Annotated in this window: 49 protein-coding genes (1 of these 49 only partly in view); 22 read left to right on the forward strand and 27 right to left on the reverse strand. The window is 54.5% G+C overall.

What is annotated here, in order from left to right:
• The 4 genes in view from IM299_RS06880 to IM299_RS06895 are tightly spaced (at most 19 nt apart) and all read left to right on the forward strand, a layout consistent with a single transcriptional unit that may run on beyond the window.
• A protein-coding gene (locus IM299_RS06880) for a sugar ABC transporter ATP-binding protein (RefSeq protein ID WP_193357224.1) crosses the window boundary here: on the forward strand, window positions 1–781 show its 3' portion. The gene continues 722 nt to the left of window position 1, outside the view; only the last 781 of its 1,503 coding nucleotides appear in the window; its start codon lies off the left edge, out of view; it ends in the stop codon at window positions 779–781.
• Entirely contained in the window at window positions 778–1,773 is a 996-nt protein-coding gene (locus IM299_RS06885; RefSeq protein WP_048956886.1) for an ABC transporter permease, read from the forward strand. The genes IM299_RS06880 and IM299_RS06885 overlap by 4 nt, the downstream gene beginning before the upstream one ends.
• 19 nt (window positions 1,774–1,792) lie before the next feature.
• Complete coding sequence (locus IM299_RS06890) at window positions 1,793–2,857, forward strand: sugar ABC transporter substrate-binding protein (RefSeq protein WP_048956884.1); 1,065 nt, start codon at window positions 1,793–1,795, stop codon at window positions 2,855–2,857.
• Window positions 2,854–4,095 carry an LVIVD repeat-containing protein gene (locus IM299_RS06895; RefSeq protein WP_048956883.1) on the forward strand — a complete coding sequence of 414 codons (1,242 nt, stop codon included), beginning with the start codon at window positions 2,854–2,856 and terminating at the stop codon, window positions 4,093–4,095. Before IM299_RS06890 ends, IM299_RS06895 begins: the two co-directional genes overlap by 4 nt.
• Before the next feature lie 40 nt (window positions 4,096–4,135).
• On the opposite strand, the gene mtnK is transcribed toward IM299_RS06895, so the two are convergent.
• Window positions 4,136–5,335 carry an S-methyl-5-thioribose kinase gene (gene mtnK / locus IM299_RS06900; RefSeq protein ID WP_047363697.1) on the reverse strand — a complete coding sequence of 400 codons (1,200 nt, stop codon included), beginning with the start codon at window positions 5,333–5,335 and terminating at the stop codon, window positions 4,136–4,138.
• A 104-nt stretch (window positions 5,336–5,439) separates the two neighbouring features.
• On the opposite strand from mtnK, the gene mtnA reads away from it, so the two are divergent.
• Together mtnA and IM299_RS06910 are read left to right on the forward strand one after the other, a co-directional pair.
• Window positions 5,440–6,456 (forward strand): S-methyl-5-thioribose-1-phosphate isomerase, encoded by a 1,017-nt coding sequence (gene mtnA, locus IM299_RS06905; RefSeq protein ID WP_193357225.1) that lies wholly within the window; start codon window positions 5,440–5,442, stop codon window positions 6,454–6,456.
• Window positions 6,457–6,499: 43 nt separating this feature from the next.
• On the forward strand, window positions 6,500–6,979 hold the full coding sequence (locus tag IM299_RS06910) for an SRPBCC family protein (protein WP_193357226.1): 480 nt from the start codon (window positions 6,500–6,502) through the stop codon (window positions 6,977–6,979).
• A 35-nt stretch (window positions 6,980–7,014) separates the two neighbouring features.
• Here IM299_RS06910 and IM299_RS06915 read toward each other — a convergent pair whose 3' ends face one another.
• Window positions 7,015–7,287 (reverse strand): helix-turn-helix transcriptional regulator, encoded by a 273-nt coding sequence (locus IM299_RS06915; protein WP_153656231.1) that lies wholly within the window; start codon window positions 7,285–7,287, stop codon window positions 7,015–7,017.
• A 106-nt stretch (window positions 7,288–7,393) separates the two neighbouring features.
• On the opposite strand from IM299_RS06915, the gene IM299_RS06920 reads away from it, so the two are divergent.
• Window positions 7,394–7,618, forward strand: coding sequence for a helix-turn-helix domain-containing protein (locus tag IM299_RS06920; protein ID WP_193357227.1), 225 nt, complete (start codon window positions 7,394–7,396; stop codon window positions 7,616–7,618).
• Between the two features lie 17 nt (window positions 7,619–7,635).
• Window positions 7,636–8,955, forward strand: coding sequence for a DUF6602 domain-containing protein (locus IM299_RS06925; protein WP_193357228.1), 1,320 nt, complete (start codon window positions 7,636–7,638; stop codon window positions 8,953–8,955).
• Between the two features lie 63 nt (window positions 8,956–9,018).
• Here the strand turns inward: IM299_RS06925 and IM299_RS06930 are convergent, their stop codons facing one another.
• From IM299_RS06930 to IM299_RS06940, 3 genes are read right to left on the reverse strand one after another with little or no spacing between them, the layout of a single operon-like run.
• Window positions 9,019–9,561 carry an acireductone dioxygenase gene (locus IM299_RS06930; RefSeq protein WP_193357229.1) on the reverse strand — a complete coding sequence of 181 codons (543 nt, stop codon included), beginning with the start codon at window positions 9,559–9,561 and terminating at the stop codon, window positions 9,019–9,021.
• Complete coding sequence (gene mtnC, locus IM299_RS06935) at window positions 9,558–10,247, reverse strand: acireductone synthase (protein ID WP_045630879.1); 690 nt, start codon at window positions 10,245–10,247, stop codon at window positions 9,558–9,560. Before mtnC ends, IM299_RS06930 begins: the two co-directional genes overlap by 4 nt.
• On the reverse strand, window positions 10,244–10,858 hold the full coding sequence (locus tag IM299_RS06940; RefSeq protein WP_048956878.1) for a methylthioribulose 1-phosphate dehydratase: 615 nt from the start codon (window positions 10,856–10,858) through the stop codon (window positions 10,244–10,246). The genes mtnC and IM299_RS06940 overlap by 4 nt, the downstream gene beginning before the upstream one ends.
• Window positions 10,859–10,980: 122 nt before the next feature.
• On the opposite strand from IM299_RS06940, the gene IM299_RS06945 reads away from it, so the two are divergent.
• Complete coding sequence (locus IM299_RS06945) at window positions 10,981–12,141, forward strand: pyridoxal phosphate-dependent aminotransferase (protein ID WP_048956876.1); 1,161 nt, start codon at window positions 10,981–10,983, stop codon at window positions 12,139–12,141.
• Here the strand turns inward: IM299_RS06945 and IM299_RS06950 are convergent, their stop codons facing one another.
• From IM299_RS06950 to IM299_RS06960, 3 genes are all read right to left on the reverse strand, one after another.
• Complete coding sequence (locus IM299_RS06950) at window positions 12,142–12,768, reverse strand: ParB/RepB/Spo0J family partition protein (protein ID WP_041910931.1); 627 nt, start codon at window positions 12,766–12,768, stop codon at window positions 12,142–12,144. It lies immediately after the preceding gene.
• A complete protein-coding gene (locus tag IM299_RS06955; RefSeq protein WP_048956873.1) occupies window positions 12,753–13,976 on the reverse strand; it encodes a phosphoadenosine phosphosulfate reductase in 1,224 nt (407 codons plus the stop codon). Before IM299_RS06955 ends, IM299_RS06950 begins: the two co-directional genes overlap by 16 nt.
• A 173-nt stretch (window positions 13,977–14,149) precedes the next feature.
• On the reverse strand, window positions 14,150–15,049 hold the full coding sequence (locus tag IM299_RS06960; RefSeq protein WP_193357230.1) for a LysR family transcriptional regulator: 900 nt from the start codon (window positions 15,047–15,049) through the stop codon (window positions 14,150–14,152).
• A 636-nt stretch (window positions 15,050–15,685) separates the two neighbouring features.
• Here IM299_RS06960 and ahpC point away from each other — a divergent pair.
• The 6 genes from ahpC (at window position 15,686) to IM299_RS06990 (ending at window position 22,301) form a co-directional block, all read left to right on the forward strand.
• A complete protein-coding gene (gene ahpC, locus IM299_RS06965) occupies window positions 15,686–16,249 on the forward strand; it encodes an alkyl hydroperoxide reductase subunit C (RefSeq protein WP_008501015.1) in 564 nt (187 codons plus the stop codon).
• A gap of 127 nt (window positions 16,250–16,376) precedes the next feature.
• Window positions 16,377–17,942, forward strand: coding sequence for an alkyl hydroperoxide reductase subunit F (gene ahpF / locus IM299_RS06970; protein ID WP_193357231.1), 1,566 nt, complete (start codon window positions 16,377–16,379; stop codon window positions 17,940–17,942).
• 258 nt (window positions 17,943–18,200) lie between these two features.
• A complete protein-coding gene (locus tag IM299_RS06975) occupies window positions 18,201–18,707 on the forward strand; it encodes a molecular chaperone (protein ID WP_048956871.1) in 507 nt (168 codons plus the stop codon).
• On the forward strand, window positions 18,704–20,980 hold the full coding sequence (locus IM299_RS06980) for a molybdopterin-dependent oxidoreductase (protein WP_193357232.1): 2,277 nt from the start codon (window positions 18,704–18,706) through the stop codon (window positions 20,978–20,980). Before IM299_RS06975 ends, IM299_RS06980 begins: the two co-directional genes overlap by 4 nt.
• Window positions 20,977–21,534 carry a 4Fe-4S dicluster domain-containing protein gene (locus tag IM299_RS06985; RefSeq protein ID WP_028012321.1) on the forward strand — a complete coding sequence of 186 codons (558 nt, stop codon included), beginning with the start codon at window positions 20,977–20,979 and terminating at the stop codon, window positions 21,532–21,534. Before IM299_RS06980 ends, IM299_RS06985 begins: the two co-directional genes overlap by 4 nt.
• Window positions 21,534–22,301 (forward strand): DmsC/YnfH family molybdoenzyme membrane anchor subunit, encoded by a 768-nt coding sequence (locus tag IM299_RS06990; RefSeq protein WP_041910926.1) that lies wholly within the window; start codon window positions 21,534–21,536, stop codon window positions 22,299–22,301. Before IM299_RS06985 ends, IM299_RS06990 begins: the two co-directional genes overlap by 1 nt.
• A gap of 39 nt (window positions 22,302–22,340) precedes the next feature.
• Here IM299_RS06990 and uspG read toward each other — a convergent pair whose 3' ends face one another.
• On the reverse strand, window positions 22,341–22,769 hold the full coding sequence (uspG, locus tag IM299_RS06995; protein WP_048956867.1) for a universal stress protein UspG: 429 nt from the start codon (window positions 22,767–22,769) through the stop codon (window positions 22,341–22,343).
• Between the two features lie 181 nt (window positions 22,770–22,950).
• On the opposite strand from uspG, the gene IM299_RS07000 reads away from it, so the two are divergent.
• Window positions 22,951–24,189: a zinc-dependent alcohol dehydrogenase gene (locus IM299_RS07000; RefSeq protein ID WP_047363736.1), complete on the forward strand. Its 1,239-nt coding sequence runs from the start codon at window positions 22,951–22,953 to the stop codon at window positions 24,187–24,189.
• Between the two features lie 123 nt (window positions 24,190–24,312).
• On the opposite strand, the gene rnk is transcribed toward IM299_RS07000, so the two are convergent.
• Window positions 24,313–24,723 (reverse strand): nucleoside diphosphate kinase regulator, encoded by a 411-nt coding sequence (gene rnk, locus IM299_RS07005; RefSeq protein WP_028012325.1) that lies wholly within the window; start codon window positions 24,721–24,723, stop codon window positions 24,313–24,315.
• Between the two features lie 270 nt (window positions 24,724–24,993).
• Between rnk and IM299_RS07010 the strand changes: the two genes are divergently transcribed.
• Entirely contained in the window at window positions 24,994–25,614 is a 621-nt protein-coding gene (locus IM299_RS07010; protein WP_041910924.1) for a flavin reductase family protein, read from the forward strand.
• On the opposite strand, the gene rna is transcribed toward IM299_RS07010, so the two are convergent.
• Complete coding sequence (gene rna / locus IM299_RS07015) at window positions 25,608–26,417, reverse strand: ribonuclease I (protein WP_060573635.1); 810 nt, start codon at window positions 26,415–26,417, stop codon at window positions 25,608–25,610. The two genes, IM299_RS07010 and rna, sit on opposite strands and share 7 nt — an antisense overlap.
• Window positions 26,418–26,511: 94 nt before the next feature.
• Window positions 26,512–27,879: an anaerobic C4-dicarboxylate transporter DcuC gene (dcuC, locus tag IM299_RS07020; RefSeq protein ID WP_045630869.1), complete on the reverse strand. Its 1,368-nt coding sequence runs from the start codon at window positions 27,877–27,879 to the stop codon at window positions 26,512–26,514.
• A 393-nt stretch (window positions 27,880–28,272) separates the two neighbouring features.
• Between dcuC and pagP the strand changes: the two genes are divergently transcribed.
• Window positions 28,273–28,890, forward strand: a complete 618-nt coding sequence (gene pagP, locus IM299_RS07025) for a lipid IV(A) palmitoyltransferase PagP (RefSeq protein WP_048956861.1) — start codon at window positions 28,273–28,275, stop codon at window positions 28,888–28,890.
• 190 nt (window positions 28,891–29,080) lie between these two features.
• Window positions 29,081–29,290 carry a transcription antiterminator/RNA stability regulator CspE gene (gene cspE, locus IM299_RS07030; protein ID WP_002439184.1) on the forward strand — a complete coding sequence of 70 codons (210 nt, stop codon included), beginning with the start codon at window positions 29,081–29,083 and terminating at the stop codon, window positions 29,288–29,290.
• Window positions 29,291–29,508: 218 nt separating this feature from the next.
• Here cspE and crcB read toward each other — a convergent pair whose 3' ends face one another.
• Window positions 29,509–29,892: a fluoride efflux transporter CrcB gene (crcB, locus tag IM299_RS07035; protein WP_041910922.1), complete on the reverse strand. Its 384-nt coding sequence runs from the start codon at window positions 29,890–29,892 to the stop codon at window positions 29,509–29,511.
• A 67-nt stretch (window positions 29,893–29,959) separates the two neighbouring features.
• Between crcB and IM299_RS07040 the strand changes: the two genes are divergently transcribed.
• Window positions 29,960–30,748 (forward strand): deaminated glutathione amidase, encoded by a 789-nt coding sequence (locus IM299_RS07040; RefSeq protein ID WP_041910921.1) that lies wholly within the window; start codon window positions 29,960–29,962, stop codon window positions 30,746–30,748.
• 125 nt (window positions 30,749–30,873) lie between these two features.
• Window positions 30,874–31,074 carry a twin-arginine translocase subunit TatE gene (tatE, locus tag IM299_RS07045; RefSeq protein ID WP_028012332.1) on the forward strand — a complete coding sequence of 67 codons (201 nt, stop codon included), beginning with the start codon at window positions 30,874–30,876 and terminating at the stop codon, window positions 31,072–31,074.
• An 81-nt stretch (window positions 31,075–31,155) separates the two neighbouring features.
• Here the strand turns inward: tatE and lipA are convergent, their stop codons facing one another.
• The 14 genes from lipA to leuS all read right to left on the reverse strand — a co-directional run bounded on the left by lipA (window position 31,156) and on the right by leuS (window position 46,113).
• Window positions 31,156–32,121: a lipoyl synthase gene (gene lipA / locus IM299_RS07050; RefSeq protein ID WP_028012333.1), complete on the reverse strand. Its 966-nt coding sequence runs from the start codon at window positions 32,119–32,121 to the stop codon at window positions 31,156–31,158.
• Between the two features lie 207 nt (window positions 32,122–32,328).
• Entirely contained in the window at window positions 32,329–33,282 is a 954-nt protein-coding gene (locus tag IM299_RS07055; protein ID WP_041910920.1) for a YbeF family transcriptional regulator, read from the reverse strand.
• Window positions 33,283–33,573: 291 nt separating this feature from the next.
• Window positions 33,574–34,215, reverse strand: coding sequence for a lipoyl(octanoyl) transferase LipB (gene lipB / locus IM299_RS07060; RefSeq protein WP_028012335.1), 642 nt, complete (start codon window positions 34,213–34,215; stop codon window positions 33,574–33,576).
• Between the two features lie 94 nt (window positions 34,216–34,309).
• Window positions 34,310–34,573 (reverse strand): DUF493 family protein YbeD, encoded by a 264-nt coding sequence (ybeD, locus tag IM299_RS07065; protein ID WP_003858718.1) that lies wholly within the window; start codon window positions 34,571–34,573, stop codon window positions 34,310–34,312.
• A gap of 105 nt (window positions 34,574–34,678) precedes the next feature.
• Window positions 34,679–35,890: a D-alanyl-D-alanine carboxypeptidase DacA gene (gene dacA, locus IM299_RS07070; protein ID WP_028012336.1), complete on the reverse strand. Its 1,212-nt coding sequence runs from the start codon at window positions 35,888–35,890 to the stop codon at window positions 34,679–34,681.
• A 139-nt stretch (window positions 35,891–36,029) separates the two neighbouring features.
• The gene (rlpA, locus tag IM299_RS07075; protein WP_028012337.1) at window positions 36,030–37,139 is read right to left on the reverse strand and encodes an endolytic peptidoglycan transglycosylase RlpA; all 1,110 of its coding nucleotides are present in this window, start codon (window positions 37,137–37,139) and stop codon (window positions 36,030–36,032) included.
• Window positions 37,140–37,155: 16 nt separating this feature from the next.
• Window positions 37,156–38,268 carry a peptidoglycan glycosyltransferase MrdB gene (gene mrdB, locus IM299_RS07080; protein ID WP_013097590.1) on the reverse strand — a complete coding sequence of 371 codons (1,113 nt, stop codon included), beginning with the start codon at window positions 38,266–38,268 and terminating at the stop codon, window positions 37,156–37,158.
• Between the two features lie 2 nt (window positions 38,269–38,270).
• Window positions 38,271–40,172 carry a peptidoglycan DD-transpeptidase MrdA gene (gene mrdA / locus IM299_RS07085; protein ID WP_028012338.1) on the reverse strand — a complete coding sequence of 634 codons (1,902 nt, stop codon included), beginning with the start codon at window positions 40,170–40,172 and terminating at the stop codon, window positions 38,271–38,273.
• A gap of 28 nt (window positions 40,173–40,200) precedes the next feature.
• Window positions 40,201–40,668: a 23S rRNA (pseudouridine(1915)-N(3))-methyltransferase RlmH gene (gene rlmH, locus IM299_RS07090; protein ID WP_003858701.1), complete on the reverse strand. Its 468-nt coding sequence runs from the start codon at window positions 40,666–40,668 to the stop codon at window positions 40,201–40,203.
• Window positions 40,669–40,671: 3 nt separating this feature from the next.
• Window positions 40,672–40,989 carry a ribosome silencing factor gene (rsfS, locus tag IM299_RS07095; RefSeq protein WP_003858696.1) on the reverse strand — a complete coding sequence of 106 codons (318 nt, stop codon included), beginning with the start codon at window positions 40,987–40,989 and terminating at the stop codon, window positions 40,672–40,674.
• A 268-nt stretch (window positions 40,990–41,257) separates the two neighbouring features.
• On the reverse strand, window positions 41,258–41,923 hold the full coding sequence (nadD, locus tag IM299_RS07100) for a nicotinate-nucleotide adenylyltransferase (RefSeq protein ID WP_193357233.1): 666 nt from the start codon (window positions 41,921–41,923) through the stop codon (window positions 41,258–41,260).
• Window positions 41,916–42,947: a DNA polymerase III subunit delta gene (gene holA, locus IM299_RS07105; protein WP_028012340.1), complete on the reverse strand. Its 1,032-nt coding sequence runs from the start codon at window positions 42,945–42,947 to the stop codon at window positions 41,916–41,918. The genes nadD and holA overlap by 8 nt, the downstream gene beginning before the upstream one ends.
• Complete coding sequence (gene lptE / locus IM299_RS07110) at window positions 42,947–43,516, reverse strand: LPS assembly lipoprotein LptE (RefSeq protein WP_059355271.1); 570 nt, start codon at window positions 43,514–43,516, stop codon at window positions 42,947–42,949. Before lptE ends, holA begins: the two co-directional genes overlap by 1 nt.
• Window positions 43,517–43,530: 14 nt before the next feature.
• Window positions 43,531–46,113, reverse strand: coding sequence for a leucine--tRNA ligase (leuS, locus tag IM299_RS07115; protein ID WP_193357234.1), 2,583 nt, complete (start codon window positions 46,111–46,113; stop codon window positions 43,531–43,533).
• Window positions 46,114–46,329: 216 nt separating this feature from the next.
• On the opposite strand from leuS, the gene IM299_RS07120 reads away from it, so the two are divergent.
• Window positions 46,330–46,812, forward strand: a complete 483-nt coding sequence (locus tag IM299_RS07120) for a zinc ribbon-containing protein (protein WP_028012343.1) — start codon at window positions 46,330–46,332, stop codon at window positions 46,810–46,812.
• Window positions 46,813–46,978: the final 166 nt, after the last annotated feature.

Here is a 46,978-nt window from a genome sequence, read left to right on the forward strand (position 1 = left end):
CCACGTGCTGAGCGATATCTACCCGCCCGCGCGGCCGCCGCACGGCGAAGAGACGCTGCTGCGGGTGGAAGGGCTGCACGACGACGCGCTGCTGAAAGATATCTCCCTGCACCTGCGCAAAGGCGAAATCCTCGGGATTGCCGGACTGGCGGGCGCGGGGAAAACCGAACTCTGCAAGGCGCTGTTTGGCGCCACCAAAAGCCGCGTGGCAAACGGCGAGTTGAATCATCAATCCTGGCAGCCGCGTGACCCGGCCGACTCCGTGCTGCGCGGGCTGGCCCTGGTGCCGGAGGAGCGGCGTAAAGAGGGGATTTTTATCGACGAGCCGGTGAGCATGAATCTTGCCGTGTGTGCCGATAACAGCTTTTCGCGCTGGAGCCTGTTTGGCCATCGTCAGGCTTGGCGCTGGGCGGAAGAGGTGATTGCTCGCGTCGGCGTGCGCGCCCGAGGGCCGGGGCAGGTGCTGCGCCGCTTATCCGGCGGCAACCAGCAGAAGATCGCCATCGGTAAATGGCTGCGCAATGACGCCAGCGTGCTGATCTTCGACGAACCAACCAAAGGCGTGGACGTGAAGGCCAAAACCGATCTGTTCCAGCTGATCGACGGCCTGGCGCGCGAGGGCAAAGGGGTCATTTACGCCTCCGGCGAGTTTGCCGAACTGGTCGGGCTGTGCGACCGCATCTGCGTCCTGTGGGACGGGCGCATCGTGGCGGAAATCGCCGGGGCCGAGGCCCGTGAAGAGACACTACTTTATTATTCAACCGGAGGAACGGCGTCGTGAGCAAGGCCCTTTCAGTGACCGCGGCGGCGTCTGGCCGTCAGCAACTTTTTGATTTTCTCTATAAATGGGGCATGCTGCTCACCGTCGTCGCGCTGGTGGCCGTCTTTGGCCTGGCGTCGGACAGCTTCCTCGACCCGAACAACATCATCAATATTCTGCGCTCGATTGCCATCGTGACGGTGATTGCCGTTGGCGTGTCGATTTCGCTGACCGTCGGCGGGTTCGATCTCTCCGTGGGCTCCACGGCGTCGCTGGCGAACGCGCTGGTCATTTCGCTTTTCGTCTGGCACGGCTTCGGCACCACCGAGTCGATTGTAATCACTCTCGCGCTCTGCACGCTGGTCGGCCTGTTTAACGCTTTCCTGATCGTCATCCTGCGTATTCCGGACATGCTCGCGACGCTCGCCAGCCTGTTTGTCATCCAGGGCGTGGCGATGACCTACAGCTACGGCGGGTCGATTACCGAGAACATGGTGCTGCCGAGCGGCGACATGGCGGAAGGGACCATTCCGGCGGCATTTAGCCTGCTGGGGCAGGTGCCGACCATTGTGATCGTCATGCTGGTGGTGACCCTTCTGGCGCAGCTGGGGCTGTCGCTGACCACTCACGGACGCCGGATGTATGCCATTGGCGGCAACCCGGAAGCGGCGCGCCTCTCGGGCATTCGCACCACGCGCTACAAGGTGGCGGCCTACGTGATTGCCTCGCTGCTGGCGGGGCTGGGCGGCATTCTGCTGGCCTCCCGCATCGGATCGTCGCAGGTCAATGCGGGCGGCGGTTATCTGATGGATGCGGTGGCCGCGGCGTGGATTGGCTTCTCGCTGGCCGGGTCCGGCAAGCCGAACGCGCTGGGCACGCTGGTGGGGGCGGTGATCCTCGGCGTGCTGTCGAACGGGCTGGTGATGCTCTCCGTGCCGTATTACGCCATGGACATAATAAAAGGGCTGGTGCTCGCAGTGGCACTGGCGATTACCTACATACAAAAACGCTGACAACACAACGGGATAAAAAATGAAAAAGATTGCGCTCTCTTTGGTCGCACTGGGGTTACTCACTTCTCTGCCGGGATTCGCGGCCACGCCCGCGCCGGTTCCGGCCGCCATTGCGAACCACGACGGACCGATCCGCATCGCGGTGATCCGTAACCTCGGCTCGGACGACAACACCACGCAGTTTGTTGCCGGGGCCATTCAGGAAGGGAAAAAGCTCGGCTTTAAGATCAGCACCTTTTTGAGCAACGGGGATGACGCTAAATTCCAGGACTTCGTTAACCAGGCCATCAGCCAGAAATACGACGGGATTATCCTGTCTCAGGGCCGCGATCCGTACTCCACCGCGCTGGTGAAGAAGGCGGTGGATGCCGGGATCAAGGTCGCCGTTTTTGATACCGCCGTTAACGGAGAGATCCCGGGCGTGACCGTCACCCAGCAGGACGACGCCTCCCTGACGAATCTCTCCTTCGGCCAGCTGGCGAAAGATTTCAACGGCAAGGCCAACATCGTCAAGCTGTGGGTGGCGGGCTTCCCGCCGATGGAGCGCCGTCAGGCAGCCTATAAAGAATTGCAAAAGCAGTACCCGGAGATTAAAGAGCTGGAGTCCATCGGCGCGGTCTCATCTGACGTGCAGGGCGACACCGCCAACAAGGTGGGCGCGATCCTGGCGAAATACCCGAAAGGCAAAATCGACGCCATCTGGGGGACCTGGGACGCCTTCAGCCAGGGGGCGTATAAAGCGCTGAAGGAGAATGGACGCACCGAGATCAAGCTCTATAGCATTGACATCTCCAACCAGGATTTACAGCTGATGCGTGAGCCGGGTAGCCCGTGGGCAGTGAGCGTGGCGGTGGATCCGAAGCTGATTGGTGCGACTAACGTGCGCCTGATCGCCAACAAGATTGCCGGGGAAGCCACGCCTGCCACCTACGACTTCAAAGCCGCCGCGATCCCGCAGGCGCTGCTGACCGCGCAGCCGGGGGCGGTGAACGTAGCGTCGCTGGGCAAAATCATTCCGGGCTGGGGCCAGACGGAAGATTTTATCGCGCCGTGGTTTGCGACGCTGGAAGCGAAAAATAAATGAGTATCCTCCCTACGCCAGAATACAGCCGCAATATGCGGCTGATCGGCCATAGCGATCAGGGCGGTCGCCCGGACGGCGTGCAGCTGATGGTGCACCGCGGTTTTGCCTATATCGGCCATATGGTGTCGCAGGGCTTTTCGATAGTAGACGTGCGCGACCCGAAAAACCCGAAACCCGCGGGCTATTTTCCTGCGCCGCCGGGCACCTGGAACGTGCACCTCCAGGCGCATGACGACCTGCTGCTGGTGATCAACGCCCGGGATCTGTTTGCCGATGCCCGCTTCGCCGACGAGAAGGTCTACTACACCCGTCAGGTAGGAGAGACCGTTAGCGACGTGCAGGACAAAGGCTGGAGCGCCGGGCTTCGCATTTTTGATATCTCCACGCCGGACGCGCCGCGCGAAATCAGCTTTCTCTCGCTGAGCGGCATCGGCATTCACCGCATCTGGTACGTCGGTGGCCGCTGGGCGTACGTGTCGGCGCTGATCGACGGTTTTACCGACTACATCTTTCTGACGATCGACCTGGCCGACCCGCGTAAGCCTGAGGTGGCAGGGCGCTGGTGGCTGCCGGGCATGAACCAGGCCGAAGGCGAACAGCCGAACTGGCCGGAAGGGAAACGCTACGCGCTCCACCACGCGATTATTGCCGGCGATACGGCGTACGGCAGCTGGCGCGACGGCGGCTTAACGCTGCTTGACGTGAAGGATCGTACCCAGCCTAAGCTTATTAGCCACCGTAACTGGAGTCCGCCGTTTGGCGGCGGGACGCACACCGCGCTGCCGCTGCCGGACCGGGATCTGCTGGTGGTGCTGGACGAAGCGGTGCTCGATAACCAGCAGGACGGCGAGAAGCTGATCTGGCTGTTTGATATCCGCGAGCCGTCGAACCCGGTGAGCATCTCGACCTTCCCGCAGCCGAATGAAACCGACTACGTGGCAAAAGGGGCGCATTTCGGCCCGCACAACCTGCACGAGAACCGTCCCGGAAGCTTCGTCAGCTCGACGCTGATTTTCGCGACGTATCAGAACGCGGGCGTACGCGCGTATGACATCTCCAATCCGTATCGCCCAGTGGAAACCGGTGCGCTGGTGCCCGCGGCACCGGAGAGGATGATGGACACGCGGCCGAATCGCCCGCAGGTGATCCAGTCCTGTGACGTGTTTGTGGATGCGCAGGGAATTATCTACAGCACGGACTATAACGCCGGGCTGTCGGTGATTGAGTATCTGGGGTAAGTGCGGTTTGATGCCCTCTCCGACAGGGAGAGGGAGAAAATCAACTGTACTGCCGCACCCGCGCCACCAGCGCTTCCGCGCTGTCGATGCGGTCGGCAATCAGAATCAGCGCTTTGCCGAGCGCGATCGCGTGGCGCAGGCATTCGTGGCGCATGGCCTCGTCCTGGATGGTGTCGATATCCGCGACGTGGGAAAGCCCGACGCTGCGGCGAATGAGTTCGGTGCCGCAGAACCCGATGGCATCATGCCAGACCTTTTTCAGGAACGCGGAGGCATAGCCTGGCGCGCTGAGCGCGGCGTCGCGTGCTTTCTCGTTTGCCAGCGCCTGGAAGCGTTCCGCAAAGGTGTTCCACAGCTCCTGAATATCGGTCAGGCGCTGCTCGCGCGCGGCGGCGGCATCGCGAATGCCCAGATGCCCCGGCAGGCCGCAGAAGTTGAGCAGCAGGTTGCCGATGGCGGTGCCGACGTCAAAGCCAATCGGCCCGAAATAGCCGAACTCGGCGTCGATGGCCTTCAGGCTGCCGTCGGCCACAAAAATCGAGCCGCTGTGAATATCCCCGTGCAGCAGCGCTTCGGCATGCGAGAAGAAGCGGTGCTTCAGGGAGGCCACGGCAATTTTTAGCGGGGCGTCGTCGCGCAGGGCGGCGACGTCATTTTCCAGCTCGGCAGGGTAGTTATTGCGCTCATGAACCTGGTACGGATCGTTGAAGAACAGATCTTCGGTGATCTCGCACATCTCCGGGTTGATGAATTTCGCCACCTGCGCTTTTTTCTCGTGCGGGTGCAGGTAGAAATCGCTGGTGTGGAACAGCGCCTGCGCGAGGTATTCACCCAGCTGGCGCGCCGCCTGCGAGTAGTAAATGTTTTTGATCAGCTCGCCGCGCCAGATGCGATGGCTGGAGAGATCTTCCATCACCATCACCGCCAGTTCCGGGTCAAAGTGGTGGATTTTCACGGTGTGCTGCGGGCTGTGCTGGTAATGCTCGACCAGGGTTTGCGCCTCGAGGCGGGCGCGATCCAGCGTCAGCGGCCAGGACTCGCCGACGCAGCGCACGTAGGGCAGTGCCTGTTTGACGATGATGCGGCTGACGCCCGCGCTGTCGTAAATTTTAAAAACCAGATTGAGGTTGCCGTCGCCCACTTCCTGCGCCTCTACCAGCGATGACGGATCGTCAAGCCCACCAAACTGCCTGGCATACTCCACGGCGTCCTGAGCGGTAAAGGTACGGTATTGCGACATGGCCTGTTCCTCACGAGTTAACTAATTAAGACATGTAGACGTCTATACATCTGGATTTCATCCTGACACAATGTGCCACAACAACGCAACAGGGAATTAACGACATGCAGACATTACAGACGACCAGCCTGCGGGTGGCGGATAATCAGCTCTTTATTCTCGACCAGCAGGCGCTTCCGCAGGAGAAACGCTGGCTGGATGCCTCAACGGTGGAGGCGCTGGTTGGGCATATCCACGCTCTGCGCGTGCGTGGCGCGCCGTTGATTGGTCTCTCTGCAAGCCTGCTGCTGGCGCTGCTGGCGGAAAACGGCAAAAGCCGCGATGAGCTGGCGGTGGCGCTGGAAACGCTTCGCGCATCCCGCCCGACGGCGGTAAACCTGATGAACAACCTCGACCGCATGAAGCTTGCGCTGTGGGAAGAGGATTTCGTTCCGGCGCTGGTGGCTGAGGCGCTGCGCCTGATTGACGAAGACAAACGGCTTTGCGACGCGATTGCAAAAGCGGGCAGCGCGCTGGTGAAGCCCGGCAGCCGTCTGCTGACCCACTGCAACACCGGCGGGCTGGCAACCGCGGGCGTCGGTACGGCGCTGGGCGTGATTGCACGGGCACATCAGGAAGGCAAGGTCAGCAGCGTCTGGGTGGATGAAACCCGTCCGCTGCTGCAGGGCGGTAGATTGACCGCGTGGGAGCTTGGCGAGCTGGGCGTGCCGTATCAGCTGATTACCGATTCCATGGCCGCCAGCCTGATGGCGAAAGGGCAGGTAGACGCCGTGTGGGTAGGGGCAGACCGTATTGCCGCCAACGGCGACGTGGCGAACAAAATCGGAACCTATTCTCTGGCGGTGCTGGCGAAATTCCACGGTATTCCGTTCTATGTAGCTGCCCCGCAAACGACCCTCGACCCGGACTGCCCGAACGGTGACGCGATCCCGATTGAACAGCGCGCTGCCAGCGAGGTGACGGGCGTAGCCGGAAGCTTTGGCGCGGTGCAGTGGGCACCGGAAAACGCGCAGGTCTATAACCCGGCGTTTGACGTGACCCCAGCCTCGCTGATTAGCGGCTGGGTGCTGGATACGGGTGTGGTCACCCCTGAAGAGGTAGCGAAAGGGAAATTTGCCTGAGTGAGACTATCCTTGTAAGGGGTTCCCTTTAGAGGACGTTATCGTGAGGCTCGATCCTGAAACAGACTTAAAACTGGAGCGCGTGGTGGACGCACCGCGCGACCTGCTCTGGCTCTGCTGGACCACGCCGGAGCACATCAAAAACTTCTTCATTCCTGCTCCCCATAAGGTGACCGAATGTGACCTCGATCTGCGCGTGGGCGGGCGATTCAATACCGTGTTTGAGGTGGACGGACAGCGGATGGATAACCGGGGCGTATTTCTTGAAATCGATCCCGGGAAAAAGCTGGTCTTTACTGACGGTTATAGCGAAGGCTGGAAGCCGGCCGAGAAACCGTTTATGACGGCGATCCTGCTGCTGGAAGACGTCGGGGAGGGCAAAACCCGCTACACGGCGATTGCGCGCCATCCGACGAAGGAAATCCGCGAGCAGCACGAGCAGATGGGCTTCCACGAAGGGTGGGGGATTGTGCTGGATCAGCTGGTGAGGTATGTGAAGTCTCTTAGACCCCCTCTCCCTTGAGGGAGAGGGCTGGGGTGAGGGGGAGAATTCATTGATCAAGTCGAAGATAGGCTTCTCTTTTTGGTATTCCTCATCTGACGAAATATTGGCGCTCCCTTTTCATCAAAGTATCTTTCCGGCCATATCACATCGGGCGGAATATCTAGCGCCTGCGCGATAAGCCATTCACCTCTGGGCCATGGTCGGGTAAGCGCGTTTGCCAGTGTTGATGAGGAAAGCCCAGCTTTTCGAGACAAGGCTGCGAGGCTTGTTCCATGTTTCTTTAGTGCGGCGATAATATCGGCCGGGTGCCAGTTCTGATGACGCATTGTGTCCTCCTTACTTGTGTTCGTTACGCGCTCAATTATCCTGTTTTGGGATAAAAACGCAATGGGAGGATATTCGATTTCAGGATATTTGTATGGAATCGGAACAATGGCCTCAGTCTATTCAGAAGAATATCAACGTGTTATCAATGCGTTGAAGAAAGCTCGTAAGGAGAAGGGGATTACTCAGGCGCAGCTTGCGGAGGCACTGGGCAAACCGCAGTCGTTTATCGCTAAAGTGGAAAGCGGCGAGCGCAGATTGGATGTGGTGGAGTTTGTGCATCTGGCGAAGTTGGTGGGGTTAGAACCAGCTAATGTGATAGATTCTATTTAATAATTTAAGGTATTTTTATGTTAGATAAAGCTTCGGAATTATTAGAGCAGTTTATAGCAATTGAGAGTCGTGAAGTTAGTAAAATGGACATGCCTCATATGCCAACATTAGGTTCTGCTTATGAAGAGATTACCAAACAAGGAATCGATCAGGAATTTATCATACCTAAAGGTCTAAATCTTAAAGTCGTTTCAGGTTTCATTTCTATAGGAGATAAGTTATTAAAACAACAAATAGATGGAATGCTAGTTCACGGCGAAGGGAAGCAATATGGAAGAACATCTGAGTATATTTATTCTATAGATCAAGTTCTTTGTATTTTTGAAGTCAAAAAAACTCTAAATAAAAGTGATTACATCGATGCGTTTGATCATCTTCGGATAATTAGGAATGAGTATTCAGAGTATTTTGAATCAAAGTTTCAAGATCCAGATTTTGAACCCGATATCAGTATTGCAAGTAAACATTTTTCTCAAATAACAGGTAGGAATGCTCCTGCATGTTATAGTGATATTCATTCTTTATCAAAATCAGATGGCATTTTGTTTTACTCGTTAGTACAAGAAACTCTTGCTCCTTGTAGTATTATCCATGGGTATGGTGGATATACAACTGAAGCAGGAATGAGAAACGCATTTCTTGATATATTAACTGATAAGGGCGAAGTTTCTGGAAATGGGCTTGGTGTACCAAGCCTACCAACTTTGGTGATTTCTAATCATATAAGCATAGTTAAAGCTAATGGTATGCCTTTTCTAGGTATCAACCATGATAGACAATGGGCAGCACTTGTCTCTATGAGAGAAAATGCGGCTAGAATTATGTTAGAGATCATTTGGTCGAAAATATCTATGTTTTTTGACGTGAAAATGCCGTGGGGTGATGATTCCAAAATTGAGAATATGGCTCCTTTATTGTATGCAATTCCATTAGAAAAAGGAAATGAAGTTGGTTGGCTTTATAAGTCTGTGGAGTTGAAAGAAAGTGAATTAAAAGTCAGAGAAGTTGTCAAAGAATGGCAGCCTGAACGCATTGATAAAGATATACAGACTGTATTTTATAGAATGATGTTCAATGGAGGGATCCTGGATATCAATGCTCTCGCAGATATTGCGGCGGATAATGATGAAGAAGAAAGTGTTTTATTATTAAAGCTTGAGAATACATTTTTATTTAAAAGGGATGAGGAATATATTAGACCAATAACACCTATTTTAATAATGGTTGAAGATGATGATGAAAATTTTTATCTGTCGTCAAGTCGAGAGCATCTTGATGTTTGGTGTGATAAATGTGATATTTCAAAAAACTATATGCAACTGATGATAATGGAATAACATTATACCTAATCCAGTCACCCTCAAAATGTGTAAGTAGTGACTGGATTACTAATTCAATTCTCAACTCAATTTCGGATACGCATCCGCAATCGCATCACCCGTAAACTGGGCCACCCAGCCTTCCGGGTTATCGAAAATACGAATGGCGGTAAAGTTCGGCTCTGAGCCCATATCAAACCAGTGCGGTGTGCCGGCGGGTACGGAAATCAGGTCATTTTTCTCGCAGAGCACCTGATACACCTCATCGCCAATGTGCAGGCAGAACAGCCCCGCACCTTCTACGAAAAAGCGTACTTCATCCTCGCCGTGGGTGTGTTCGTTCAGGAATTTCGCCCGCAACGCCTCTTTCTGCGGGTTGTCGGCGCGCAGGCTGATCACGTCCCAGCTCTGATAGCCTTTCTCCGCCACCAGTTTGTCGATGGCATGCTGATACGCCGCGATCACGGTTTCAGGCGCGGGATCCTGTCCTAAATCGCGATCCGCCGCCCAGCGTTCAAAGCGCACCCCTTTAGCGTTGAGCTGTTGGGCAATCTCGGCGGCGTCGGTGCTGTGCCACTGATGCTTACTGGCGTCTTTATCGGAATAAATGGTCAATGCGCTCATGAAGGGATCTGCTCCGGATTAATCTCGTCAAACTGGTGGATTTGATGGTGATGGCTCGCGCCGTCATCTTCACCGCGAATCAGTTGCAGGGTGCGAAAACCCGCCTGTTCAGCCGCGTCCAGCTCCTGATGAATATCCGACAGGAACAGGATCTGCGACGGGGCGATGCCCGTTTGCGCCGCGATGTTCTGATAAGACTGCACCTCGCGCTTGGCGCCGATGTGGGTATCAAAATAGCCGCTGAACAGATGAGTAATATCACCTTCATCGCTGTAGCCAAATAACAGTTTCTGCGCGGCGACGGAGCCCGAGGAATAAACATAGAGATCAATCCCTTGCGCTTTCCATTTTTCCAGCGCGGGCAGTACGTCCGGGTAGAGGTGACCGGTAAAGTCGCCGTTAACGTAGCCGTCATGCCAGATGATCCCCTGCAGCGCTTTGAGCGCGGTGGATTTGCGGTCTTCATCCATAAAGGCAAACAGGGCGTCGATTAGCTCGCTGACGCTGGCGTGCGGGTTACCGATTTCATCACGCAGGTTGTCCAGAATGGATGTGACCGGCTCGGCGTACTGCTGCGCGGTGACGAAGGCCGCCAGCCGCTCACGCGCATAGGGGAACAATACATCATGGACAAAACGAATATCGCTGGTGGTGCCTTCAATATCCGTCACAATTGCGCGAATCATACTCTCTCCAGTTGTCGTAAACGCATTTCACATTCAAACAGGAATTCCAGTCCTTCCAGATGACGGCGGGCTTCGGCCACGTCGCGTCCCCAGCAGGTTAAGCCATGGCCGCGCAGAAGAAAACCATAATTAAGCGGGCGTTCCTGCGCGTAATGGGCGATGCGCGAGGCGAGGGCGTCGATGTCCTGGTCGTTATCAAATACCGGGATGGAAATCGTATCCAGATGCGTGGTCTGTCCGGTGAGGGATTTTTGCATCTCAAAGCCGCTAATATTCAGTTCAGCCTCTTTCACCAGGCGCGACAGCACCGTGGCGTTAACGGTGTGAACGTGCAGCACGGCGTTAGCTTCCGGGAACAGACGATAGATAAGGGTGTGCAGCCCGGTCTCTGCCGACGGTTTGCGCCCGGACGGCGCGCGGTTGGTGGCGATTTCGACCTGCAGAAAATCCTCCGTCGTCAGGCTGCCTTTGTCTTTACCGGATTCGCTGAGCCAGCAGAGGCGTTCGTCCTGACGCACCGACATATTGCCGCCGGTGGCGGGAGCCCAGCCTTTTGCGCCAATCCAGCGGCAGGCGTCGACCAGATGTGTGAGTTGCAGGTTGTCTGTCATTTCCTTTTACCCTCGCGGCCAGGAATATTCATATGGTTTAGACGTCTAAGCGTCTTGATTGCCAAAGACTAACATCGTGTTATAGTGTCAGCAACATAAGTATTACAAGCAGGCACAGCACAATGAGCAATAACGCATTGATTCCGCAGAGTAAACTTCCGAATCTCGGCACCACTATCTTTACGCAGATGAGCGCCCTGGCGCAGCAGCACCATGCCATTAACCTCTCGCAGGGGTTTCCGGATTTTGACGGCCCGCGTTATTTGCAGGAACGTCTGGCTTACCACGTGGCGCAGGGTGCAAACCAGTATGCGCCAATGACGGGCGTGCAGGCGCTGCGGGAAGCCATTGCGGATAAAACGGCGGAGCTGTATGGCCATAAGCCCGATGCGAATACCGACATTACGGTGACGGCAGGGGCGACCGAAGCGCTGTATGCGGCCATTACCGCGCTGGTGCGCACCGGTGATGAGGTGATCTGCTTTGACCCGAGCTACGACAGCTATGCGCCTGCGGTTGAACTTTCCGGAGGCGTGGTGAAACGCGTGGCGCTGCAGCCGCCGCATTTCCGTCCTGACTGGCAGGCATTTGCGGCACTGTTGAGTGATAAAACCCGCCTGGTGATCCTGAATACGCCGCACAATCCATCCGCAACGGTGTGGCAGAAAGCCGATTTCGCGGCGCTGTGGCAGGCGATTGCGGAACGTGAGATCTACGTGCTGAGCGATGAAGTATACGAGCACATCTGTTTTGCAGAAGAAGGACACGCCAGCGTGCTGGCCCATCCGCAGCTGCGCGAGCGCGCCGTCGCCGTCTCGTCGTTCGGCAAGACCTATCATATGACCGGCTGGAAAGTGGGTTACTGTGTGGCGCCCGCCGCCATCAGCGCCGAGCTGCGTAAAGTGCACCAGTATCTGACCTTTGCGGTGAACACGCCCGCCCAGCTGGCGCTGGCGGATATGCTGCGCGCCGAGCCGGAGCACTACCGCGAGCTGCCGGACTTTTACCGCGCGCGCCGGGATCTGTTTGTGAATGCGCTCAGCGAAAGCCGTCTGGAGATTTTACCGTGCGAAGGAACGTATTTTCTGCTGGCCGACTACAGCGCAATCTCGGATCTGGATGACGTCAGTTTCTGCCAGTGGCTGACCAAAGAGGCAGGCGTGGCCGCCATACCGCTGTCGGTCTTCTGTGCCGATCCCTTCCCGCATAAACTGATCCGTCTCTGTTTTGCGAAGCAAGAATCGACACTGCTGTTGGCGGCCGAACGCCTGAATGCGCTCTGATTATTTCACCGTCCAGGCTTCTGAATAACGACGGTCTGCGAACAGTTCCAGCAGGCCGTTGATTTGCTTGAGGCGCAACACCTCATCGCTGTCCATACCGAGCTCTTTGCCAATTTTTTGCTCGTTCCAGCCAAGCTGCGCCAGTTCACGGACGATTTCTGCCATCGCGTTGATCTGGTGTCGTCCACGCGCCCGGTTGTGGCGAATGGTTGCGGCCATTCGATCGTGTTTATCCTGGCGCTCGCGGCGCAGGCAGGTGACGGGGAGATACCCTTTCAGCTGTCGCTTTAGCGCTGCCCGCGTGCTGCCGATTTCATGGCGATGAAAGCCGTCCACGATTTCGTAGTGCTGAGGGGTATTTTCAGTCACAACGATAGGTTGAGTGAATCCATCCAGTTCCAGCGACTTCGTGAGTAGCCGCTTTTCCGGTGGGGCAACGTTATTGGGATTGTAATCATTGGCCGTAAGACGATCCTGTTTAACCCAGAGCACGCAGTCGACAGGCTGCTCGCGAAAAGGGCTGTGCTGATGTATGACCTGGCGAAACGCATTGATGGCGTTAATGCGATCCTCTTCAGGAAGGGACTGAAGGTACGTTTCGATCTCTGAGATTATTCTTTGTCGCATAAAATTCCCCACTCCTTGCGTTTTGCCTTCACTCTTTCACTGTAGCGTTGATAGTGTTTGGGTTTGTTAGGGCTGAAAGAGAGCGCCCGGCACCAGTAATCGTTATTGAGTAAAACCTTACAAATTCGGCGCCAGGAGGGGATATCTTTTGAGCCAATGTCCCCTTCCTGGGTATCGGGAATATCGTCCATGCCCCGCTTTTGATACCAGTGCAAATACACCGCGATTTTGTTGCGGTAATGCTCTGCCGTCGTTTGCGGCATGCTGTCGAGCAGCAGCATGGCATACGCGTACCAGCTCAGGTGGTCGGGTTTCAGGATCTTCCTGTGGCCGTAGAAATGGTTATCGTGCCCGGCGTAAATTCCGCCGCTGCTCGCACCGCTGACGCGTTCACACATAACGGCCCAGCGTTCAGGCTCGACAACGTGATACAACCACAAACCCTGGCGTTGTTCTGGGCCAAAGGGCTCGCAGATGCGCATATAGCGTGGCGGGACCCCAGCCTGAAACATGAGATTGTACAGCGGGTTATAGCATTCTCCCGTTTTGGCGAACCACGTCCAGATATCCGCGGTTTTCCAGTCGTAAAGCGGGTAGATGTACCAAGCGTGCCCGCCCGGGGCGATGGTTGTCCAGGGTTTATCATCGGCGAAACGCTGCTTGCGGGCGTTGGCGATGGTTAAAAAGCGGTTGTAGGATTCATCGGCGCGTATGCCCACCAGCATTGCGGCAGGGCGATGCTGTGCAAACCAGTCAGAAAACGCACGGACAAAGGCTTCAAACGTCATGCCCGGCTGGTAGAAATCGAAGTAATCAGGGGCGGTTATCGCCTCTTCGGGCGGCTGGCGAACCCACGGTTTGCCCGGCTCCCAGCATTGCCATTCGGGCTGGTATTGCGACAGGGCGTTTTGCGTCGTGAGTGGCAGAGCGACCCACCAGTATTTTGCAATCACATCGCCATACTGCTGGAGCATTCTATTTACATGCTCAATGGTGTAAGTGAACTGCGCTTCCCAGTCTATAAAGAGCAGATGAATTTTTTTGCCCATTTTTCGGGCTTGTTGAGCCGTCAAATGCAGCATGATGGTCGAATCTTTCCCGCCTGAAAATGAAACACAAACCATCGGGAGATTCTCAAGCGTCCATGCGATGCGGTCTACCGCGGCCTCAAGGACATTTTGGTTTAGTGGATACTTATACATTGACAAGGTAAATGCCTCCCTGCAAATAAATACCGGATGGGTGTCAATAATCAAGAGAGAGTAATATTAGGTAAAAAGAGTGGCAGGTAAATGAAAAAGAGAAATGTTTTTCTAAATTATAAATGAGGTTTATGTATTACAAGGATGTAAAGGGCTGTGATAAGCGCAGCCCTTTACCGTTAATTCTCGATGATTTGTTCAACAAACGTTGAGAACACCGCGCTGTTCAACGCCGAGCGGTTATAAAGCATGAAAATATCGAGAGGGGGAAGCGTGAACGGCGCATCTAATTTTTTGAGCCGTAGCACATCTTTATATTTATCAAATAAAGGTTCTGGTACATATCCCAGGAGATGGGATGCGCTGATCATAGTAATGATGGTGAACACGGAGTCACAGCGAAACGCGATGGTTTTATCCGCATGAACTTTCTGCACCAGGGATTGATAGTTTTTGACGCCTATTTCATCGCTGAGAAAGAAGGTGAATTTCTCTTCCTGAAGCGCCTCCAGGGTGACGGCCTCTTTCATTCGCGGATGGTCCTGGCTGCACACCAGTATCATGGGGTAACTTGCGTAGGATACGCAGACGATTGAGCGGTTATTGACGGGCGCCATGGAAAAAATGAGGTCCGCTTTACGGTACGCCAACAGGTCTTCTGCGGAATCAGCTGCCAGCAGCATATCGTGAAGCTCTATTTCATAATTGTGATTTCTCATCAATAACTTAAGCGGGTTGAGCAAATTTTCAGTCGTCAGGATCTGGGGGCAGTAAACAATAAAATTCTTTTTCAGCACGGAGCCATGCATGATGTTTATCGTCTGCTCCAGCTGATTAAGATTTTGCTCAAGATGATGGTGGAGATTGATGCCCACCGTGGTTGGCGTGATCCCCTTACCGGAACGAATAAACAGCGGGTCGTTGAGCTGGCTACGCAGGCGCTGAAGTGACTGACTGACCGCAGAGGGGGTAATGTAGAGTGTTTCTGCTGCCTTGCTGATGCTCAAGTGTTGAAAGATACATTCAAAAATGACCAGCAGGTTAAGGTCGAATTTTTTTAGATCGTAGAGGTTTGCCATGTTTCATCCTGAGTACGTTGTGTTTGCGTTATCACATAACTGATAACTATAGGAGTAAGTTAACCATTTATCATCCATGAGAATAACTTACTTAATTAACGATTTATTTTCGCTTAATATATCACGAAGGTAGATTAATGAAATAGATCTTCAATGAGTATTAAGATACTTTTATCTTTAAAAGTGCGATTCCTTTCGTTGAAATAGTTTTCATTTATATATAGAAAACAATCATCATTCTTATCTATTTCTCCCTGCTTGGGTACCAAAGGAAATAAACGACAGCACTTATTCGTTAAAACCTATCACAGCCATAGATAGGATTGCCGCTCAGGTGCATTGCTCTTACGCTGGACGGGTGTTGTAATCATTCGGCTGTTATTGCCTTGATATAAGGTTGTAGAGCGCAACGCAACGCCAGCTTCGGCTGGCACTGAATGTACCTGCGGGGAATTCAGGTATCAGGGCCGCCCGTTGAGGCGGCCTTTATACTTTCTGGGGTACCGCAGCAGGTTCACCTTGCTGTCTTGTTGACGTTGTAAGGTTTGGCTGATTGATTTGATAAAGCATACGCATTAGCCCCGATGAGCAAAGTTGGTTACCTTACATCTCAACGAAAACACGGAGGAAGTACAGATGTCTTTGATTAACACTAAAATTAAACCTTTCAAAAACCAGGCGTTCAAAAACGGTGAGTTCATTGAAGTAACCGAGAAAGATACCGAAGGTCGCTGGAGCGTCTTCTTCTTCTATCCGGCTGACTTCACCTTCGTTTGCCCGACCGAACTGGGTGACGTGGCTGACCATTACGACGAACTGCAGAAGCTGGGCGTAGACGTTTACTCTGTGTCTACCGATACCCACTTCACCCACAAAGCGTGGCACAGCAGCTCTGAAACCATCGCGAAAATCAAATACGCGATGATCGGCGACCCGACTGGCGCCCTGACCCGTAACTTCGACAACATGCGTGAAGATGAAGGCCTGGCCGACCGTGCAACCTTCGTGGTTGACCCGCAGGGCATTATCCAGGCTATCGAAGTTACCGCTGAAGGTATCGGCCGTGATGCTTCTGACCTGCTGCGTAAAGTGAAAGCGGCTCAGTACGTGGCTTCTCACCCAGGTGAAGTGTGCCCGGCTAAATGGAAAGAAGGCGAAGCGACCCTGGCTCCATCCCTGGACCTGGTCGGTAAAATCTAAGTTTTCACCATCCGGCAATCAATGGGCGCCCCCCGCGCCCATTTCATTCCAGCACCATGATGCAAGTTGCATTCAGGCCGCCCGCAAAGGCAGCTTGCATGATGACGTCTTAAGAGAGGGAAGAACTATGCTCGACACCAATATGAAAACCCAGCTCAAGGCCTACCTTGAGAAACTGACTAAACCCGTTGAGCTGATTGCCACGCTGGACGACAGCGCGAAATCGGCAGAAATCAAAGAGCTGCTGGCAGAGATCGCTGAACTGTCGCCAAAAGTGACCTTCAAAGAAGACAATTCGCTTGCGGTTCGTAAACCCTCTTTCCTGATTACTAACTCGGGCTCGGACAAGGGACCGCGTTTTGCCGGCTCTCCGCTGGGGCATGAATTTACCTCACTGGTGCTGGCGCTGCTGTGGACCGGCGGTCATCCGTCAAAAGAAGCGCAGGCGCTGCTGGAGCAGATCCGCGATATCGACGGTGATTTTGAGTTTGAAACCTATTATTCGCTCTCCTGCCACAACTGCCCGGACGTGGTGCAGGCGCTGAACCTGATGTCAGTTCTGAACCCGCGCATCAAGCATACGGCGATTGACGGCGGTACGTTCCAGAATGAAATCACCGATCGCAACGTGATGGGCGTTCCGGCGGTGTATCTGAACGGCCAGGAGTTCGGCCAGGGCCGCATGACGCTGACGGAAATCGTCGCGAAAGTGGATACCGGCGCGGAAAAACGCGCGGCGGAAGAACTGAACAAACGCGATGCGTACGATGTGCTGATTGTCGGTTCCGGCCCTGCGGGCGCGGCGGCAGCGGTTTACTCTGCACGTAAAGGTATTCGTACCGGTCTTATGGGCGAACGCTTTGGCGGACAGGTGCTGGATACCGTGGACATTGAAAACTACATTTCCGTACCAAAAACCGAAGGTCAGAAGCTGGCCGGTGCGCTGAAGGCTCATGTCAGCGATTACGAGGTAGATGTGATCGACAGCCAGAGCGCCAGCAAGCTGATTCCGGCGGCGGTGGAAGGGGGCTTACACCAGATTGAAACCGCCTCTGGCGCGGTGCTGAAAGCTCGCAGCGTGATCGTTGCCACCGGGGCAAAATGGCGCAACATGAATGTGCCGGGCGAAGATCAATACCGTACCAAAGGCGTGACCTATTGCCCGCACTGTGACGGCCCGCTGTTTAAAGGCAAACGGGTGGCGGTGATCGGCGGCGGTAACTCCGGCGTGGAAGCGGCTATCGACCTGGCAGGGATTGTTGAACACGTGACGCTGCTGGAGTTCGCGCCTGAGATGAAGGCCGACCAGGTGCTGCAGGATAAAGTTCGCAGCCTGAAAAACGTCGACATCGTGCTGAACGCGCAGACCACGGAAGTGAAGGGCGACGGTAGCAAAGTGACCGGTCTGGAGTACCGTGACCGCGTAAGCGGCGACGTTCATAGCGTTCAGCTTTCGGGGATCTTCGTACAAATTGGCCTGCTGCCGAACACCACCTGGCTGGAAGGCGCGATTGAGCGCAACCGCATGGGCGAGATTATCATCGATGCGAAATGTGAAACCAGCGTGAAGGGCGTGTTTGCCGCGGGCGACTGCACCACCGTGCCGTACAAGCAGATCATCATCGCGACTGGCGAAGGTGCAAAAGCGTCCCTGAGCGCGTTTGACTACCTGATCCGCACCAAAACCGCATAATAAAAGAAAGTAAGACATACCTGCAGTAGCCACCTCTTTATGAGGTGGCTTTTTTTTAGATTTTTTTACCCTCAATTATCCTCGCTATTAACCCCTTCATGCGTTAATTACCTGCTTCGATCAAAGAAAATAATAAGCCTGCTGATAATATCTTGTCGTTTTTTATAGCGGTAAATATTTATATTTAATATGAATGACAAAGATACATCCACTTCTTCAATATATGAGACGTTAACCCCCTTTGAAATAAAGGGATTGATGTTTCGTGATTTCTTTAACGCGGCGGACATGACATCGCGATGCGCTTCGTTACATCCTTTATTCCCGGAAAGCGAAACCTGGCAGCAGGATGAGGCGTTAGAGGTTGAGTATGATTTCAACGCCCTGTTTGTCGGCCCTGCAACGCTATTGGCGCCGCCTTATGCCTCGGTGTATCTGGACGAAGAGCCTCTACTGATGGGCGCTACAACGCTGAGCGTACGCGAATTCCTGCGCAGCATCGGGCTTTTTGTTACCGGGGAAAATAGCGTTCCCGACGATCACGTCAGCTATGAAATGGAGCTGGTGGTGATGCTCTCCGCGCATGCCAGACATTCGCCGCAATATCATGACGCACTCGCCCGCTTTGTGCAGGGGCATCTTGAATTATGGCTCCCCGCATTTATCGCAAAAATAAAGGATTGCGCGAAAACATCCGCAATTAAATGTCTCGCGTTGCAGATGACTAATTGGTTTGATGAATTAAAGACGAGAGTAATATTATGAGTATTGATAAAGGGCAGCTAAACCGGCGCTCCTTTTTAAAAGGACTGATTGCGCTGGGTACCGTTGCCGCATTACCCGGCGGACTATTATCATCCCGATGTGCCATGGCACAGCCCCCCATTCCGTTTAACCCAAAAACCTACAAAATTTTCCGTAACGCTTGCCCGCGTAACTGCTACGACACCTGCAGCTTAAAAACCTGGGTCAAAGATGACGTCATCACCTTCGTTGACGGGGCAAGCGAGTCCACGTTTACACACGGTGCCCCGTGTGTGAAAGGACTGACCTACCCGCGCCGGGTCTACTCCCCGGACCGTATTAAATACCCGATGATCCAGGATGGGCGCGGCAGCGGTAAATGGCGTCGCATCTCCTGGGATGAGGCCATGCAGCGCATTGCCAGCAAGATGCTGGAGATTAAAAAGAAAGACGGGTCTATGCTCGGCCTGGCGCTGTCGAAATACTCCGGCAACCTGGGCGTGATGAGTTATGCCGTGGAGGGGATGATGTCTTCTCTCGGTTACACCACGCGGTTCGCCGGTACGCCATGCTGGCCAGCAGGGATCGATGCCCAGCACTATGACATGGGCGACATGTGGTGTAACGACCCGGAAGATTTGGTGAAAGCCAAATACATCATTATCTGGGGCGCAAACCCGGCCTGGTGCTCCATGCATACCATGAAGTACATCTATCAGGCGCGTGAGAAAGGGGCGAAAGTGGTGGTCATTGATCCGCTGTTCTCGCAAACCGCCGCGAAAGCCGATTTGTATCTGCGCGTGCGCCCGGGATCGGACGGCGCATTGGCGCTGGGAATGGCGCGGCACCTGCTGGATACTGGCCGCGTCGACCAGGAGTTTGTGAACAACTTCGCGCACGGCTTCCCGGAATTTGAACAGTATCTGCGCAGCAATATCACCGTGGAGTGGGCATCTGAAATCTGTGGCCTGTCGGCAGAGGTGATTCGCCAGCTGGCGGAAGAGTTCACCGCGGTAAAACCTGCCACTGTCTGGATCGGCTACGGGATGCAGCGCCACGTCAACGGTGGGGCGAACGTGCGCGCCATTGACGCTTTTGTTGCCATGACAGGCAACATCGGTGTGGAAGGCGGCGGTGCCCGCTACGGCCATCTGCAGACCTGGGGCTACAACTATCATGCGATGACGCAGAAGCCACCGGTCGGATCTGTTGGCATGGTGGGAGAAAGCAGCCCGGTAGGGGAGTTCGTCAGCGACAGCGGCGAAAAGAGCCACTATTCCGACCGCGCGCTGAACCTGAACCAGACCGCGCAGAGCATTCTAGATGCCAACGATCCGCCCATTCGTATGCTGTGGGTGGCGTGCAAGAACCCGTTCGCGCAGGACTTTGACCGCAACAAAATGGAAAAAGCCTTCAGCAAGCTGGAGATGGTGGTCTGCGTCGATCAGTTCTTCAACGAGACGGTGCAGCATGCCGATATTGTGCTGCCGGTGACCACCACCTTTGAGCACTGGAACCTGTCGTCGTCTTACTGGCATTACTGGCTTTCGGTGAATGAACCGGCCATTAAACCGATGTACGAGTGCAAGAGCGATTTGGATATTGCCGTGCTGCTCTCGCGTACCATCAACAAAATGGAGCCGGGCTCCTGTACCTTCCCGCAGGACATTGACCAGAAAAAATGGCTCGACCTTGAGTTCAATGAGGGCATGGCGAAGCAGTTCGGTATCCGCTCCTGGGACGATCTGCTGGATGGGCCGGTGAAAGCCAAAATGGTCAGCTCGGCGGCCTGGCACGACCGCAAGTTTAAAACGCCATCGGGCAAGTATGAGTTCCTCTCCGAGCTGTGTGAAAAGAACGGCCATAAAGCGCTGCCGGAGTATCTGCCTGCCGCGGAGGGCAAGCTGCCGTTCCATCTGTTTACTCCGCATTTGCAGTACGGCCTTCACTCTCAGTTCGTCAACCTCGACTGGATGCAGGTCTTCTGGCCAGAGCCGTTTGTCTATATCCACCCAGCCGCCGCGCACAAGAAGGGTATTCGCGAGCTGGCGAAAGTCCGCGTGTTTAACGACGTTGGCGAAGTGGAGCTGCGGGCGAAGATCACCACCAACGTGCCGGAAGATTTCCTGGTGATGTATGAGTCCTGGTTTAACAAGCTTAAGTACAACGTGCAGAACGTCGTGAAAGATACGCCAGCCGATATGGGCAAGATGGCAACCGGCGCGCCTGGCGCGGCGATCCACAGCCAGTTTGTCGACATTGCCCTTATCGCGAATGAAGGAGCAGACGCATGAGACGCGCATTTTTAGTGAACAGTGATAAATGTATTGGCTGCCGCGGATGCGCCATGGCCTGCAAGAGCTTTAACCAGCTTGAGCCGGATCGCTTCTGGCGCTATGTCTATCCGCTGGATAAAGAAATTTATCCGCATGAGGAGCGTGCGTTTTTCTCGCTGGCCTGTAACCACTGTGAAAACCCGGCCTGTCTGGCGGCGTGCCCGGTGGAAGCCTACACCAAACGTGATGACGGCGTGGTGGTCCATAACCCTGAACGCTGTATCGGCTGTAAAAACTGCATCCGTAACTGCCCGTACGGCGCGCCGCGCTTCAATGAAGAGACGCAAAAGGCGGAGAAGTGCAGCATGTGCTATGAACGTCTGGATATCGGTATGGCCCCGGCCTGCGTGAACGCGTGTCCGGTCGGTGCCCTGTCGATTATCGATCTGGATGCCGATCCGCTGCCGAACAATGCCGTGCAGTATCCGCCGGGCTTCCCGAAGATGCCTCAGCTTAATCCGGGTACGCGCTTCATTCTGGCCCGTCAGCCAAAACAGCCGGGGGATAAATAATGGAAAAGTACGAACTGCCGTTGGTGATTTTTACCGTGCTGAGCCAGATGTCCGTCGGGATGACGCTGCTCCTGACCTGGCGCACGCTGCGTGGTGAAGTGCATGGCACCCGCCTTCACTGGCTGATTACCGGGCTGATTCTGGGCGTAGCCTCCATTGCCGCGGTGCTGCATCTGGCGCACCCGGAACACGCATACAACGCGTTGATTAACCTGAAACATGCCTGGCTGAGCCGCGAAATTCTGGGCGCGACCCTGTACGGCGCCATGATTGGGCTGGCCTTCCTGAGTAAGGGAAACAAAGGCGCAGCGCTGCTGGCGTCCCTGTTCGGGATCCTGCTGGTGGTGGTGCAGGGAATGACCTACGCGGCACCGGCGATGCAGGCCATTGCCAACGGCATCACCATGATGCTGTTCTTTGCGACGGTCTGGGTGATGGGCTGTGCCGCAACGCCGCTGCTCGGGCTGAAAGGATCAAACGCCGCGCTGCGCCAGGGGATTATCGCCCTGATGGCGCTGCTGATTGCCGCGCCGGTGATGTGGCTCAGCGGCGGTACCATCATGAAAATGACCGCTCACGCCTGGTTAAGCTCGCCGCTCTATCTGGGCAGCCTGCTGTGCTGCGTTGTGGGTGGCGCGTTATCGCTGAAGCGCCAGCCGATGCAGAAAGCGGTGTTTGCGCTCCTGCTGGTGGGCGTGGTGCTCAGCCGCCTGACCTTCTTCGGCGATACCGTCAGCACCATCGTCAATATTGGTCACCTGTACTGATAAACAAAACCCCGCGAAAGCGGGGTTTTTTGTTGGTATTTACCGGACCACCATCACCGGAATATGGGTGTGGCGGATCACGCTGGAGGCGTTCGACCCCAGCAGGTGAGTGGTAATGGAAGGATTACGTGAACCGATCACCACCACGTCAGCATTCAGCTCCGCGGCCAGTTCATTGACGGCATCGCGCACGCTACCGAACCGGACGTGGGTTTTGATGCGGGAAGGGGCGATGCTGAAATGCCCGACCATGGTCTGCAGCCGCGTTTCGGCTTCGTGCTGTAAGTGCTCCTCAAAGCGACGCACGTCGGCGGCAAAGCGGTGCAGGCTCAGGCTGGCAGAGCCCGGTAAGACGTGTAAAAGATGAATAATTCCGTCCTGCTGCGCGAGGAATTCCGCGTGGCGAACAGCTTTGTCGCTCAGTTCCATTTCGAAAACATCAACCGGCATAATGATTGTCTTATACATAACCGTTTCTCCTTGTTTATAAACGCTGGATACATTCAACCACAAAATATGAATGGTTTCTGTAAGCGCTTCGGCACTTTTCCTCTCTCGCCAGGATAAATCTCAAAAGGCGCGTATTTCCCGGCAGACTTTCAGGGGTAGCTACCCTTTATAAACTTACCTGAAACCTTTCGGAGGTCGCATGAAAGCACTCACGTACCACGGTCCGCACCATGTTCGCGTTGAGAATGTCCCCGATCCCATCATTGAACAGCCCGACGATATCATCCTGCGCGTCACGGCCACGGCGATTTGCGGCTCCGACCTGCATCTCTATCGTGGAAAGATCCCAAAGGTGCAGCACGGCGACATTTTTGGACATGAATTTATGGGCGAGATCGTCGAGTGCGGTCGAGAGGTGAAGGACCTGCAAAAAGGCGATCGCGTGGTGATCCCCTTTGTCATCGCCTGCGGTGACTGCTTCTTTTGCCGTCTGCAGCAGTACGCTGCCTGTGAGAAGTCCAATGCCGGGCAGGGCGCTGCGCTGAACAAAAAGCAAATTCCCGCGCCGGCAGCGCTGTTTGGCTATAGCCATCTCTACGGCGGCGTGCCGGGAGGACAGGCGGAATATGTACGCGTGCCGAAAGGCAACGTCGGACCGTTTAAGGTGCCGCAGCTGCTCTCCGATGATAAGGCCCTGTTTCTGTCTGATATTTTACCCACCGCCTGGCAGGCGGCAAAAAATGCGCAGATTGAAAAAGGCTCCAGCGTCGCCGTTTTCGGTGCCGGTCCGGTGGGGTTGTTGACGATTGCCTGCGCACGGCTGTTAGGGGCTGAGCAGATTTTTGTTATCGACCATCACCCCTATCGGCTGCGGTTTGCCGAGGCGCGCTACGGTGCTATCCCCATCAATTTTGATGATGATAACGACGCGGCGGAAAAGATAATCGAGCAAACCGCCGGGCAGCGGGGAGTCGATGCCGTCATTGATGCCGTCGGGTTCGAAGCCAAGGGCAGCACCACAGAGACGATCCTCAGCAACCTTAAAATTGAGGGCAGCAGCGGCAAAGCGCTGCGTCAGTGTATCGCTGCCGTCCGGCGCGGCGGGGTGGTCAGCGTACCCGGTGTGTATGCCGGGTTTATTCATGGCTTCCTGTTTGGGGATGCCTTCGATAAAGGGCTGACGTTTAAGATGGGCCAGACGCACGTCCACGCCTGGCTGGGCGAACTGTTACCGCTGATCGAAAAAGGGCTGCTGACGCCGGAAGAGATTGTGACGCATTATCTCCCCCTGGCGGATGCGGAACGTGCCTATAAGATTTTCGAAAAACGGGAGGAGGAGTGCCGGAAGGTGATTCTGGTGCCCGGCGCGGAAACGCCTGAGGCCGCTGAGCAAAAAGTGAAGGGCCTGGTAAATGCGTTCCCGGGCGGCGTGGTGTGAGATCACTCGCCGGTGGCGCTCAAGGTACTGTCCTGCGATGTAACGCAATCGGGTGAAGATGTTCGGAAAGAGGATGCAGGCGCATCCTCTGTGCAACGCGGGTCGCGTTTGTTCAGAATGACATTAACGCAGGTAATCGCCCGCGGCTTCTGGCTGGTAGAGCAGCTCCAGCACTTCCAGATGGGTGGAGGCACCGCCCGGCAAGTCCCAGTGGATGGTATCTCCCGTGCGCAGCCCCAGCAGTGCGGCCCCCACCGGCGCAAGAACCGAAAGTTGCGCACTGCTGTCGGTCATCTGAGCCGGGTAAACCAGCGTGCGTGTCAGCTCTTCACCGGTGGTCAGGTTGCGGAATTTCACCTGGCTGTTCATGGTGACCACGTTATGCGGCATCGTCTCAGGCGTGCACATCTGCGCCCGGTCGAGTTCCTCATTCAGGGCATCGGCCACCGGAAGTGAGGCGAATTCTGCTTTTTCCAGCAGCCTGTCGATACGTTCTGCGTCGAGCTCGTTGATGATGATTGTAGGTCTGGACATTTTTTACTCCATGTCGTTAATGCTGCGTCTAACGCAGAAACCATTCCAAAAGAAAACCCTCGCCGTCTGGCAGCGAGGGTTTAACTCTCCCGATGATACTGGCTGAACGCGTAAGTTTGAAGTGATGAAGGTCACATTCATGTGCCATATGAATTTTCACTGAAATTTATTCAATCTTCATTCCTGGCGGATTGCGTTACGCTGTATGTTCTGAACCCGGGCGTTGCGCGAAACATCATTCGCAGCAGCCCTTACCAACGAGAGAGCGCTATGTACTTCTACCAACCGTCTCAGGGGCATGGCCTGCCGCATGACCCGCTGAACGCCATTGTCGGCCCCCGTCCGATTGGCTGGATCTCCTCTTGCGACCAGGCCGGTCAGCTCAACCTTGCGCCGTATAGCTTCTTCAACTGCTTTAACTATCGCCCGCCGATCATTGGCTTTTCCAGCAACGGCTGGAAGGACAGCGTGCGTAATATTGTTGAAACAAAGGAGTTTGTCTGGAATCTGGCAACGCGCGATCTTGCGGAAGCGATGAATCAGACCTCTGCCACGCTGCCTCACGACCAGGACGAATTTACCTTTTCCGGATTAACGCCTGCGGCAAGCAAGCTGGTGAGCGCCCCTCGCGTGGCGGAAAGCCCGGTCAACTTTGAGTGCCGCCTGTCTCAGTGTATTCAGCTTACCGGCGCCGACGGTACGCCGGTGGATACCTGGCTGGTGCTGGGAGAAGTGGTCGGGATCCATATTGCCGAAACGCTGCTGGAAGAGGGGATATACCAGACGGCGAAAGCGCAGCCCATCCTGCGTGCGGGTGGGCCGACGGCTTACTATGGCATCAGTGACGAACACCGGTTTGACATGGTGCGACCGGTGGTGGGCGATCAGTAACCGGCCTTATCAATGACAAATTGTTTTCCGCAGTTGCCTGGATGCGGCTGCGGAGCAAAGGATGTCGCAGAAAGCGGGGCGTTAATGGTGTCTGCTTTGAGTGAAATTTGCATTTCGGTCAGATACGCCGGATTACCGTTGCAGGTCAGCTTGAAGGCTTTGATATTTTCCTTGCCCCAGCTTTTGGCAACGGCGTTGTCAAAATCACTCCGGCTGACGGTTTTACCGTAATTTTCCGCAAGGAAATGACCGACGGCGCTGTTTTTCATTTCCTGATTCATTCTCACCATGGTGCCGAAATAGGCATCGGGATCAAAACCAAAGCAGACGCCATGTTTGGCATATTCGTAACGTTCCAGACAGGAGTTTCCACCCGCGCCCGGCATGACCTCGTTCAGCTTAGCCGCGCCGGAAAGCGACAGCCCGGTTTCGGCTGCTGCGCATTTGCGGCTGGCCTTCACTTCCGGCATGTTCGGGATAGGGCGCGTGGCGCAGCCAAACCGCATCCATCGACGTTCATCCACGCCGCGTGCGGCAATGGATTTCGGCAGGCCGGGCCATAGCCCGTGAACGGTCAGAAAATCGGTTTTATTGTCGCGCTCTTTTTGCAGACGACATTCATCCGGTTCATTGCGGTTACGCTCGACCATGCTTTGACAAAATCCCGTTTGCCAGGATAAAGCTAGCACATAGCGATCGAAATCGCCGTACTGCGTGGCCTTGAGGGGTTCGGCCTGTGCTGAAAAGAGACTGAGTGCAAGCGCTACTGCGCCAGACGGGATAACGATATCCTTCCTGAACATGTGATTTCCTGATTGGTTGTGCGCAATTCATTTTTGTGGGTTATTAAAGCACAAAAAGCGCCTGCAGGCGCTTTTAGGTAATCAGGAATTTCACTTAGGCGGCGCCGGGAACCAGCACTTCGGTAGCAATAATGACGATGATTAGCCCAACCAGCACCGGCACTGACGTGCGTTTCACCACTTCAAACGGCGAGATTTTGGCCATCCCGGCAACCGCCACCACCACGCCTGAGACAGGCGAGATGGTACGACCCAGGTTTGAGGCCTGGAGCATGGGAATGGAAAGATAAGCCGGGTTGATACCGGACGAGTGAGCCAGCTTAGGGATCATCTCAACGAAGGCGTAAAATGGCGCATTCCCGGAACCGGTGGTCATTGCCGCCAGCATGGTCAGTACCACCAGGACCAGCATCAGGATAATACTGGCCGAGCCAAACGAGGTGGCGATGGAGATCAGGCTCTGGATAAAGCCGATCGTGCTCAGACCCTGGGCAAAGACACCTGCTGCAACCAACAGCATCACCACGCCAGCAAACGCATCTGCCATACCGCGATACGCGACCTCAAGGCCGGAGAAGACTCTTTGGGTGTTGAAACCGCGCACGAACTCCAGCACAGCGGCTAACAGCATACAGATAACCAGGATAGTAATAATGTGCAGCTGCGGGCCCCATTTCCCGTCAAAAATGAGCACGCCGATAATCGGCGTGAACGGCAAAATGGCATAGAACGCCGGCGCGGTGGTGGTGATTTCGCTTACATCCATCATTTCATGGCTGATGTTCTCTTTCTTATCGAGATAGCGCTGCCAGAAGAAATGCGCGATACCCATTCCCACAATGGCGACAATCGAGATCGGCAGCGTGGTTTTAAAGGCGAAGTCGATAAGCGACATTTCGGCTGCTTTCGCCGCCAGCACAACGTCACCTGACGTCGGGGAGAGAATAATGGCCGCCGGGGAGGCGCAAATTGCCGCCGCTGCCCCACGGCTGATGCCCACGTTCACCATCACCGGGAACAGCGTGGCCATTAACAGTACGCCAAGCCCGGTTGCCGATGAAACGGCCAGCGACATCAGGCAGGCGAGGAAATAGGCGGCAACCATCAACAGATACGGTGAGTTAATGTACTGCAGGGGTTTCGAGGCAAGCTTCACAACCATGTCGTTCGCGCCGATATGGGTCATATAGGCTGCAAAACCGCACAGCATCATGATCATCATACCCAGATCGCCACCGCGGCTCATGAGCAGGATTTTAATATATTCAACAATATCCGTAGCGGTGTAGCCCGTGCTGGCTGCGCTGGCAGGTAAAACCTGATGACCCATTACTGCGCTGATTATCAGCAGCGTTAAACCACCGACAAATAAAACGCCCGTGGCTGAGTATCCTTTAATGATGTAGCGAGCTACACCCACAATGACGACGACCCCAATTAGGAGTTCGATAAACGTAAGCATGATTTCCCCTGTGTCTTTCTGCCCTGAGATATAAAAATTAATATAAAAAAAGAAGGATGAAAATGTGCCGAATTAATGGCCCGCCCTTGCTGATTAAAATCAATAAACAGACGACTAACGAACAGCATAACAGCGTTTTTGCCATGGCTAAGGCATTTATGTCATAAGGATCTTGACCGGCAAAGACAGCGTAACATGTCTATGTAATGATAACAAAATGTTAAACTTTTGTGTGGTCTGGCCTGTTAGTACTGGAGACGGTTAACAGACATTAGGCGTACATGTTGTGGGTTTATTCGGGATAAGCAGAACGCCGCTTTAAGAATATTCCCGAAAAACGGCCTGATATTTAAGAGTAGGGGTGATGCCGTTAAGGCTTGGTTCAATTATTCTATGTTAAACTTTGCCTCGAATATCAAGAATGGTAATTGCATTGTGATTGTACGTAATACTTTTTTCTCTATTTTATTGTTTATTATTGGCCAGTTAACGTTTTGTTCTGTTGCACAGGCAGAGAACAACGCGACGGATAAAGGTTGGTTCTCTACTTTTACGGATAATGTTTCGCAGACCTGGTCAGCGCCTGAACATTATGATCTCTATGTCCCGGCAATAACGTGGCATGCGCGCTTTGCTTACGACAAAGAGAAAACGGATAAATACAACGAGCGTCCCTGGGGAGCGGGTTTTGGTCAGTCGCGCTGGGATGAAAAAGGAAACTGGCATGGCATCTATCTGATGGCCTTCAAAGACTCCTTTAACAAGTGGGAACCGATTGGCGGGTACGGCTGGGAAAAGACCTGGCGCCCGCTGGCGGATGAGAACTTCCACGTTGGTCTGGGCTATACCGCCGGGGTGACCGCGCGCGACAACTGGAAGTACATTCCGATCCCCGTATTGCTGCCTCTGGCCTCTGTTGGATACGGCCCTGCAACGTTCCAGATGACCTACATTCCGGGAACGTATAACAACGGTAACGTTTACTTCGCCTGGATGCGTTTTCAGTTTTAACTGACAAAACATTACCTGGTGGTGAAAAAACGTGCAGCCGTTGATTCGTAAGCGATAAAAATCTGTCAGTGAAAATTAACGCGACTTTAGTCACTTTTTGTCAAAGATCCGCTGGACAAAAGGTCCCACAATTGTTGTACTGGTAACCGACACAGCATTTGTGTCGTTTTTTAATGTAAAGGTAATTTTGATGTCTAAGATTAAAGGTAACGTTAAGTGGTTTAATGAGTCCAAAGGATTCGGTTTCATTACTCCTGAAGATGGCAGCAAAGACGTGTTCGTACACTTCTCTGCAATCCAGTCTAATGGTTTCAAAACTCTGGCTGAAGGTCAGCGTGTAGAGTTCGAAATCACTAACGGTGCCAAAGGCCCTTCTGCTGCTAACGTAATCGCTCTGTAATTCAGACGCGTCAGCAAGAATTTCAAAACCCGCTCATTGAGCGGGTTTTTTTCGTTATGAATCAGCCAAGCAGGTAAATTTTCAGGAAGCTGGCCACGATCAGTACGCTCAACAACACCATGCCTGCGCTCATCAGACTCTGTTTCATTTGTCACCCTCGTTCAGTATTGCCTTCAGAGTGACAGAGAAAAATTAAGCCAACATTAACGCTCCGGCAGTTAATGCGTGCTTACAGAGGAAAAAAGCCAAAATGCGATCCCCGTCATCGCGAAAGATCCGATCATGTTGATCGCGATATTCACCAGCGCCCAGCCGATACGTCCTTCCTGAAAGAGAAAAACCGTTTCCGCGGAAAAGGTTGAAAAGGTGGTCAAACCGCCGCAGAAGCCGGTGGTAATCAAGACTTTCCACATGGGATCGATGTGCGTCATCCGGTTAAACCAGGCCAGCCCCATACCAATAATAAAAGCACCAATCAGGTTGGCGGCCAGCGTTCCTAATGGAATCGCCTGGTGCAGGGGATTAAACCGCATACTCAGTAACCACCTCGCAACGCTCCCCGTGCCTCCACCAATAAAAACAGCTAAAAGGAGTTGTAACACGCTAAATACCTGCTATTTGATGTGTAAGAGTAGCGAGTTTAACGCTGTTTATAATGAGGGGACAAATATGTATGTTGCGGTAGGGCAGTTTGCGGTCACGCCTGACTGGCGGGTTAACGCAGTGCAGTGCGTTAACCTGATGATACAGGCCCGACAGAAAGGCGCGTCGCTGCTGGTGCTTCCTGAGGCGTTGCTGGCAAGGGATGATAACGACCCGGATTTGTCCGTGAAGTCTGCACAGGCCCTTGACGGCGAATTTTTACAACAGCTGCTCGCCCAGAGCGTAGGCAGTACGATGACCACCGTCTTAACCGTGCACGTTCCCTCAACGCCGGGTCGCGCAATGAATACGCTGGTGGCTATCCGTGACGGTGCCATTGTTGCGCGCTACGCCAAGCTTCATCTCTATGATGCGTTCAGCATCCAGGAGTCGCGACGCGTTGATCCGGGAGATGTCGTCCCACCGCTCATTGATATCGACGGGTTTAAGGTGGGGTTGATGACCTGCTATGACCTGCGTTTCCCGGAGCTGGCGGTGCATCTGGCGCTGCAGGGGGCGGAGGTGCTGGTATTGCCTGCCGCATGGGTTAAGGGGCCGCTAAAAGAGCAACACTGGGCTACGCTGCTTGCTGCACGCGCGCTGGACACGACCTGTTATGTTGTTGCCGCCGGGGAGTGCGGCAATAAAAACATCGGGCAGAGCAGGGTGGTTGATCCCCTGGGAGTGACGATTGCCGCCGCAGCGGAAGCGCCGGTTCTGCTGATGGCGGAGATAATTTTAGAAAGAGTTGCGCTTGCGCGTCAGCAATTACCTGTTCTTCGCAACCGTCGCTTTGCGCCACCGCAATTATTGTGATGTTTTTTTCAACAATGCTTGATTCACCTTGTTACAGATTGCTATTGTGTGCACGCGCCAAATGACCGTTAATACGATCGGGTTTTGGCGCTGAATGCAGCCTGTTTTAAGTAAAGAAGGTATCTATGGGTGAGATTAGTATTACCAAACTGCTGGTGGTTGCCGCACTGGTCGTCCTGCTGTTTGGTACCAAGAAGTTACGCACGCTGGGTGGTGACCTGGGGGCTGCCATCAAAGGCTTCAAGAAAGCGATGAACGACGATGACGCAGCCGCGAAGAAAAGCGCTGACGACATCCCGGCAGAGAAGCTTTCCCACAAAGAGTAACGGCAATGCCTGAGGGCTTGCGAAAAAAAACCGGCTCATGAGGCCGGTTTTTTTGCATTACTGTAAATGAATATTACGGTGTTATTTGACTTCTTCGCCTTTCGCCTGCATATCCGCATGGTAAGAAGAACGAACAAACGGACCACAAGCCGCGTGGGTAAAGCCCATCGCCAGCGCTTCGGCTTTCATCTCGTCAAATTCATCCGGGCTCACGTAGCGCTGTACCGGCAGGTGGTGACGGCTTGGCTGCAGATACTGGCCGAGCGTCAACATGGTCACACCGTGGCGGCGCAGATCGCGCATGACGTCGATGATTTCGTCATTGGTTTCACCCAGACCAACCATCAGACCTGACTTGGTCGGAATATGCGGATGTGCTTCTTTAAAGCGCTCCAGCAGCTTCAGAGACCAGTTATAGTCGGCTCCCGGACGCACCTGACGGTAAAGACGCGGAACGTTCTCCAGGTTGTGGTTAAACACATCTGGCGGCGTCGCGGTCAGGATATCCAGCGCGCGGTCCATACGGCCGCGGAAGTCAGGAACCAGCGTTTCGATTTTGATGTTCGGGCTTTTTTCGCGAATGGCAGTAATGCAGTCAGCGAAGTGCTGAGCCCCGCCATCACGCAGATCGTCGCGGTCAACGGAGGTGATAACCACATAACGCAGCGCCATGTCGGCGATGGTTTGCGCCAGTTTTTGCGGCTCGTTGGCATCGGGGGCCACCGGGCGGCCATGCGCCACGTCGCAGAATGGGCAGCGGCGGGTACAGATGGCACCCAGAATCATAAACGTCGCGGTGCCGTGATTGAAACATTCAGCAAGGTTCGGGCAAGAGGCTTCTTCACAAACCGAGTGAAGGCCATTCTTACGCATCGCCGCTTTGATCCCCTGGATACGCGAAGAGTCTGCCGGAAGTTTGATTTTCATCCATTCCGGTTTTCTTAACAGCGCCTCGCGCTCTGTAGCCACGTTTTTAACCGGGATAAGGGCCATTTTATCGGCATCGCGGTATTTAACACCGCGTTCCATCACAATGGGTTTACTCATAGCGTGCGTGTTCCAGTTGCGAATATCGAAGGAAAGCGTTTCAATTCAAGGGAATGTTGTATTTATCAACTATTTTTGAACGAACGACAGGCAGTATATCATTTATAGGGGCGTTAAAGCAGCCTGCCAGGTCGCCAATTTGTAAAATAGTTGTTGTTTTGTGCCTTTTGCCCTGCGAGCGGCAGGGACGTGTACGGGTACGCTCTGTCAGAAGGCCTGACGGATAATGCGGATGACGTTTTCCAGTACCGGATCGCGCAAGCTGAGCTTGTTGTAATGCAGTGAAATCTCGATAGATTCTGCATTGAGCTGGCTTAGCGGAATACTCTCCAGCGGCCAGCATTTCCGCAGCAGGTTATACAGGCGTGAAGGCATGATGCACAGCATATCGCTGCTGCCAATCAGGGATGCGGTGGTGAACATATTGTAACTGCTGAAACTGATCTGACGTTCCGGGAAAATTTCGTCAATACGCTGACGCAGAGCGTGATTAGATTGCCCTTCGGTCATGAAAGACGAGTGGTCGTAATTGCGCAGGTTTTCAATGGATAACGGCTCGCTGAGGACGGGGTGCTGCTTGCGGCAAACCAGCACCAGGTTATCGGCGTAAAGCACATTTTGCCCCAGCGCTCGGGCGCTAAAGCTGCCGCTTTCGATGACCAGGTCCGTCTGGAACTGAGCAAGCTGAACGTCAGGTTCGTTAAGAGGCACATTGCGAAGCAGAAGCTGAGGCGCATGCTCTTTCACGGCCTGGAAGATCGCGGGCATCACCAGCACGCCGACAGAAGGGGAGCAGCCGATGGTGATGGTTCTCTGTTTGTCATAGCTTCCGGTTAAATCCAGCGCACCCAGAATCGACTCCAGCCCCTGGCTGATGTATTCGTGGAGATGTGTCGCATAGGCCGTTGGCGTGACGCCCTGGCCCTTACGGATAAATAAGGGGTCGGGAAATATAGCCCGTAGCTTTTGAATTGACTGACTTATTGCCGATGGCGTGAGATTAAGAATTTTCGCAGCATTAACGATACCCTTATGGACATATACTGCCTCAAAAATAGTCAGTAAATTGAGATCAATATTACGTAAAGTCCGAAAAATTTGCGGCTTATCTTCGCCACCAGGGTCATTCAGGCGTTTGGCTGGTAAATTATTATACTCCACGCTTTCACTCCGTATACATTCACAACATGAATGATAGTTCAATTTATTTATTATGCTTGTAGAGATTCGTAAAGTGTTGCTTTTGTTCCACTTGTTTATCAAAAACAAACAGTTGTGTGATTATCACTCAAGTTACTTAGCCTGTGTATGCCGTGCTGTCCGGAGGCTAAATAATATGTAAGGGCAATATTCGGGCGCTTCGAAAATATAGAATCTGCGGATTATTGTAAAGCGTAAAAGCGGTAAATAAACAGTGGCCCGTCAAATTATCGAGCCATTCTGGATGATATATTAAGCAGGGATATATTCGTGCGGGGGATTGTTAAGTAGTGCTAACACATTCTTCAGAAGCACGGGACGTATATTTTCTGGCGTAGCGGTATCGACCCACTGGCGCATTTGCGTCATTTCCATGCCGGCGTAGCCGCAGGGGTTTATGCGCTGGAAAGGCGTAAGATCCATATTAATATTCAATGCCAGACCGTGGAAGGAACAACCTTTACGAATACGTAGCCCCAGAGAGCAGATCTTCATTTCGCCAACGTAGACGCCCGGCGCATCGGCACGCGGATGCGCGTCAATCCCATACTCCGCCAGCGTGTTGACGACGGTCTGTTCCAGTAACGTCACCAGTTCACGTACGCCAAGCTTTCTGCGCTTCAGATTAAGCAGGACGTACATGACCTGCTGACCCGGACCGTGGTAAGTCACCTGTCCGCCACGATCGCTCTGGATCACCGGGATATCGCCCGTCATTAATAAGTGTTCCGCTTTTCCCGCCTGGCCCTGCGTAAATACCGGCAGATGTTCGACCAGCCAAATCTCATCAGGGGTTGTGTCATCGCGTGAATCGGTGAACTCGTGCATAGCCTGAGAGACAGGCTCATAAGGTTGCAGCCCGAGATGACGGACCAGAATTTTATCCTGATACAAAACGCGTCTCCGAAGACGAGAAACAAAAGATGAGGGGGAGTATATCACAGCGGGGAAGAGGGGTTACCCGGTAAACCGGGTAACCGCAAAGGGACTACAGCACCATACGAACGATTTCGATATTGCCGAGCTCTTCGTACAGCGTCTCAACCTGCTCGATATGTGTGGCAGTGATGGTAATAGAAACCGAGTGGTAGTTGCCCTTGCTGCTTGGTTTTACTGACGGAGAGTAGTCACCCGGCGCATGGCGCTGTACCACTTCAACCACCTGATCAACCAGCTCAGGTTTCGCCAGACCCATTACTTTGTAGGTAAACGGGGTAGGGAATTCAAGCAGTTCGTTAAGTTTGGTTTTCATGTCAGCTCCGGCGTAACGTCAAAAAGAATAACTCCCACGTCAGGTGGGAGTTATCAGGATACTTAGTATATGGGGATCAAAATCACACTTTCAAGTGTTCGATTTTTAGCCAAACCAGTGATGGAACATCAGTTTAATGTAATCAATGATTTTGCCGAAGAAATTGCCTTCAGGAATTTCTTCCAATACCACGAGTGGACGCTGGTCGATCGTTTTACCGTCCAGCTGGAAGTTGATGGTACCCACCACCTGGTTTTTATGCAGCGGGGCATGCAGTTCGGTGGTGTTGAGCACATAGCTTGCTTTCAGATCCTTCATACGACCGCGTGGAATGGTCAGGTAGAGGTCTTTATCCACGCCCAGAGAAGCACGATCGTTATCGCCGAACCAGACGGGTTCAGAAGCAAATTCTTTACCTGCTTTCAGCGGGTTCACGGTTTCGAAGAAACGGAAGCCCCAGGTCAGCAGCTTCTTACTCTCGGTTTCGCGACCTTTAAAGGTGCGACCGCCCATCACGGCAGAGATCAGGCGCATCTGGCCTTCAGTGGCAGAGGCCACCAGGTTGTAACCGGCTTTGTCGGTGTGGCCGGTTTTGATGCCGTCAACGTTCAGGCTGTTATCCCACAGCAGGCCGTTACGGTTGGTCTGACGAATGCCGTTGAAGGTGAACTCTTTCTCTTTGTAGATAGAGTACTCGTTAGGTACGTCGCGGATCAGCGCCTGACCAATCAGCGCCATATCTCGTGCGGAGCTGTACTGACCGTCTGCATCGAGACCGTGTACGGTCTGGAAATGGCTGTTCTTCAGACCCAGGGCATTTACGTAGCTGTTCATCAGGCCCACGAACGCATCCTGACTACCGGCGGCGAAATCGGCCATGGCCACGCAGGCATCGTTACCGGACTGCAGGTTAATGCCACGAATTAACTGAGAAACCGGAACCTGCATTCCCGGTTTCAGGAACATCAGCGAGGAACCTTTGAAAACAGGGTTCCCGGTAGCCCACGCATCGTTGCCGATGGTGACCAGATCCGTCTCTTTGAACTTACCGGCTTTCATTGCCTGGCCGATGACGTAGCTGGTCATCATTTTGGTCAGGCTGGCCGGGTCACGGCGGGCATCGGCATTCTGTTCTGCCAGCACTTTGCCAGAGTTGTAATCGATCAGGATGTAGGATTCCGCGTCGATTTGCGGAACGCCAGGGATCATGGTCTTGATATTCAGGTCATCAGCATGAGCTGCAGAGAGTGCAGCCGCGCAAAGGGCCGTGGTCAGCGCCATGCGCTGCACAAAACGAGCAGAAAAAGTGGTCTTCATGGTCAGAACTACGACATCCGTGATGGAATTAAAAAAAGTGCCTTACTATAGCAAATGCTATTCAGGCAGGCATCCGACTTTAAGCATGAGTTTGTGAATGTGTTTTACACAAACTGACATTTCGGATACCGCCGATTAATTACTTCGTAACAGCGATAAAGGACTGCAGCTGTGCCTCGCTCTGCAAACGCTGCTGCAGAGATGCCGCCTGCGACTTGCTGGCAAACGGACCCATCTGAATACGCCAGACCGCGCCGTTTTGCTCAACGCGTCCTGGCACGCCAAACTGCTGGCTTAGACGCTGCTGATACTGTTGGGCACGGGCCCGATCGCTCACTGCGCCCACCTGGACGACAAAGCCGCCGCTGGCTGCTGCGGGAGCGGCAACGGCTGCGCTCTGGGTCGTGACCGGAGCCGTTACCGGGGCAGGCTGCTGCACGACGGGGGCGGCAACAGGGGCTGGCGTCGGCTCACTGCTCTCCAGCACGCCCGAGGCTAAGTTCGTTGGTGCGCCAAGGAAGCCGCTGCTTTTTACCGGTGCGCCAGTGGCATCATCGCTTTGCAGGGTGTCATTGCTGATTGGGCGTATTTCTCCCGCCGGCTGAGAAGGCTCTGCCGGCGAGGAGACGCTTCCCATGCCGCCGTCCAGATTTGGGCGGTCGGGGAGGGCATAGGTCTGTTTCGCCACCGTGGTACACGCGGTTCCTGGCCCGGAGAGCGAACCATCCTGCGCCACGATAATTGGGTCAATGCGAACTTTGGTGTTGTTCGAGGTATTCAGGCGATCGGCAGACGCGCGGGACAGGGAAATCACCCGGTCATTACCGTACGGGCCGCGGTCGTTAATACGCACGACGATCATACGGCCGTTCGCCAGATTGGTGATACGGGCGTAGCTAGGGATAGGTAGCGTCGGGTGCGCCGCAGTCAGCTGCATTGGGTCAAATGTTTCACCCGATGCCGTCAGGTTACTGCCCGGCTCAGCATCATAAATGGCGGCAAAGCCAGCCTGGCTAAAGCGGGACGGATCCTGCACAATTTTGTAGCTTTTGCCGTCGCGCTCGTAATCCTGATTCGCGCTGGCATTCAGCGGTTCATAAACGGGATCGGCACCGCTAATTTCAACGATTGGGCCATTACACACCGCAGGCTGCGGCGGCGCGACGGTTGCCTGTTGCTGACCATCATCACTTGTACAGGCCGCAAGTAAACTTGCCGCAATGCAGATACCCAGCCACTGCTTACGCATTCCGATCCCCTTATTTTTATACGCTTTTTGACAACATTTTTCTGTGGGTGTGGATCGACATCACGATACCAAACCCGGCCATCAACACGATCAGTGCCGAGCCTCCGTAACTCACCAGCGGCAGCGGTACGCCTACCACCGGCAGAATACCACTCACCATACCAATATTTACGAAGACATAAACGAATAAAATCAACATCAGTCCGCCTGCCATGACGCGGCCGAAGGTGGTCTGCGCGCGGGCCGCAATCCACAAACCTCGCATGATGAGCAGCACGTAGAGCGCCAGCAGGATCAGGATGCCAACCAGTCCCAGCTCTTCCGCCAGTACCGCAAAGATAAAGTCGGTGTGGCGCTCCGGTAAAAACTCCAGCTGCGACTGGGTACCGTGCAGCCAGCCTTTACCGCGCAGGCCGCCGGAGCCAATCGCAATCTTGGACTGAATAATATGATAGCCCGCACCGAGCGGATCGGTTTCCGGATCGAGAAGCATCATGACGCGCTGGCGCTGGTAGTCATGCATCAGGAAGAACCACAGGATAGGGATAAACGCTGCAACCAGCACCACCGCGATACCAATCAGACGCCAGCTTAAGCCCGACAGGAACAGGACAAACAGGCCGGAGAGGGCGATAAGGATCGAGGTGCCGAGGTCAGGCTGCGCCGCAACCAGCAGTGTCGGCAGGAATATCAGCACCAGGGCGATAGCGGTATTTTTCAGCGACGGCGGACAGACGTCGCGGTTGATAAAGCGCGCCACCATCAGCGGGACTGCGATTTTGGCAATCTCCGAGGGCTGGAAACGAACAACGCCCAGATCCAGCCAGCGCTGTGCCCCTTTTGAGATGGCACCGAACGCATCTACCGCCACCAGCAAAATAATACAGAAGATGTAGAGATAGGGCGCCCAGCCTTCATAGACGCGCGGCGGGATCTGCGCCATTACCACCATAATGACCAGACCCATCGCGATCTGGCCGATCTTGCGTTCCATCATGCCGATGTCCTGGCCGCTGGCGCTCCAGATAACCAGGGCGCTGTAAACCAGCAGGGCCAGCAGGATCAGCAGCATAGCTGGGTCGATATGAATTTTATCCCACAGCGATTTTTTATTTGGATTATCCGTCATGATTATTGGTCCTCCGCCGCAGCGGCGGCCGGATTTTCAGCCGGCAGTTCGGTGTTGTTATCACCCAGCATAATGTGGTCCAGGATTTGGCGCATGATGGTCCCTACCGCCGGTCCAGCGCCGCCGTTCTCCAGAATCATTGCCACCGCCACCTGCGGGTTATCATAAGGGGCAAACGCCGTCATCAGCTTATGGTCACGCAGACGTTCGGCAATGCGGTGTGCGTTATAGGTTTCATTGGCTTTCAGGCCAAAGACCTGCGCCGTACCGGATTTCGCGGCCACTTTATATGGCGTACCGGCAAAATACTTGTGCGCGGTTCCGTTTGGACGGTTTGCCACACCGTACATACCGTCTTTCGCTATTTCCCAGAAGCCGGAATGGATGTCGCCTACCGGCGCTTCATGGGGCTGCACCCACGGCACTTTTTTGCCATCTTCAACGGTGCTTTGCAGCAGATGCGGAACTTTCACCACGCCGTCGTTAATGAGGATCATCATCGCTTTGTTCATCTGAAGCGGGGTGGCCGTCCAGTAACCCTGGCCGATACCCACCGGTATGGTATCACCCTGATACCACGGCTTCTTAAAGCGCTTCAGCTTCCACTCACGGGTTGGCATGTTGCCGGAGCGCTCTTCAGCCAGATCCACGCCGGTGTAATGTCCGTAGCCGAATTTGCTCATCCACTCTGACAGGCGGTCAATGCCCATGTCATACGCCACCTGATAGAAGAAGGTATCCGCAGATTCTTCCAGAGATTTCGTAACGTTCAGATGGCCGTGGCCCCATTTCTTCCAGTCGCGATAGCGTTTTTCAGAGCCCGGTAGCTGCCACCAGCCCGGGTCAAACAGGCTGGTATTGCGGTTGATGACGCCCGCGCTCAGCGCCGAGACCGCCACGTACGGTTTAACCGTTGATGCCGGCGGGTAAACGCCTTGCGTGGCGCGGTTCACCAGCGGGGTGTTAGGGTCATTCAGCAGGCCGGAGTAGTCTTTGCTGGAGATGCCGTCAACAAAGAGGTTCGGGTCATAGCTTGGCATAGAAACCATGGCCAGAATGCCGCCGGTGCGCGGGTCGGTGACCACCACGGCGGCGCGGCTGCCCGCCAGCAGGGTTTCAATATACTGTTGCAGTTTGAGATCGAGCGTCAGATAGACGTCGTGCCCCGCCTGAGGCGGCACTTCTTTAAGCTGGCGGATGACGCGGCCACGGTTGTTAACTTCAACTTCTTCATAGCCGGTCTGCCCGTGCAGGACATCTTCGTAGTAGCGTTCAATCCCCAGCTTGCCGATATCGTGCGTCGCGGCGTAGTTCGCCAGCTTGCCGTCTTTATCGAGGCGCTCGACGTCTTTATCGTTAATCTTGGAAACGTAGCCAATCACATGCGTCAGCGCGGATCCGTAAGGATAGTAGCGACGCTTGTAACCCTTCACTTCCACACCGGGGAAGCGGTACTGGTTCACCGCAAAACGGGCGACCTGGACTTCCGTCAGATTGGTTTTAACCGGAATGGAGGTGAAACGGTGAGAGCGGGCGCGCTCTTTTTTGAAGGCCGCGATATCATCATCGTTAAGATCGACAACGCTCCTTAGCGCTTCCAGCGTATTCTGCACGTTATCGACCTTCTCCGGCATCATCTCGACTTGATAGATGGTGCGGTTTAACGCCAGAGGGGTGCCGTTACGGTCGTAGATAATGCCGCGGCTGGGTGCGATAGGCACCAGCTTAATGCGGTTTTCGTTAGAACGCGTCTGGTAATCGGTAAAGCGGACAATTTGCAGATTATAAAGGTTGGCGATCAGCACGCCGGTAAGCAGCAAAATCCCCGTAAAGGCGACCAGCGCCCGGCGCACAAACAGCGCGGACTCAGCCGTATAGTCGCGAAAAGAATTCTGTAGTTTCATCCGCTGCTTAATCTACCCTGGTCAGTCATTACTCGCGGTGATAGGGGTGGTTGGTAGTAATGCTCCACGCGCGATACAAGCTTTCCGCCACCAGGACCCGCACGAGCGGGTGGGGCAGCGTCAGCGCAGAGAGAGACCAACTTTGTTCTGCTGCCGCTTTGCAGGCGGGGGATAACCCTTCAGGTCCGCCAATCAACAGACTGACGTCGCGGCCATCCTGCTTCCAGCGCTCCAGTTCATGCGCCAGCTGCGGCGTATCCCAGGGTTTACCTGGAATATCAAGGGTGACGATGCGGTTCTTGCCTGCGGCAGCAAGCATCAGTTCACCCTCTTTGTCGAGAATACGTTTGATATCCGCGTTCTTACCGCGCTTCCCGGCGGGGATCTCCACCAGTTCGAACGGCATGTCTTTGGGAAAACGACGCAGATATTCAGTAAAACCGGTTTGTACCCAGTCCGGCATTTTGGTGCCGACGGCGACCAGCTGCAACTTCACGCATTAACCCCAGAGTTTTTCCAGCTCATACAGGCGACGGCTCTCTTCCTGCATGACGTGGACAATCACATCGCCGAGGTCAACAACCACCCAGTCAGCGGTCGCTTCACCTTCAACGCCAAGCGGTAAGAGTCCTGCTGCGCGCGATTCCTGAACCACATGGTCGGCAATCGAAACAACATGACGCGTAGAGGTACCGGTGCAGATAATCATGCAGTCGGTAATACTGGATTTACCCTTAACGTCGATAGCGATGATGTCCTGACCTTTCAGGTCATCAATTTTGTCGATAACAAAATCCTGGAGCGCTTTACCCTGCAAGTTTTCCCCCTGGGTGAATGAGATTGTACAACTATGAATTCGTGGCCAGACAGTATACCTGAACTGACGCCCCTGTCGGGACAAATGTCACCGTCCGGGCTTTTGAAGGCGGGTATCATCCCACCCTCCGCCTGAGATTGCATCGCCATTTTTGTAAAACAATTTCTGTAAAGCAACGATCGGCGGGAAAGTCTGGCAGCGGAGGATAACAGTATGGCTTAACCTGTCAAGGCAGGATAATCAATATGCTGCTTTTTATGCCCTCCGGCTATTTATCTGCGGTTTTCTGATACAACCCGTGCGTATGAATATACGCCAGCACCGGGGCAGGCAGCAGATCGTCACAGGCTAAACCCTGCTGTAAACGTTCGCGAATAACGGTCGCAGAGATGTCGAACCACGGCGTCTCCGCAAGATAAATCTTCCCGGCGGGCTGGTTGTGAAGATCTTCAACGTTATCGGTGAGATGGTCTTCAAGCCACTGCTGATATTGCGCTTCGCGCATGGTCAGCGGGTAGCCCGGACGGCGGCAGACGAGCAGGTGGCTGTTCCCCAGAATGGTTTCATACTTGTGCCACGTGGGGAAGTTGAGCAGGGAGTCCTGACCGATGATAAAGGCGAGCGGCTGGTCAGGCCCTTGCTCGGCCCGCCACTCCTGCAGCGTTTGCGACGTCCATGAGGGGGTGTCGCGACGCAATTCCCGTACATCCAGCCTGAAGAGCGGCTTATCCGCGATAGCCAGAGCGAGCATCTCTTTGCGCTGCTCGCTGGTTGCTTCAGGCTGGGGGCGGTGCGGCGGAACATTATTGGGCATGATGGTAACGCGCTGCAGGCCGATCAGATTTGCCAGAATTTCTACCGGCTTCAGATGCCCGTAGTGTACCGGGTCAAAGGTGCCGCCATACAGGGCCTGTAAAGAGTGCATACTATCCATCAATAAATACGTCAGCCAGTGCCTTGTGGCAGAGCAGCAGGGAAAGGCTTTCCAGCTCCGCCCACACCGACTGGCCGTAATCTTGTTTTAGGGTAAGCTCGGCGCGCATCAGAAGCTGCACCGCCTGGCGCAGCTGTTCATGGCTCAGGCGGTTGATGGCCTCGGTGGTCATTGCCCGCCGGTTTTGCCACACCCGGTGTTTATCAAACAGGGAGCGTAACGGCGTATGGGCCGACTGGCGCTTGAGCGTTATCAGCAGCAACAGTTCGCGCTGCAGCGTGCGCAGCAGGATGACGGGTTCACTGCCCTCCAGGCGCAGCTGCTGGAGAATATGCAGGGCGCGTTTGCTTTTCGCCGACAACAGAGCATCCACCCAGTGGAAAGGCGTGAAGTGTGCGGCATCGTTAACGGCCTGCTCAACGCGCGGTAAGGTCAGCTTGCCGTCCGGCCAGAGCAGGGAGAGCCTGTCCAGCGCCTGTGCCAGGGCCAGCAGGTTGCCTTCATAGCAGTAGCAGAGCAGTTGGTTCGCCGCATCGTCCAGTTGAAGGTTGTGCTGCTTCGCTCTCGCGGCGACCCATTTAGGCAGGTGCGCCTGCTCAGGCGTCTGGCAGGTGACCAGCACCGCGTGGGTCGCGAGCTGGGTGAACCATGCCGCGTTTTCCTGCGCTTTGGTGAGCTTGCTGCCGCGCACAATTAACAGCAGATCGCTGTGTAACAGGCTGACCAGCGTGGCGAGTTGCTCATTGATGGCAGCGTTAGGGCCGTTCTCCGGCAGCAGGATCTGGATTGTCTGGCGCGACGCAAAAAGGCTCATCGCCTGACAGAGTGAGAAGAGGGCGTTCCAGTCGGTGGCGTTATCCACCTGAACGGTATGGTGTTCATCAAAGCCCTGAGCCGCGGCCGCATGCCGCACGGCATCCAGGCTTTCCTGAAGTAGTAACGGGTCGTTTCCGAGCAGCAGATACGCCGCGCGCAGCCCTTCATTGAGCTGCGCGCGGAGTTGTTCAGGATACAGCCTGATCATCATTTACCCAGAGAGGTAGAAACAGGAGGCGTACTGGCATCCGGTTTTTCAATAATGTCAGAGCCTTCTCGGTTAGACGCTGCAATACCCGGCAGTTTGCGGATCAGCTGTTCCGCCGCCTTGTCGTACATTTCGTTGATGATAATCTGCTCTTCGGCATCTTTCGCCAGCGCGGTTTGTGGGTTATCAAAGAACGAACGATACACTTTTGCGCTGATCGGATAGATGTCTTTACCCGGGATTAGTACAGCCGCGTTGACCGTCAACACCATCTGATACTCAGCGGTACGACCATCCTGGAAGATAGAGGCGGTGTCTTTAGACAGTCCCCCTCCGACAACACGCAGGGACGGTACATCCTGACGAAGCGTACCTTTCTCGATAAGCTCAACGTCATTCAGGCGCAGCTGATTACGGATAGCCCGGCTGAGCGGGCCATTCGGATCTGATGAGTCGAAAATCATTGTTTTCATTTCAGGTGGCACCGCCGTGGTATTGCGCAGGTGCCAGCCACAGCCAGCGGTGACAAGCACCGCCAGAGATAAGAGTATTGTTGCCAGTTGTCGCACGTTTCCTCCCGCGCTTAGCCAACGACCAGATTGAGCAGTTTACCCGGTACGTAGATCGCTTTACGTAAGGTAACGCCCTCAAGATATTTCGCAACCAGAGGTTCCTGGCCCGCGCGCTCGCGAACCTGATCTTCAGTTGCATCGACCGCCACGGTAATTTTACCACGGACTTTACCGTTGACCTGGACCACCACCAGCGTGGTGTTTTCCACCATCGCTGCTTCGTCAGCCACCGGCCACGGCGCGTTGTCGATATCGCCTTCGCCTTTCAGCTCCTGCCACAGGGTGAAGCTGACGTGTGGCGTGAACGGGTTAAGCATGCGAACCACGGCCAGCAGCGCTTCACGCATGATGGCACGATCCTGCTCGCCGTCCTGCGGGGCTTTCGCCAGCTTGTTCATCAGTTCCATAATAGCCGCAATTGCGGTATTGAAGGTCTGACGACGACCAATATCATCGGTCACTTTCGCGATCGTTTTATGAACATCACGACGCAGCGCCTGCTGATCTTCGCTCAGCGCAGCGGCGTTCAGTGCCGGAGCATCACCCTGTGCGGTATGTTCGTACACCAGCTTCCAGACGCGTTTCAGGAAGCGGTTCGCGCCTTCTACACCGGATTCCTGCCACTCAAGGGTCATATCAGCCGGAGAAGCAAACATCATGAACAGACGTACGGTGTCCGCGCCGTAACGCTCAACCATCACCTGCGGGTCGATGCCGTTGTTTTTAGACTTGGACATCTTGCTCATGCCGGTATAAACCAGTTCATGGCCTTCAGCGTCTGTCGCCTTCACGATACGGCCTTTCTCGTCGCGCTCAACGATCGCATCAACCGGAGAAACCCAGTTACGCTCTCCGTTCGCGCCAACGTAGTAGAAAGCGTCTGCCAGCACCATACCCTGGCACAGCAGCTGTTTAGCAGGCTCGTCAGAGTTCACCATGCCGGCATCGCGCATCAGCTTATGGAAAAAGCGGAAGTAGAGCAGGTGCATGATGGCGTGTTCGATACCACCAATATAGATATCTACCGGCAGCCAGTAGTTGGCGGCGTCAGAATCCAGCATGCCTTCTTTGTACTGCGGGCAGGTGTAGCGCGCGTAGTACCAGGAGGACTCCATAAAGGTATCGAAGGTGTCGGTTTCACGCAGCGCAGGCTGGCCGTTGACGATGGTTTTGGCCCACTCAGGATCGGCTTTGATCGGGCTGGTGATGCCGTCCATGACCACGTCTTCCGGCAGGATCACGGGCAGCTGATCTTCAGGCGTTGGCATGACGGTGCCGTCTTCCAGGGTCACCATTGGAATTGGCGCACCCCAGTAACGCTGACGGGACACGCCCCAGTCGCGCAGACGGAAGTTCACTTTACGCTCGCCCACGCCCAGTGAGGCCAGCTTATCGGCGATGGCGTTGAAGCCCTCTTCGAAGCTGAGGCCGCTGAACTCACCGGAGTTGAACAGGGTGCCTTTTTCGGTCAACGCCTGCTCGGACAGGTCAGGTTCAGAACCATCGGCGGCCAGAATAACGGCTTTAATCGGCAGGTTGTATTTGGTGGCAAACTCGTAGTCGCGCTGATCGTGACCCGGAACGGCCATGACTGCACCTGTACCGTACTCCATCAGAACGAAGTTTGCAGCCCAGACCGGGATCGCTTCGCCCGTCAGCGGGTGCTTAGCATAGAAGCCCGTCGCAACGCCTTTTTTCTCCATCGTCGCCATGTCGGCTTCGGCCACTTTCGTGTTGCGGCATTCGTCGATGAAGGTCGCCAGTTCCGGGTTGTTCTCTGCTGCTTTCTGCGCCAGCGGGTGACCTGCGGCCACGGCCAGATAGGTCGCACCCATGAAGGTATCCGGACGGGTGGTGTAGACGGTCAGGGTCTGGTCGTAGTTCTCAACGTTAAAGGTAATTTCCACGCCTTCAGAACGGCCGATCCAGTTGCGCTGCATGGTCTTAACGGTGTCAGGCCAGTGATCCAGCGTATCCAGATCGTTCAGCAGTTCGTCAGCGTAAGCGGTGATTTTGATAAACCACTGCGGGATCTCTTTACGCTCAACTTTGGTGTCGCAGCGCCAGCAGCAGCCGTCGATAACCTGCTCGTTCGCCAGAACGGTCTGGTCATTCGGGCACCAGTTAACGGCAGAGGTCTTCTTATACACCAGGCCTTTTTTGTACAGCTCGGTGAAGAACTTCTGCTCCCAGCGGTAGTATTCCGGGGTACAGGTCGCCAGCTCGCGGCTCCAGTCATAGCCGAAGCCCAGCATTTTGAGCTGGTTTTTCATGTACGCGATGTTGTCGTACGTCCACGGTGCCGGAGCGGTATTGTTTTTCACCGCTGCGCCTTCTGCAGGCAGGCCGAACGCATCCCAGCCGATTGGCTGCAGAACGTTTTTGCCCAGCATGCGCTGGTAACGGGCGATCACATCACCGATGGTGTAGTTACGCACGTGGCCCATGTGTAGTCGACCAGAAGGATAGGGAAGCATCGACAGGCAGTAATACTTCTCTTTGCTCTCGTCTTCGGTTACTTCAAAGGTGCGCTTCTCGTCCCAGTGTTGCTGGACTTTTGATTCTATCTCTTCCGGGCGGTATTGCTCTTGCATGGCAGCCAGTGGTCCTGTGTTCAATACAGCTACAAAAATGTAGCCAATGGATGTGGTAATTCAGATCCGCATAGCATAGCCCAAACGCCCGCGTCAAAACAGCCTTTCGCGCAATTGCACTTTGCAGGAATTTACCGGGTCTGTGCTTCACCTGACAAAGCGGCGGCGAAATAAGGTCTATTATTAGAAATAGTTACTTACCCGGGAGGCAAAATGATGAACAAGGTTGCTCAATTTTACCGCGAACTGGTGGCGACACTGACGGAACGGCTGCGTAACGGCGAGCGCGATATTGACGCGCTGGTCGAACAGGCGCGTGAACGGGTGACGCAAACGGGTGAGTTAACGCGAACCGAAGTGGAAGAGGTGACGCGCGCCGTACGCCGCGATCTGGAAGAGTTCGCGCGCAGCTACGAAGAGAGCCAGGATGAGATCGCCGACAGCGTCTTTATGCGGGTGATCAAAGAGAGCCTGTGGCAGGAGCTGGCGGATATTACCGATAAAACCCAGTTGGAGTGGCGCGAGGTGTTCCAGGATTTAAATCATCACGGCGTGTACCAGAGCGGTGAAGTGGTGGGGCTGGGGAATCTGGTGTGCGAGAAGTGCCATCACCATATTGCGGTATATACGCCGGATGTGTTGCCGCTGTGCCCGAAGTGCGGGCACGATCAGTTCCAGCGTCGCCCGTTTGAGCCATAAGTAAAAGCGCAGTTTAGTTCCCTCTCCCCGTGGGAGAGGGCCAGGGTGAGGGCGTCAGGCCGCAAAAGGTAAAAAGCAAAACGGCAACCATGTTGTAATGCCAGTCAGTTAAGCAACTGACTGGCTTTTTTTCGGGGCTGTGGAGTATCTCCAGGGCCTTTCCTTT

The sequence above is a fragment of the Enterobacter cloacae complex sp. P47BA genome (assembly GCF_014930485.1).
Lineage (GTDB): Bacteria > Pseudomonadota > Gammaproteobacteria > Enterobacterales > Enterobacteriaceae > Enterobacter > Enterobacter bugandensis.

Excerpts from the sequence above, each read along its gene's own strand:
- IM299_RS06890 (WP_048956884.1), top strand. The coding sequence starts at position 1,793 with ATGAAAAAGATTGCGCTCTCTTTGGTCGCACTGGGGTTACTCACTTCT.
- IM299_RS06895 (WP_048956883.1), top strand. The coding sequence starts at position 2,854 with ATGAGTATCCTCCCTACGCCAGAATACAGCCGCAATATGCGGCTGATC.
- mtnK (WP_047363697.1), bottom strand. The coding sequence starts at position 5,335 with ATGTCGCAATACCGTACCTTTACCGCTCAGGACGCCGTGGAGTATGCC.
- mtnA (WP_193357225.1), top strand. The coding sequence starts at position 5,440 with ATGCAGACATTACAGACGACCAGCCTGCGGGTGGCGGATAATCAGCTC.
- IM299_RS06915 (WP_153656231.1), bottom strand. The coding sequence starts at position 7,287 with ATGCGTCATCAGAACTGGCACCCGGCCGATATTATCGCCGCACTAAAG.
- IM299_RS06920 (WP_193357227.1), top strand. The coding sequence starts at position 7,394 with ATGGCCTCAGTCTATTCAGAAGAATATCAACGTGTTATCAATGCGTTG.
- IM299_RS06925 (WP_193357228.1), top strand. The coding sequence starts at position 7,636 with ATGTTAGATAAAGCTTCGGAATTATTAGAGCAGTTTATAGCAATTGAG.
- IM299_RS06930 (WP_193357229.1), bottom strand. The coding sequence starts at position 9,561 with ATGAGCGCATTGACCATTTATTCCGATAAAGACGCCAGTAAGCATCAG.
- mtnC (WP_045630879.1), bottom strand. The coding sequence starts at position 10,247 with ATGATTCGCGCAATTGTGACGGATATTGAAGGCACCACCAGCGATATT.
- IM299_RS06940 (WP_048956878.1), bottom strand. The coding sequence starts at position 10,858 with ATGACAGACAACCTGCAACTCACACATCTGGTCGACGCCTGCCGCTGG.
- IM299_RS06945 (WP_048956876.1), top strand. The coding sequence starts at position 10,981 with ATGAGCAATAACGCATTGATTCCGCAGAGTAAACTTCCGAATCTCGGC.
- IM299_RS06950 (WP_041910931.1), bottom strand. The coding sequence starts at position 12,768 with ATGCGACAAAGAATAATCTCAGAGATCGAAACGTACCTTCAGTCCCTT.
- IM299_RS06960 (WP_193357230.1), bottom strand. The coding sequence starts at position 15,049 with ATGGCAAACCTCTACGATCTAAAAAAATTCGACCTTAACCTGCTGGTC.
- ahpC (WP_008501015.1), top strand. The coding sequence starts at position 15,686 with ATGTCTTTGATTAACACTAAAATTAAACCTTTCAAAAACCAGGCGTTC.
- ahpF (WP_193357231.1), top strand. The coding sequence starts at position 16,377 with ATGCTCGACACCAATATGAAAACCCAGCTCAAGGCCTACCTTGAGAAA.
- IM299_RS06975 (WP_048956871.1), top strand. The coding sequence starts at position 18,201 with ATGTTTCGTGATTTCTTTAACGCGGCGGACATGACATCGCGATGCGCT.
- IM299_RS06980 (WP_193357232.1), top strand. The coding sequence starts at position 18,704 with ATGAGTATTGATAAAGGGCAGCTAAACCGGCGCTCCTTTTTAAAAGGA.
- IM299_RS06985 (WP_028012321.1), top strand. The coding sequence starts at position 20,977 with ATGAGACGCGCATTTTTAGTGAACAGTGATAAATGTATTGGCTGCCGC.
- IM299_RS06990 (WP_041910926.1), top strand. The coding sequence starts at position 21,534 with ATGGAAAAGTACGAACTGCCGTTGGTGATTTTTACCGTGCTGAGCCAG.
- uspG (WP_048956867.1), bottom strand. The coding sequence starts at position 22,769 with ATGTATAAGACAATCATTATGCCGGTTGATGTTTTCGAAATGGAACTG.
- IM299_RS07000 (WP_047363736.1), top strand. The coding sequence starts at position 22,951 with ATGAAAGCACTCACGTACCACGGTCCGCACCATGTTCGCGTTGAGAAT.
- rnk (WP_028012325.1), bottom strand. The coding sequence starts at position 24,723 with ATGTCCAGACCTACAATCATCATCAACGAGCTCGACGCAGAACGTATC.
- IM299_RS07010 (WP_041910924.1), top strand. The coding sequence starts at position 24,994 with ATGTACTTCTACCAACCGTCTCAGGGGCATGGCCTGCCGCATGACCCG.
- rna (WP_060573635.1), bottom strand. The coding sequence starts at position 26,417 with ATGTTCAGGAAGGATATCGTTATCCCGTCTGGCGCAGTAGCGCTTGCA.
- dcuC (WP_045630869.1), bottom strand. The coding sequence starts at position 27,879 with ATGCTTACGTTTATCGAACTCCTAATTGGGGTCGTCGTCATTGTGGGT.
- pagP (WP_048956861.1), top strand. The coding sequence starts at position 28,273 with ATGTTAAACTTTGCCTCGAATATCAAGAATGGTAATTGCATTGTGATT.
- cspE (WP_002439184.1), top strand. The coding sequence starts at position 29,081 with ATGTCTAAGATTAAAGGTAACGTTAAGTGGTTTAATGAGTCCAAAGGA.
- IM299_RS07040 (WP_041910921.1), top strand. The coding sequence starts at position 29,960 with ATGTATGTTGCGGTAGGGCAGTTTGCGGTCACGCCTGACTGGCGGGTT.
- tatE (WP_028012332.1), top strand. The coding sequence starts at position 30,874 with ATGGGTGAGATTAGTATTACCAAACTGCTGGTGGTTGCCGCACTGGTC.
- lipA (WP_028012333.1), bottom strand. The coding sequence starts at position 32,121 with ATGAGTAAACCCATTGTGATGGAACGCGGTGTTAAATACCGCGATGCC.
- ybeD (WP_003858718.1), bottom strand. The coding sequence starts at position 34,573 with ATGAAAACCAAACTTAACGAACTGCTTGAATTCCCTACCCCGTTTACC.
- dacA (WP_028012336.1), bottom strand. The coding sequence starts at position 35,890 with ATGAAGACCACTTTTTCTGCTCGTTTTGTGCAGCGCATGGCGCTGACC.
- rlpA (WP_028012337.1), bottom strand. The coding sequence starts at position 37,139 with ATGCGTAAGCAGTGGCTGGGTATCTGCATTGCGGCAAGTTTACTTGCG.
- mrdB (WP_013097590.1), bottom strand. The coding sequence starts at position 38,268 with ATGACGGATAATCCAAATAAAAAATCGCTGTGGGATAAAATTCATATC.
- mrdA (WP_028012338.1), bottom strand. The coding sequence starts at position 40,172 with ATGAAACTACAGAATTCTTTTCGCGACTATACGGCTGAGTCCGCGCTG.
- nadD (WP_193357233.1), bottom strand. The coding sequence starts at position 41,923 with ATGGATAGTATGCACTCTTTACAGGCCCTGTATGGCGGCACCTTTGAC.
- holA (WP_028012340.1), bottom strand. The coding sequence starts at position 42,947 with ATGATCAGGCTGTATCCTGAACAACTCCGCGCGCAGCTCAATGAAGGG.
- leuS (WP_193357234.1), bottom strand. The coding sequence starts at position 46,113 with ATGCAAGAGCAATACCGCCCGGAAGAGATAGAATCAAAAGTCCAGCAA.
- IM299_RS07120 (WP_028012343.1), top strand. The coding sequence starts at position 46,330 with ATGAACAAGGTTGCTCAATTTTACCGCGAACTGGTGGCGACACTGACG.